We start from the raw sequence: 54,120 nt of genomic DNA, 5'->3' as shown, positions 1-54,120 counted from the left end.
GGCCGTGTTCCCACGACTGCGCGGGCCCCGGGCCCAGCGAGGTGCCGCCGTGGGTGATCAGGACCTCCCGCGTCTCCGCGTGCCGGGACCCGGCATGGGCGGCCGTGCCCTCGAACAGGCAGAGACACAGGCAACCCCCGGCCCTGTCCTCGACATCCCCGGTCTGCTCGCCGATCGAGTCGGTCGCGGTCGCCAGGTTCACCATCGTCTCTGTCTCGTCGGACAGGCGGATGACCGTCGGGCCCGTCCCCTGCTGCTCGACCGCGCGCAGCGCCGCGGCGCCGGTGGCGAAGTCGGGAAAGCGGAACGCCTCGTGCCGCACCACCTCCGGCACCGGATGGATCCGCACGCGCACCCGGGTGCACACGCCGAACGCCCCCTCCGATCCCAAGAGCCACTGCCGCAGGTCCGGGCCCGCGGCCGACGCCGGGGCCCGGCCCGCCTCGATCACGCCGACCGGAGTGACCACCGTCAGCCCGCTGACCATCTCGTCGAAGCGCCCGTACCCGGCGGAGCTCTGTCCCGAGGACCGGGTCATGGCGTAGCCGCCCAGCGTGGCGTAGGGGAAGGACTGCGGGAAGTGCCCGAGCGAGAAACCGTGCTCAGCCAGCAGTTCCTCGGCCCGCGGACCCGTGACGCCCGCCCCGAGGACCGCCTCCCCCGACTCGGGGTCGATCGACTCGAGACCGTCGAAATGGGCCAGGTCGACGCTCAGCACGGCCCTGTTCGTCCCGGTGTCCGGGTCCAGGCCGCCGACGACGGAGGTGCCGCCGCCGAAGGGGACGACCGCGACCTTCTCGGAGGTGCACCAGTCCAGGAGGGCGGCCACCTCGTCGTCGTCCCCCGGGGCCACCACCGCATCGGGGCAGTCCACGGCCGGCCTCGTCCGCCACGCCAACAGGTCGGGCGTCGACTTGCCGCGGGCGCGCGGAAGGCGCTGCGCGTCGTCGACCGAGACGTCGCCGGGGCCCACGATGTCGGCCAGTGCGGCGAGATCGGCGTCGGTCAATCGCGACGGCGAGGCGGTCACCGCGGACGGGTCGAACGTCCGCCCGGTCTCCGCGGTCACGCCGAGCACGTCGCGCAGCAGGGCGCGGATGCTCTCGCTCAGCTCCGTGGCCTCGGTGTCCGTCCCCCACCTGGACAGGTCCATCGGCGGTAGCGGCAGGCGGCCGGATCGGTGCTTGTCAGCGGGGTTCACGTCGCTCATACTGGGACACTAGAGCACGATCTGTTCCGCTCACGGGTTTTCGTCCGGTGTCCCGGCACCGACCCGCGCCCCGCGGGACCCGCCGCGAAGGAGGCCCGGTGACCGTTTCCTCCCCTTCGCGCCACACCACGCGGGACCGCGCGCTCACCGCCGCCCGGGCCGCGATCCTCGAGATCGGCCCCAGCCGCACCACGATGGTCGAGGTCTCGCGCCGATCCGGCGTCGGACGCACCACCCTCTACCGGCACTGGCCCGACGTCAGCGCACTGGTCGCCGACCTCCTCACCCGCGAACTCACCGGCGTGGTCGAGCGCGTCGGCCCGGACCTGCTGGAGGGCGCGGTCCACGATGCCGGCGAGTTGGCCCGCCTGCTGTGCGCGATGGCCGACGAGGTGCGCACCGACCCCCTGCTCGACGCGCTGCGCCGACACGAGAGCGGCATGCTCGCCGAGTACGTGTTCCGCCGGCTCGGCACGTCCCAGCACCGACTCATCGATTTCCTCCGCGACGTCCTCGCCCGCGCCATCGCGGCCGACGCCCGCCTCGCCGGCCGCGACCCCGACCGCATGGCCACCATGCTCTACCTCGCGGTCCAGGGCGCCGTGCTGTCCGCTCCACTGGCCGACCCGCCGCTCGACGCCGACTCGTGGCGCGCCGAGCTCCACCTGCTCGTGACCGGGTACCTGGGCCTGTGACCGGGCACGCGAAAGCGGACCACGGGCCCACCGCGCGCCCCGGGCCCACCGATGCGACGGCCCCGTCCACCGCGCTGTCCGCCGGTCGACGCGCGCGCGAGCTCGCCGAGCTGCGTGGCCGCTCCACTCCCGTGGACCTCATCGTGATCGGCGGCGGCATCACGGGCGCGGGGATCGCGCTCGACGCCGCCTCCCGCGGGCTCGAGACCGTGTTGCTGGAGGCCCACGACCTGGCATTCGGCACCAGCCGGTGGTCCTCCAAGCTCGCCCACGGCGGGTTGCGTTATCTGGCGACCGGCAACGTCGCGATCGCGCGCCGCTCGGCCGTCGAGCGTGGCATCATGCTCGAGCGCACCGCCCCCCACCTCGTGCGCCCGCTCGCGCAGGTGGTGCCCGTCTACCGCGACACCCAGCCGGTGGGGGCCGTGCTGCCGGGCCTCGGGTTCGTCGCCGGTACCGTGCTCTCCCGTCTCGCCGGGACGCGCGCCGACCGCCTGCCGGGCGCGCGGGTGCTGGGCCCGCGCCGGGTCGCCGAGTACGTGCCGGGCGTGCGCCGCGACGGCCTGCGGTTCGGCCACCTCAACTGGGACTGTCAGCTCGTCGACGACGCCCGCCTGGTCACCGCCGTCGCGCGCACCGCGGCCGGGCACGGGGCCCGGGTGATCACGCGGGCGCGGGTGCTGGAGGCGAGCGGCACGCGGGTCACCGTCCGCGACGAGCTCGGCGCGGGCGGCGCTGTCGTGGGCGGCGCGGGGGTCGGCGGCGCGGGGGTCGGTGGCGCGGCGCGGAGCGACGACGACAGCGACGGCGACGACGAGTTCACCCTCTCCGCGCGGGCCGTCGTGTCGGCGACCGGCGTGTGGGCCGGCCAGACCACTCCCGGCGTGCGCGTGCGTCCCTCGCGTGGCACCCACCTGGTCCTCGACGCGGCCGCGTTGGGCCATCCCGTCGGCGCCCTCACCGTGCCGGTGCCGGGTGAGACCAACCGCTTCTGCTTTGCCATCCCGGCCGAGTTCGGGCGACTGCACGTGGGCTTGACCGACGTCGACGCCCCCGGCCCGGTGCCGGACGTGCCGGAGTCGACCGAGGCGGAGATCGACTTCCTGCTGGATGTCGTCAACCGGGCGCTCGAGGTGCGGCTGACCCGCGACGATGTGCTGGGCACCTTCGCGGGCCTGCGCCCCCTGGTCGATTCCGGCGACGGCGACACGGCCGACCTCTCCCGCGATCACGCCCTGCTCACCTCGGACAACGGCCTCGTCACGATCACCGGCGGCAAGCTCACGGAGTACCGGCTCATGGCCGAGCAGGTGGTCGACCTCGTCGCGGGGCGTGCAGGACTCCCCGCCGGTCCGTGCCGGACCGCCGACCTCCCGCTCGTCGGGGCGCCGGGGCATCCCTTGGCCGCGGTGGCGGCCACCTCCGCCGGACTCCTCCCCGCCTCCCTGGTCGCGCGCTACGGCCAGGAGGCCGGCACCGTGGTGGCGGCCAGCCTGCTGGACCGGCCGCTGGAGGCGGTGGCCGAGGGCCTCGACGTCACCCGCGCCGAGTTCTCCTACGCGGTCACCCACGAGGGGGCGCTGACCGTCGACGACGTCCTCGACCGTCGCAGCCGCATCGGGCTGGTGGCCACCGATCGGGCCGCCGCCGAGCCGGTCGCCCGTCAGGCCCTCGCCGCGGGACGGGCCGCCGCGGACTGACTGCCGGTACGCCTTCCGCGCCTGTCGCGACCCGACTGGAGCCGACGGGCGCCGGGAGGCCCTAGTCGAATCTCCGGACCAGCTGCAGAAACTCCGTGCCGTAGTCGAGCTGGGTCTGCAGGTCGCGATAGCGGGCCTCCGCCTCCGAGCGGATCTCCTCGACCGTCGTCCGGGCCGCGTGCCAGTCGTCGAGCTCCACCGAACCCGAGCCGCGGCCCGCCGAGAGGACGTCCGTCGCCCGAAGGAACTGCCTCATGCGTTCCAACGAGAACCCCAGGGGCTTCATCCGCCGCACCAGGAGCAGTCGCTGGACATCCGCATCGGTGTAGAGCCGGAACCCACCGGCGGTGTGACCGGAGGGCACCACTAGGCCGAGCTCGTCGTAGTGACGGAGGGTGCGGATCGACAATCCGGTGATCTCGGCGACCTCGCCGATCTTGCGCACCGCGTCGTCCGACATCGTTCTCCTTGTGGGCTTGTTCACACTCATGGGCTCGGGGTCGCGCTCGGCCAACTCTACCGTTACGGTACATTCAGAATCTCCCGCTACGGGAGAGTCTGTCATGCCCCTACGTGGTGAGGAAAATTCTCCGTGACAGCTCCCGCGACCGCGCCCGGGGCCTCTCCCGCTCCCGGCGTCGCCGATGACGATCTGGCGCCCGTCGGTGTCCTCGCTTCGCTGAAGTACGCCTTCTCGTCGGCCCGGCGACTGCGCACCGAGGTGCTGGCCGGGCTGGTCGTCGCCCTCGCGCTGATCCCCGAGGCCATCTCGTTCTCCATCCTCGCCGGGGTCGACCCGCGGGTGGGGCTGTTCGCCTCGTTCACGATGGCAGTGACGATCGCCTTCACCGGCGGTCGGCCCGCGATGATCTCCGCCGCCACCGGCGCGATCGCCCTGGTCATCGCCCCCGTCGCGCGTGACTACGGGATGGACTATCTGGTCGCGACCGTTCTGCTGGCCGGCATCTTCCAGGTGGTCCTCAGCCTCATCGGCGTGGGCCGGCTCATGCGCTTCATCCCCCGCAGCGTGATGGTCGGGTTCGTCAACGCCCTGGCGATCCTCATCTTCACCGCGCAGATCCCGCACCTGCTCGGGGTGCCGTGGCTGGTCTACCCGATGGTCACCGTCGGACTCCTCATCATGGTGTTCTTCCCGAGGCTCTCGGCCGCGGTGCCCGCCCCGTTGATCGCGATCGTGGCCATCACCGCGGTCGTGGTGCTGTTCGGCTGGGCCATGCCAAACGTGCACGACCAGGGCGAACTGCCCGACTCGCTGCCGTCGCTGTTCTTCCCCGACGTGCCGTGGACCATGGAGACGCTCCGGATCATCGCCCCCTACGCCCTGGCGATGGCCCTGGTCGGACTCATGGAGTCCCTGATGACCGCCAAACTCGTCGACGACATAACCGAGGTGCGCACCGACAAGACCCGCGAGGGCTGGGGCCAGGGTGTGGCCAACATCGTCACCAGCTTCTTCGGCGGCATGGGCGGTTGCGCGATGATCGGCCAGACCATGATCAACGTCAAGCAGTCGGGCGCCCGCACCCGCCTGTCGACCCTCCTGGCGGGCGTCTTCCTGCTCATCCTCGTCGTCGCACTGGGCGACATCGTCGGCCTGATCCCCATGGCCGCTCTCGTCGCGGTGATGATCATGGTCTCCGTGGCCACCCTGGACTGGCACTCCATCCATCCCCGCACCCTGCGTCTGATGCCGCTCAGCGAGACGGTCGTCATGATCGTCACCGTGGCCGCCACCGTGATCACCCACAACCTGGCCATCGGCGTCGTCCTCGGCGTCCTCACCGCGATGGTCATGTTCGCCCGCCGGGTCGCGCACATGACGAGCCTGGAGAAGGTCTCGGAGCTCGACGTGAATCACGACGGCACCATCGACATCCGTACCTACCGGGTCCGCGGGGAACTGTTCTGGGCCTCCAGCAACGATCTGGTCTACCAGTTCGACTACTCGGGCGATCCCCAGCACGTTGTCATCGACCTGACCGAGGCCGACATCTGGGACGCCTCCACCGTGGCCACCCTGGATGCGATCAGCCACAAGTACGCGGCCAAGGGCAAGACGGTCGAGATCATCGGCCTCGACGGGGCCAGCCAGGAGCGACTGGAGAAGCTCTCCGGCAACCTCGGTGAGGGGCACTGACCTGACCCGACCCGGCCTGACCAGACCGTATCCTGGTCGACCGCACCCCGTTCCGGACCGAAAGGAGCGCTACCCGATGCACACCCTCCCGAAGCCGGGGAGCGCGCTGCGCCTGGCAGGTCTGATCCTGACCGCGGCCGTGATCACCGCGGTCATGGTGCGAGCCGCGACCGAGTTCATGCTGGACCTCCAGGTGTTCCAGGACGCCGGACGGGCCCTGCTGGCCGGGGCGGACCTGTACTCCGAGGGCTTTCCCACCCGCTCGGGCTTCAGGTTCATCTACCCGCCGTTCGGCGCCGTCGTCTTCCTGCCGCTGGCGCCACTCGGAGCCACTGTCGCCCAACTCGCCTGGACCGCCGCCACGGTGGTCGCGGTCTGGGCGATCCTGGCCATGGCCGCGTCCCGGCTCCAGCTTCAGGGCGCACGAACCCTGGCCCTGGCACTGACCGGCGTGGCGCTGCTGTTCGAGCCGGTCCGCGCGAACATCGGCTTCGGCCAGATCAACATCTTCCTGTTCCTCATGGTCACCGCCGACGTCCTGGGCTTCACTCCCCGCCGCGCCCGCGGCGTCTTGCTCGGCCTGGCCGCCGGCATCAAGATCACCCCGGCCGCGTTCGGCGTTCTGTTCCTCGTCCGTAGAGACTGGGCGTCCCTGGCACGGGCGGTTGGGACAGTCGCGGCCACGATCGGCCTCGGGCACCTCATCCGCCCGGCCGAGTCCTGGCATTTCTGGACCGCCGAGTTCTTCCTCACCGAACGGGGCGGCACACGGCACTTCGTCCCCAACCAGGCCCTGAGCGGCCTGCTGGCCCGGGCCCGGATCCCCGCCGAGCACCTCGACCCGCCCGTCTACGGCTTCTTCCTGCTCGTCGCCGCGGCAGCCACCTGGGGAGCCTGGCGACTGACCCGGGACAACCGGCCCGTCGACGCCCTACTCCTGGTCGCCCTCGGGGTCTTCATCGCCTCTCCGGTGGCGGTGACCCACCACTGGTCCGGCGTGGTCATCGCCATCCCGCTACTACTGACCGCCCGGCGCAGACCGGTCCGGATCGCGGTGGCGGTCCTGGTCCTCACCCACCTGATCGGCACGCACTACGCCTACGCGCTCACCGCGGTCGACCCAGCCGCCCACGTGCTGCAGTGGCTCATCGGCAACGCGCAGGGTGTGAGCGGAATCGCCGCGTTCGCGATGCTGCTCGGCGACGCCGCACTCGGCGACGCCGCTCTGGGCGGCGCCCCCGGGCGCCGTCAGCCGATCCGTTCGGGCGCCTGGAACTCGGCTTCGAACCTGTCGTAGGAGAAGGTGGCGAGGGCGCGGGCGCGGTCCAGCCCGAGTTCGCGAACGGCCTCGGCGAACCGCGCGACATCGGCGTCGCCGTCATCCGCGCCCGGCGCGATCGTCACGCGCGCGCCGCTCAGCGGACGCATCCGCCCACCCCGGGCGGTGGCCTCGGCCGTGACGCGCACCGGCTGACCGTCGAGGACCTGCACGCAGTTCATGGCGAGTGACTGGCTGCCGGGGATCGGGACCCCGACGCGGGTGTCCAGCCTGAGATCGACCCCGCCCGCGCCCGCCGACCCGACGGCCCCGAGGCGGGCATCGTCGAGCGCCCCGCCGGCGGTGCCGACCATGGCGCCCTTCCACTTGGGAAAGCCCCACAGCTCGTTGCCCGCCGCGAGGGTGAAGTCCTGGTCCACGGGCAATTCGTGGATGTGCACCAGCGTTCCGTGGCCCGGCACCTTGAGCTGGAAGGCCAGTCCCATTTCGTGGTACGCACCCAGGACGTTGCCCGGCACGTCGTGGTAGCGCACGTGGATCATGATCGCGGGGGTCCGGCCGCCGGGCAGTGCCACCGGCTCGGCGCCCGCGGCGTCGAGGACGGCGGACTGGCGGCCGGCGGCGATGAGCCGGCGGACGACGGCTGCCCGGGTGAGGAACGCCGCGCCGGAGACCGAGGCGGACACGACGGGGACCGGGAAGGTGATCTCGCGCCCGGCGACGACGCGGGAGGTGGGAGAGCTCATGGTGCGACGGTAGCGGTCGAGCGGGCCGGAATCATCAGTTTGCGCGGCTAACGATCGGGGCGGCGGGTCCGATATCACCTGTGTAGGCCAGCTCACGTCCCGCCGCCCGGTTCGCGGCGCGACCACCGATCCATCTGGAGGCACTCATGCTCAAGGCCATCGCCGACTTCTTCGCCCAATTCGATTACACCGTCGGCTCGTCCGCCGCCATCAACGCCGCGATCTCGGGCTCGTCCGCATTCATCGACCAGCAGTTCGGTTTCGACAGTTCGCTGGGGAACCTCGCCGTAAGCAGCATCGGCCGCGTCGGCGAGCCCCCCGCCTGACACGGCTCACCCTGACACGGCTCACCCGGGTTGGAGTCGGACCGCCCTGGTCCGACTCCGACCCGGCGGCTCAGTCCGTGGGGCCGGTCATATCCTGCCCGGGTTGTGCCACGTCCCGTGTACCACCTTTTCCCTTGTACTTCGGCCGCAGGAGGTTGGACGGCGACAAGATGTCATCGAGCTCCGCCGCCGACAGCAGCCCCATCTCCAGCACCACCTCCCGGACCCCGCGGCCCGACCGGGCGCACTCACGGCCGACCCGGTCACCGTTGTGGTGGCCGATGATCGGGTTGAGGTAGGTGACGATCCCGATCGAGTTCATCACGTTCTGGCGGGCCACTTCGACGTTGGCGGTGATCCCCTCCACGCACTTCTCGGTCAGCGTCTCGATGGCGTTGGTCAGCAGCGAGATCGACTCGAACATCGCCTGGGCGATCACCGGCTCCATGACGTTGAGCTGGAGCTGACCTGCCTCGGCGGCCATGGTCACGGTGACGTCGTTGCCGATCACCTTGAAGCACACCTGGTTGACGACCTCGGGGATCACCGGGTTGACCTTGGCTGGCATGATCGACGACCCGGCCTGCAGCTCCGGCAGGTTGATCTCGTTGAAGCCGGCGCGCGGCCCCGAGGACAGCAGCCGCAGGTCGTTGCAGATCTTGGAGACCTTCACCGCGGTCCGCTTGAGGGCGGCGTGGACATTGACGTAGTCGCCGGTGTCGCTGGTGGCCTCGATGAGGTTCATCGCGCCGGTGACCGGCAGTCCGGTGACGGCCCGCAGATGTTTGATGACGGCGCGACGATAGTCGGGCGGGGTGTTGACTCCGGTGCCGATCGCGGTCGCACCGAGGTTGACGTCGAGCAGCATCCGGGCCGCGGCGCCGAGGACGTGGAGTTCCTCGTCGAGCGTCACGGCGAAGCCGCCGAACTCCTGGCCCATCGACATGGGGACCGCGTCCTGCAGCTGCGTGCGCCCCATCTTGAGGACCTCGCGGAACTCCTCGGACTTGTCGTAGCAGGCCTCCCGCAGGGCGACGATCGCCGGCTCGAGCCGCTCCAGCGCGTGCCACAGGGCGATGCGGAATCCGGTCGGGTAGGCGTCGTTGGTGGACTGTGAACGGTTGACGTCGTCGTTGGGGCTGACGATGTCGTAGGAGCCCCTGGGGTGGCCGAGGCGCTCGAGGGCGAGGTTGGCCACGACCTCGTTGGTGTTCATGTTCACCGAGGTGCCGGCGCCGCCCTGGAACTGGCAGGAGGGGAACTGGTCCATGCAGCGCCCGTCGACCAGGATCTCGTCGCAGGCCCCGACGATCGCCTTCGCCACCGTCTCGTCGAGGACACCCATCTCGAGGTTCGCGAGCGCGGCGGCCTTCTTCACCATGACCATGCCGCGCACGAAGTCGGGGATGTCGCTGATGGTGGTGGCGGTGATCGGGAAGTTCTCGACGGCCCGGACCGTGTGGATGCCGTAATAGGCCTCCGCCGGGACCTCCTTGGTACCGAGCAGGTCATGTTCCACACGGGTCTGGCTCATTCGTCCTCCGCCTCTCGGGTCGCCTGCGGCCCACCCTAACCGCGCCGCACCCGACCTCGCGGCGATCCACCGGCGGGAAGGCCGCCGCTCTGCCTAGTGTGGTGGCATGTCGCGCACGACGACCTCCCGTCGCTCCCGAGCGTTCAACTCCGCTCGGGACATCCTGCGGCAGCTGTACCCGTCGGACGGGGTGCTGGGGAGCATCGTCGACCGGCGCGAGATGCCGCTGCCGCGCGGGACGTGGACGATCTTCGGGGTGGCGTTCGTGGGGTTCGCGACCCCGGTGATCGGATTCGTCGAGCTGGCCGAGCGCATCCGCGGCGATGCGGGCCTGCCCTTCGACCGGCCCGTCATGCTGTGGCTGCAGAGTCGCCATTCGCCGCGCAACACGCGCATCGTCCGGGCCGTCACCGAACTCGGCGGAGTCACTGCGGTGCCGTTGTTCGCCCTGGCCACCTCGGCGTATCTGGTCTCCGTCCGGGGCAGTCGCCGGCCCGCCGCACTGTTGACGGTGTCCCTGGTGGGGTCGACGATCATCAATTCGGTGCTCAAGGCCCTGTACCGGCGGGGTCGGCCCACGTTCTTCACCCACATCGTGGAGGAGAAGAGCTACTCGTTCCCCAGCGGTCACGCCATGGCGAGCGCGGCGTTGGCCGGGTGCGCCTGCGTCCTGGCCTGGCCCACGGCGTGGCGTTACCCGGTGATCGTCGGGTCCGCGGGGTACGTCCCGGCCATCGGCGTCACCCGCATGTACCTGGGTGTGCACTTCCCGAGCGACATCCTGGCCGGCTGGTGCGTGAGCCTGGCGTGGGTGGGCGAGGTGGCGACCATCATGTGGTTGATGGACCGCCTCGACGACTCGCCGACGCCGATGATCACCCGCCGGAGGTCGGCCCGCGAGGCCGTGGCGCCCGGGGTGTCGGGATGATGACGACGAGGCGCGCCCGGATCGAGCTGGGCCACGGCGACATCACCCGGATGGCCGTCGACGCGGTGGTCAACGCGGCCAACAGTTCCCTACTCGGGGGCGGCGGTGTGGACGGGGCGATCCACCGCGCGGGCGGGCCGACGATCCTGGCCGAGTGCCGGGAGCTGAGGGCGGGCCGCCTGCGCGACGGGCTGCCGACGGGACAGGCCGTCGCGACCGGTGCCGGAGATCTCCCCGCCCGCTGGGTCATCCACACCGTGGGCCCGGTCTACGAACGCACCGGTGGCGCCGAAGCAACGGGCGGCACGGGCGGCACCGGCGGCGGAGCGTTGCTGGCCGGCTGCTATCGCAATTCCCTCGCCGTGGCCGATGAGCTCGGCGCCCGCACGGTGGCCTTCCCGCTCATCTCCGCCGGGGCCTACGGCTGGCCGCGCGAGGACGCGATCCGCACCGCGCTCGGGACTCTCGCCGGCATCGACACCGAGGTGGAGTCCGCCACGCTGCTGCTGTTCGACGCAGCCACCCTGAGCTTGGCCGAGCAGTGCCTCGCCGAGATCCTGCCCCGCTGAACCGCCCCTCCCGGCCCGCCTCGCACTCCGATCCGCCCCGGCCAGATCCGCTACTCTCCCTCCGGATCCGCTATCCAATCCGACCAGCGGATCCGTATTCGGGATAGCGGATTTTCGGGGGGTGGCGGAGAGCGTGGTGGTCGAGAGCGGTGCGTCGGCCCGGGGTTCGGTCGCGCCGGACGGGCGGACGCGTGGCGTGCTCCCGGCGACGGTTCTGACGGAGGTCTGCGCCCCGTGGGTGGTGCTCACCGTCGGGTCGGTGCACCTCGGCCGGGCGGTGGGGTCGACCGGGTGGGGGCTCGCGACCGCCGCCGGCCTGGGCATCGTTCCGCAGGCCGCGATCACCTGGCGGGTCCGACGGAAGACGCTGTCCGACCACCACGTCACCCGGCGGGAGGACCGCCCCCTGGTGATCGTCGGCATCGCCGGGTCGGTCGCGACCCTGCTGGTGGCACAGCACCGCCGCGGCGCCCCCGGCGAGTTGCGTCGCATGTCCCGGGCCGCACTGGTGGCGCTGGGCGTGGCCGGGGCCGCGACGCTCCGGATCAAGGTGTCGTTCCACACCGCCGTGTTCGCCGGGGTCGTCGCGGTGCTCGCCCGCGAACTCTCACCCCGCTACTGGCGACTGCTGGCCCTCGTACCGACGGTGGCCTGGGCGCGCGTGCGGATCAGCCACCACACCCCGACCGAGACCGCGCTCGGAGCGGTGATCGGCGTGGCCTGCGGATCCCTGGCCGGGGGCCGGACTCCGGCAGCCGGGTAGTCGTCGCCCCGGCCGTCGCTGTGGGCGGGGAGGTCGACAACAACGCCCGCCGCGCCGCGGGAGCCCTGACGGGGTCCTGCGGGACGGCGGGCGTGTCGAGCCGACGAGGCGGCCGGGCCAGCGGCGCGGCGCGAGGGGCCGCTGGGGCGAGGTCAGATGCGGTCGACCAGCAGCTTGGCGAACGCGGCCGGGTCGGACAGCGTGCCGCCCTCCGCGAGGACGGCCGCACCCGACAGCAGCCGGGCGGTGTCCGTAAGGCCGGGCGCCGACGGATCCGATGCGTACTGCTCGCGCAGTCGCTCGACCAGCGGATGCGTGGGGTTGAGCTCGAGGATCCGCTTGCTCGTGGGCAGCTCCATGCCCGAAGCGCGGTACATGGCCTCGAGCTGCGGGGTCATGTCGAACTCGTCGCCCACCATGCACGCGGCCGACTCGGTGAGCCGGTGCGACAGGCGGACCTGCTTGACCTCGTCCGACAGCTCCTCGCCCAGCCAGGTGAGCAGGTCGGCGAACTCGGCCGCGTCGGGCTCGTTCTCGCGATCCTCGCTCTCCGAGCCGATGCCGGACAGGTCCACGTCGCCCTTGGCCACCGACCGCAGGCGCTTGCCGTCGACCTCGCCGACCGCGTCCACCCAAACCTCGTCGACCGGGTCGGTGAGGATGAGGACCTCGACGCCACGGGCACGGAACGCCTCCAGGTGCGGGGAGTTCTCCACCGCCGCGCGGGACGTCCCGGTGAGGTAGTAGATCTCCTCCTGCCCGTCGGCCATCCGGGAGACGTACTCGGCGATGGTGGTGCCCACCTCGTCGTCGTCACGCTCGTCGTCGCGCGGGGTCTCGTCCGATCCGGACGCGGCGTCCCCGACGCCGGCCTGGGCGGGACGCGTGGAGGCGAACGTGCTCACGGCCAGCAACTGCTCGCGGGCGTCAACGTCCGCGATCAGGCCCTCCTTGAGGACGGCACCGAAGTTGGCCCAGAAGCTGCGGAACTCCTCCGGCCGGTCGGTCTTGATCTGTTCGATCGTCTGCAGCACCCGCTTGACCAGGCGCTTGCGGATCGCCCGGATCTGGCGGTCCTGCTGGAGGATCTCGCGGGAGACGTTGAGCGACAGGTCCTGGGCGTCGACGATGCCCTTGACGAAGCGCAGGAACGGCGGGACCAGCTCCTCACAGTCGTCCATGATGAAGACACGACGGACGTAGAGCTGCACCCCGCGTTTGGTGTCCGGGGAGAACAGGTCGAACGGCACCTGCGTGGGAAGGAACAGCAGCGCCTGGTACTCGAACGTGCCCTCCGCCTTGAGCGTGATCGTCTCCAGCGGCTCGTCCCACGCGTGCGAGACGTGACGGTAGAACTCGGCGTACTCCTCGTCGGTGACCTCCGAGCGGGGCCGCGTCCACAGCGCCTTCTGGGAGTTCAGCGTCTCCGTCTCGGTGACCGTGCCGGGAGCCTCGGGCGCGGCGTCCTCGGCGGCATCGTCTGCGCCGTCTCCGTCCGCACCGGCCCCGTCCGTCGACTCCGGCGCCGGGCGCTCGACGTCCATGCGGATCGGCCAGGCGATGAAGTCCGAGTAGGTGCGCACCACCCGGCGCAGCGTGTGCTCCTCGGCGTAGTCCGGAAGCGCCGCGTCCCCACCGGCCGGCTTGAGCTGCAGGATCACCGAGGTGCCCTGGGGAGCGTCCGGGGCGTCCTCGATCGTGTACGTGTCCTCGCCGCTCGACGTCCAGCGCGTCCCCACACTCTCGCCCGCCTTGCGGGTGACCAACGTGACGGTGTCGGCGACCATGAACGTCGAATAGAAGCCGATGCCGAACTGACCGATGAGGTCCGCGGTGGCCTGCTCCGAGACCTCACCGGACTCCTGCGCCGCCCGGGCCGCGGAGAGTGCCTCCCGCATCTGCCCGGTGCCCGACCTGGCGAGCGTGCCGATGAGGTCCACCACCTCGTCGCGGGACATGCCGATGCCGTTGTCGCGGATCGTCAGCGTCCGGGCGGCGGCATCCGGGATCAGCTCGATGTGCAGATCCGAGGTGTCCGCGCCGAGCGAGGAATCCTGCAGCGCGGCCAACCGGAGCTTGTCCAGCGCGTCCGAGGAGTTGGAGATGACCTCGCGCAGGAAGGTGTCCGGATTCGAATAGATCGAGTGGATCATCAGATCCAACAGCTGCCGGGTCTCGGCCTGGAACTCCCGGGTCTCTGCTGCACCGGAGGTCTGCGGGCTCATGGCGGGTATCGGTCCTTTCTCGTCACGGCTGAAGGGCTGGCGCGATCTGTTCACACCGTCCCAGTCAACCTAGTGTGAAGCCCAGACATTCCTGGAGGTGAGGTGCCCGTGACCCCGACCCCGCTGAGCCCGGAGGACCTCGCGGTCCTCGACCGGGCCACCACCCTGTTCGGCCGCGCGCTCGCCGGCGGACTCGACGGTGACTGCGAGGCCTGCCCGGGATGGACCCGCCGCGACTGCGCCAACCACGTCTTGGGCGGTGGACTGCGCTACGCCGCCTACTTCCCACGGCTGCCGGAGTCGGAGATCGAGTGGACCCGCACCGCCGACCACGCCGGTGAGAAGCCGATCCCCGCACTGCACCGCACGTCCGCGGGTCTGCGCAGGGAACTCGCGCGGGCCCGGGACGCGGACGCGATCGTCCAGCACCGGCTCGCCGAGATCCCGGTCCGCGACCTCCTCGCCCTGCGCGTCTTCGAACTCCTGGTCCACGCCCACGATCTCGACCCGCGGACGTGGGACTCGACGGAGGCGGAGGACCTCGCCGCCTGGACCCTCGACCACGCGCGGAGCGTGGTGGAGTTGATGCGGTCGTTCGACGTGCTCGCCGAGGCGAGCCCCGTGACGCTCGGCGCGGATTCGCGCGCCCGACTGCTCGCACTGTCCGGACGGCGCCCCTCCCCGGCCGGACCGGTCGGCGACGGCGACGGCGACGCCCAGAATTAACGTGACCGGCGCCGCAGACGGGTCTAGCGTTGCGAATACCGGGTAGCACCGGCACGCGGTCGCCCACGACGAGAGGCTCCGACATGGCCATGACCTGCGTCCCCTACATCTCTTTCCCCGCCAATGCGGCGGAGGCGTTCCCCTACTACCAGGAACTCTTCGGCGGGAAGCTCGAGGTGATGACCTACGACCAGTTCCCCTCCACCGAGGACTTCCCGTTCGACCCACCGCACGGTTCGGTCGCCCACGCGACCCTCGAGGCCCCCGGGATCAGCCTGACCGGCGGTGACGCCATGGGCGAGAGCCTCCCGCAGCCGCGCAGCGACGTCTACTCGTTCCTGCTGGGATTCGACACCGAGGACGAGGCCCGTGCGTTCCTGGACAAGGTCACCGGCAGCGGGGGCGAGATGGCGATGCCGTTCGAGGTCGCCCCGTGGGGTGACCGGTACGGGCAGGTCCAAGATCGGTTCGGCATCCGCTGGGACGTCGTCGTGCCGGGCACCGGCGACTGATTACGCACTGACCCGGCCAAGCCACCCTTATCCAGCGCTCGTGCTTGTTACCGTTCTGGCATGGAAATTTCTGGAGCAAGTGCCATCGTCACGGGCGGTGCGTCGGGAATCGGCGCCGCCGTCGTCCGTCAGCTCGCCGCCAAGGGCGCCAAGGTCGTCGTCGCCGATCTCAATGCCGAGAAGGGTGAGGCCCTGGCGAACGAGGTCGGAGGCGTGTTCGTCTCCGTCGACGTCACCAAGACCGACCAGAACGAGAAGGCCGTCGCCGCCGCTCTCGAGCTCGGTCCGCTGCGCTACCTCGTCAACTCGGCCGGCATCGGCTGGGCGCAGCGCACCATCGGCCGCGACGGTGAGTACTCGTCGGCCTTCGACATCGACTCGTTCCGCAAGGTCATCGACATCAACCTCATCGGCTCGTTCGACATGCTGCGGCTGGCCGCCACCAAGATGAGCACGCAGGAGGCCGACGAGGACGGCCAGAAGGGCGCCATCGTCAACATGGCCTCCGTCGCCGCGTTCGACGGCCAGATCGGCCAGGCCGCCTACTCCGCCTCGAAGGGCGGCATCGTCGGCCTGACCCTGCCCGTCGCGCGTGACCTGTCGGCCGCCGGCATCCGCCTCAACACCGTGGCGCCCGGCCTCATCGACACCCCGATCTACGGCGAGGGCCCGGACTCGGAGGCGTTCAAGGCCAACCTCGGCTCGAATGTCCTGTTCCCGAAGCGTCTCGGCTCGGGCGACGAACTGGCGTCCATGGTCATGGAGCTGCTCACCAACCCGTACATGAACGCGGAGACCATCCGCGTCGACGGTGGCATCCGGATGCCACCGAAGTAGCACGCCCCCGGAATCGACCACGCCCCCGGGCATCGAAAAGGACGTTCCGCGCACTCCCCTTTCGGGCGATGTGCGCGGAACGTCCTTTTCGACGGTGTGGGTCCTCGACGGTGCGGGCTTTCGACGGTGCGGGTGCGGGTCAGGCCTTCGCGCGGCGCTTCTTCATCCGGCCCTCGAGGTACACGGCGAACTTGGTGAGTGTGTAGTTGACGAGGATGAACAGGATGCCCGCCACGATGTAGGCGGGGACGGTGTTCGCGTACGCCGAGCCCAGGGTCTTGGACCAGTTGAGCAGCTCCAGGTAGGTGATGCCGTAGCCCAGTGCGGAGTCCTTGAGGACGACGACGAGTTGGCCGACGAGGGCCGGGAGCATCGCCGTGAGTGCCTGGGGGAGCTGGATTGAGCGCAGCACCTGCCCCGGGGTGAGGCCCACGGCCAGTCCCGCCTCGGACTGCCCCGCGGGCAGCCCGTGGACACCCGAGCGGACGAGCTCGGCGATGACCGCGCCGTTGTAGAGGGTGAGCGCGGTGACGACGGCGGCGAGCGGCGCGTGCTGGTTGGGCACGATGTCGGAGGTGGCGAAGTAGCCGAAGTAGGCGAAGACCATCATCAGCAGCACGGGCACGGAGCGGAAGAACTCCACGATCACGCTGCAGAACCAGCGCAACGGTGCGAACGGCGAGAGCCGCCCCATGCCGAAGAGCAGCCCGAAGACCACGGCGAGCACGATGGAGATCGCCGCCGCCGTGAACGTCCCCTTGAGGCCCGGGATGAGGTAGGACGTCCACACCTCGGGGTCGGTGACGAACGGTTCCCACATGAAGGCCTTGAGCTGGCCGGCCTTCTCGAACTGGAGATAGATGACGTAGGCGATGGCGACCACGAGGACCACGCCGACAGCGGTGAGGATCCTGTGCCGCAGCCGGGCCTTGGGGCCGGGTACGTCGAAAAGTACCGCCTGTGTGCTCATCGCTTCACCGACAGCTTCCGGGAGAGGGAGGTGGTCCACAGTCCGATCGGGAGGGTGAGGACCACGAAGACCATGGCGAAGAAGAAGAACGTCAGCAGGCTCGCGCCCTCGTTCTCCGTGATGACCTGGAGCAGGCCGGCGGAGTCCCCGACGCCGATGACCGCCGCGACGGTGGAGTTCTTGATCAGTGCGATGACCACCGACCCCAGCGGGGCGATGGACCCGCGGAACGCCTGCGGGAGGATGACCTCTCGCATGGACTGGCCGAAGGCCAGACCGATCGAGCGGGCGGCCTCCGCCTGCCCCACCGGGACGGTGTTGACGCCGGAGCGCAGGGCCTCGCAGACATACGCGGCGTGGTAGACGGCCAACATGATCGCGGCCCACCAGAAGGCGTTGCGGGCGAAGTCGTCCGAGACCGACAGCTGGAGGATGAAGGACAACCCCAGGATGCTGAAGACCATCAGCAACGTCAGCGGGAGGTTCCGGAACGTGTTGACGTACGAGGTACCGAGGCCGCGCAGGACAGCCACCGGGGACACGCGCAGGACGGCGATGATCGTCCCCAGGACCATGGCCCCGATGGTGCCCAGGACCGAGAGCTGGATCGTCACCCAGACCGCCCCGAGGACGTCGTAGTCGGCGAAGATGTCGCCCATGGTCCACCTTCCGTGGTGAGGTGCCCGCCCTCCTCCCCGCGCCGGTGGGTCGGCGCGGGGAGGGAGGCGGTGGTCGGCCGGATCGGGTGCCGATCCGGCCGGGTCGGATCAGATCAGGCGCAGGCCTCCGGCTCGGGCGGGTTGCCCTCGCCCGGGGTGAAGCCGGCGGCGCCGAGGTTCTCCTCGACGGCCGTGTCCCAGCTGCCGTCGGAGATCATCTCGCGGATGGCCTCGTTGATCTGCTCGCACATCTCCGTGTCGCCCTTGGCGATGCCGACGCCGTACCGCTCCTCGGAGAACGGCTCGCCGACCACCTTGAGCTGGCCCTGGTACTGGTCCTGGGAGGCGTACCCCGCGAGAATCGTGTCGTCCGTGGTCAGCGCGTCGACCGCATTGGACACCAGCGCCGAGACACACTCCGAGTACGTGCCGAACTCCTGCAGGTTCACACCCGGCACCTGCTCCTTGACCGTCTGGGCCGACGTCGACCCGGTGACCGAGCACAGACGCTTGCCGTCGAGGGAGTCGGGGCCGGTGATCGAGTCGTCGTCGGAGCGGACCAGCAGGTCCTGACCGGCGATGAAGTACGGGCCGGCGAAGCCGACCTTCTCCTTGCGGGAGTCGGTGATGGAGTAGGTGGCCACGATCATGTCGACCTGACCGGTCTCCAGCAGCGTCTCGCGCTGGGCGCTGGGGGCCTGCACCCACTCGATCTCGTCCTCGGGGGTCCCGAGCTTGTCGGCGATGTAGCGCGCCACGTCGACGTCGAGGCCGGTGTAGTCGTTGCCCTCCTTCAGCCCGAGTCCCGGCTGGTCGAACTTGATGCCGACCTTGAGCTGGTCCTCGCCGCCGCCATCGTCGCTACCGCACGCGCTCACGCCGAGTGCCAGGGCGACGGCCGCCGTGGCCGCTCCGATCCGTCGGATGTTCATGGGTTCTCCTCGTGGGATGGGTGGATGGGTCTCGTTCGGGTCCGCGGACGGGCCCGACTAGTTGGTGAGGATCTTGGACAGGAAGTCCTTGGCCCGGGAACTCTGCGGATTGGTGAAGAACTCCTCCGGGGTGGCCTGTTCGACCAACTCTCCGTCCGCCATGAAGATCACGCGGTCGGCCGCCTTGCGGGCGAAGCCCATCTCGTGGGTCACCACGACCATGGTCATACCGGTCTTGGCCAGCCCCGTCATCACGTCGAGGACCTCGTTGATCATCTCCGGGTCCAGGGCGGACGTCGGCTCGTCGAAGAGCATGACCTTGGGGTCCATCGCCAGCGACCGGGCGATCGCCACGCGTTGTTGCTGACCGCCGGACAGCTGCGCCGGGTACTTGGACGACTGCTCGTGGACACCGACCCGTTCGAGCAGTTCCATCGCGCGCTTCTCGGCCTCCGACTTGGACTGTTTGCGGACCTTGATGGGACCCAGCGTCACGTTCTCGAGGATCGTCTTGTGCGCGAACAGGTTGAACGACTGGAACACCATCCCGACGTCGGCCCGCAGTCTCGCCAGCGCCTTGCCCTCCTCGGGCAGCGGCTTGCCGTCGATGGTGATGGAGCCGCTCTCGAAGGTCTCGAGCCGGTTGATCGTGCGGCACAACGTCGACTTCCCGGACCCCGACGGGCCGATCACCACGACGACCTCCCCCTGCTCGATGGACAGGTTGATGTCCTTGAGCGCGTGGAAGTCACCGAAGTGCTTATTGACGCCTGAGATCTCGACGAGAGCCATGGTGGGATCATAAGCGTCCGATGAACGCTTGCCGTTCAACTCGGCAGTAGTTGCCCGCAGTTCGGGTTTCCCGGAACGGTCGACATGACGCTGATCGCTACGTACCGTTCTTACATGGCGATATCTGATGTAAGGGAATACGCCCATCTCTCCGCCGAGGACGTCGATGCCATCGGTGAGGAACTGGACGCGATCCGCCAGGAGGTCGTCGACTCCCTCGGGGACGACGACCGCCGCTACGTGCAGAACACCATCCGCCTGCAGCGCGGACTGGTGACCGGCGGCCGGGTCGTCCTCCTCTTCTCCGGGTACCGACCCGCGTGGCTGGTGGGCACCGGACTACTGGCGGCCGGGAAGATCATCGAGAACATGGAGCTCGGGCACAACGTGATGCACGGGCAGTGGGACTGGATGAACGACCCGGTCATCCACTCCAGCTCCTGGGAGTGGGACATCGTCGGCACGTCCGAGCACTGGAAGGCCACCCACAACTACCACCACCACAAGTACACCAATATCGTCGGCATGGACGACGACGTCGGGTACGGCGTGGTGCGGGTGACCCGCGACCAACCGTGGCACCCGGCGAACTCGCTCAACCTGGTGTGGAACACGATCCTCGCCCTCGCCTTCCAGTGGGGCGTCGGCGTCCAGCACCTGGAGATCGCGCCGGCGACGATCAACTCCTCCGGGCGGGCCGAGCGCAAGAAGCGGATCGGCCAGTTCCTCCGCAAGGCCCGGCGCCAGGTGGGCAAGGACTACGTGTGGTTCCCGCTGCTGTCGGGGCCCAACTGGAAGTCCACCATGAGCGCCAACATGACCGCGAACATCATCCGCAACCTGTGGTCCAACGCCGTGATCTTCTGTGGCCACTTCCCGGACGGCGCCGACAAGTTCACGCTCGACGATCTCGAGTCCGAGACGCAGGCGCAGTGGTACCTGCGCCAGATGCTCGGCTCCGCGAACTTCACCGGCAGCAAGCTCACGCACTTCATGTCCGGCAACCTGTCGTTCCAGATCGAGCACCACCTCTTCCCGACGCTCCCGTCGAACCGGTACGCGGAGCTCTCGGAGAAGGTCCAGGACGTCTGCCGGCGGTGGGACCTGCCGTACACCACCGGGCCGCTGTACAAGCAGTACTGGCAGTCCTGGCGCACCATCGCCAAGCTCTCGCTCCCGAACCGGTTCCTCAAGGCCACGCCGGACGACGCGCCGGAGACCCGCTCGGAGAAGATGTTCGCCGGCGAGCCGACGACCTACGACGACGCCGTGGGTCCGCGCTCCGGCCTGGTCACCGCGCTCAAGCACCACACCGACCCCGACCAGCTCCGCCGTCTGACCCGGACGGTCTGAGCGTGGCAGGCCCGGGACCCGGCGACCGGACCCCGAGCGTCGACGGGACGCATCGCCGACCCGACGGCGCGACCGACGCCGAGATCGAGGCGGCCGGGACCGTCGGCGAGGCGATGGAGTACATCGAGCGCGCCCGCGGACACCTGTACGACCTGCACCAGCTGATCGGCCGGGCGGACATCCTCTTCCAGGAGGCCGCCGACCAGCTGGACGATGCCGGCCGGTCCGAGCTCGCCGCGCGCATCCGTGAGGAGATGGTGGGGGTCAACGTCCTGCACGGGCGCTGGACGTTCCAGATCGTCGAGGAGTTCGACGACGGGTTCTGGAGCACGGCCCGCGCCCTGGACAGTGCGGTGCGCGACGAGCTCACCGGAGGACGACGGCATGTCCACGAGGCGGAGATGAAGGAGGCCAACCGGACCGGCGGCCGCCGGGGGCACGAGGCCACCCCGCAGGATCGCAACTAGGTCCCGCGGACCGCCAGCCTGCCACCCGGGTACACGGCCGCCGACTCGCCGCCCGGGTCGTCAGCCGGTGCGGTGGCGGCCGGAGATCCTGTGCCTCTCGGCCTCGGTGAGTCCGCCCCACACTCCGTAGAGTTCACCGGAATTGAGGGCGAACTGCCGACAGGTATCGAAGACCGGGCACGTGGCGCAGACCGACTTGGCCTGCTCCTCCTTCTTGCGCCGCTCCCCCTTCGACTCCTCCTCCAGGCTGTAGAACAGGTCTTCGTGCCCGATGCACGCGGCGTTGTCACGCCAGGACCAGAAGTCCGAGGTGGGTTCGAGGTTCCTGTATCTCGGCATTCATCCTCCGTCCCTGCGCCTCGCGAAGTGCCCTGCCTCGAGCCCTGAGAGTTCGTCGTTCGCAGTCGATGACGCAATACTGTCAGGGTTCCGGGGACGTCGCGCCGCACTTTCGGGGTCGTGAGATGAAGTATCGCCCCGGGGACGGCATGTGTGCAGCAGTTATCAGCCTTCGTGATGGCATCGTGAGAAAACGCCTAGGCGTGGTCCGGGTGGCGTGGATCACCCGAAAAGGGGCCTACTTCGTCGTCGTCGCCGTCGCCCGGATGACCTCTGCGGCGCGGTGTGCCGCCCCGTCCACCCCCCACCACGATCTGATCCCGGCGGCCTCGCCGTCGAGGGCGCGGTCCACCTGCGCGCGCACCTCGCGCGCGACCGCCGTCGGACCGTCGCCGTAGCGCAGGACCGACGCGCCGGGGATCGAGGCCAATGCCTCGGCGGTGGCGTCGTGTTCGCCGTACTCGTGCTTACCGGGGACGACGACCAGCGGCACATCGGCGCAGGCCGCGTCGGCGACGGACGCCTGTCCCGCGCCGGTGACCACGACGTCCGCGGAGCTCAGCGCCGGCCAGGGATCCTTGTGCCACTCGCCGTCGGGCCCGCCCAACTCCAGCCAGTCCGTCACGCCCAGCTCCGCCGCGGTGGTCCGTACGGCGCGCCAGAAGCGGTGGTCACCGCCGGTACCGGAGGCGTTGAGGTGGACGACACGGGGACGACGACGAGCCCGCGGCTCGCGTCCGCGTCGCTCGAACCGGGAGACGCCGCCGATCTCGCTCACCCGTTTCTCCGCCCGCGCCACGGCCTCCCGGTGCACGCCCGGCGGCCAGGCGGCGATGAGCCTCTCGGCGGCCCGGCACCGCAGCAGATGCGGTTCGTCGTCGCGCACGCCCGGGGGCAGGGTGCTCACCATGGGCGTGCCGGTCATGCGGGCGGCCAGCGACATCGCCGGGGAGCCGTCGACCCACAGCGCGCGGGGGCGTTCGCGGTCCATCCACGCCACGGCGGCACGACGGGCGGCGAGGGTGATCTCGTCCCGCGCCGGCGGTCCGGCCGGGTGCGCGGCGGCGGGCCCGGTCCGTGCGTCCGGCTCCGTCGGAAGGTGGACCACGCGGGTCCCGGGGGGACGCTGGGTGTCGTCGAAGGGGCCGGTGACGAGCATCGTGACCTCGTCGCCCCGGTCGCGGAGCGCGGCGACGACCGGCAGCACCCGGTGCAGGTGCCCCCGTCCACGGTTGTGGACGTACACGCCGATCATCGCCCGGTCGTCCCTAGGCCGACCCCCGGGCGGCGCCGACGATGGCCTCGCAGAAGGCCGGGAGATCGTCGGGCCGGCGGCTCGTGAAGACCCCGTCGTCACTGACGAGTTCGGAGTCGACCCACTCCGCGCCGGCGTTGATCAGGTCGGTCCGCAGGCTCGGGAAGGAGGTGACCTTCCGGCCGCGCACCACGTCCGCCTCGATGAGGACCCACGGCGCGTGGCAGATGGCGAACACCGGCTTGCCGGCCTCGACCATCTCGCGCACGAGGGTCACCGCGTGCTGGTCCCCGCGCAGGGCGTCCGGGTTGGCGACGCCGCCGGGCAGGACGAGCACGTCCACGTCGGCCGCGGAGATGTCCGCACTCGTGCGGTCCACGGGCCGGGTGCCGGCCGGGCTGAGGTGATCGACCAGCCCGACCTCGCCGTCCTCCGTGCTGACGAGGACCGGGCGGAGGCCGGCGTCGGAGACGGCGTCCCACGGTTCGGTGAGCTCGACGCGCTCGATGCCCTCGGAGGCCACGAGGAAGGCGACGGTCCGGGTATCTGTCCCTGCATCCTGTGTCTCTGTCATGACCCCGATCGTGAGGTCCTGCCCGCCGCGCCGCAACCGGTCCGCCGACGGTGGACCCGGGTGCTCCGGTCCGGCACGATACGACCATGGGCAGACGAGATCGGATGGACCGCAGAGGACGTCGCGACGGTAGGCGCGGTGGGTGCGGGTGCGGGTGCTCGCTGCTCCTGCTTCTGGCGGGTCTGGTGGTGGCCGCGGAGTTCGGCGCCCGCTGGTACCTGTCGGACCGGGCCGAGCGCGAGGCGTCGGCGGAGCTCGGGGCGCCGGTGTCCGTGGAGTTCGGGACCAGCCCCGTGTTGTGGGACCTGGCCACGCAGCAGGCCGTGGGCACGGTCCGCCTGACCTCCCCCGGTGACGCCACCGTGCCGCGGATCGACGTGACCGGCTACTCCGTCTCGCAGGTCGACGGCGGTATCCGCGCCGAGTCCGCGGACGGCACCGCCACCCTCAGCGCCGATCAGCTCGCGGCGGCCGCGGCGGAGGGCAACCCGGCGGAGGGCTCGCCGGTCGCGGGCATGACGGAGGTGCGTTCGGTGCGCCCCGACGCCGCGGCAGGGTTGCTGCGCGCCGACATCGGCGGCATCGCGGAGATCGGGGTGCAGCCCGGGGTGAACGACGGGCAGCTCACGCTCACGCCGCAGCAGACCTCGCTGCTGGGCTTCCCGCTGCCGGACGGGCTGTTCTCCGGCATCACCGGCACCGTCGACACGACCATGGCCTCACTGCCCGAGGGCGTGGTGATCGAGGACGCGCGCGTGGTCGACGACGGCCTCGAGGTGATGCTCGGCGGGCGTGACGTGGTGCTGCGCTAGGGGTAGTCAGTCGGTCGCCGGCGCGCACAGCCGCGTGGGCTCGGTGCGGCCGCGCACGACCTCGGACCCGACCTGCTGCCAGCGGCCGCGCTCGGCCTCCGCGGCGGCGTCGGCCGCCACGCCGGAGGCCAGCACCAGTCCGGGCTGCTCCTTGGCCAGCTCGCACAGCCGCGAGGCCTCGTTCACCGCGTCGCCGATGACGGTGTACTCGAAGCGGTCGTCCGAGCCCACGTACCCGGCCACGACGTCCCCGTAGGACGCCCCGATGCCGGCGCGGCAGTCCGGCACCCGCGCGGGCAGGCGCTCGGCAAGCACCCGCGCGCAGGCCAGGGTCGCGGTCGCCGGGTCCGCCATCGACCGGGGCGCGCCGAACACGACGAGCGCGGCATCGCCGAGGAAGCTGTCGACGATGCCGTCGTATTCCTCCACGGTCTCCACCACCACGGAGAAGAACCGGTTGAGCACGTCCACCACCTCGCCGGCCTCGGACCGCACGGCCATCTCGGTGGAGCCGATGAGGTCGACGAACACCACCCCGACGCGGGAATCGCGCCCGCCCAGCTCGGGATCGTCGAGCTCCGCGGCCTCCGCGACGTCGCGACCGACGTGACGGCCGAACAGGTCGCGCAGCCGTTCGCGTTCCTGCAGCCCGGCGGCCATCCGGTTGAAGCCACGCTGCAGTTCGCCGAGCTCGGTGGCGTCGTAGACCACCACCCGCCGTGACAGGGTGCCGTCGCTGATGTCCTGCATCGCCCACCGGACGCTGCGCAGTGGGGCGATCATCGAGCCCGTCGCCAGGGAGATGAGGAGGAAACCGGCCAGGAGGGACGTGGCGCCCAGGACGATGACGACGACGGCGAGGCGTTCCAGTGACAGGGCTCGGCCCGCGAGGGTGTAGATCGCGACGATGATCAGGCCCGTGATGGGCACCCCGCTACCCAGGGCCCACGCCACCCGGAGCCGCGTCATGGCGCCGAGGAGCCGGGTCCGCGGCGCGCGGCCCGTGGACAGTGCGACCGCCGCCACGGGCCGCAGGCCGAAGTCGGCGAGCAGGAACGCGGCGCCGCACACGACCATCCCGGCGAAGACGATCGTGAACCCGACCACCGGGATCGAGGACGGGTCGACCACGCCGTACGCGGGGGTGACCACGGCCGCGCCGAGCAGCCACAGGAACGCCTGGATGACGGTGACGCGGCCGGGCAGGCGCAGCGTCGCGACCCGCTCACGATCGGTGGGGTCCCGGCCGTCGAGGAACCACCGGACCCGGCGGTAGACGGCCCCGGTCACCCAGATCGTGCCCACGATGATCGCCATCGTCACGTAGACGGGCACCACGATCACCGAGGGGACGAGGAACTCCCGCGACAGCACCGCCGGGCCCGGCAGCACGAAGAAGACCAGCACCACGGCCACCGCGACGCCCACCAGGTTGGAGGCGAGCAGGGTCAGGAGCAGCAGGATCCGGACGCGCCACGCGCGCAGGCGGGCGGACTCCTCCTCCCGGCCGAGAAGCACAGACCCCAGTTCCGGTCGACGCAGCAGGGACAGGTCTATTCGCACGCCTCGTATCGTGCCACCACGGGGAGGCGATCGTGATGCCCTCGTCACACCCGGGCCGCGGGGCTGGGGTGTGGGGCCCGCTACGCGTAGGGTGGTCCTCGGACGGCCCGCACCACTCTTGCCTCGGGCCGTGCGGTTGTCGACCTCCCCGTGGTCGCGCACCGGGCGCATCGCTCATCGAAGTGGATGCGACTCCCCGCGAGCGCGCCGGGCAAGACGCCATTCTCTATGTACGGAGCCTTCTCCCTTGTCACGTTCTTTCGCCGATCTCGGCGTTCCTTCCCCCCTGCTCGACGTTCTCGGCAGCGCGGGGATCACCACCCCCACCCCCATCCAGTCGGCCACGCTGCCGGACGCCCTGACCGGCCGTGACGTGCTGGGCCGCGGCCGCACCGGCTCCGGCAAGACCTACGCGTTCTGCATCCCGCTGGTCGCCCGCCTCGCCGCGTCCGGCGGCCGCCGCGCCCGCAACTCCCCGCGTGGACTGATCCTGGCGCCGACCCGTGAGCTCGCCCGGCAGATCAACGAGACCCTCGAGCCGCTGGCGAACTCCATGGGCCTGAAGACCACCGTCATCTTCGGCGGCGTCTCCCAGGGCCGTCAGGTCGAGGCGCTCAATCGTGGCGTCGACATCGTCGTGGCCTGCCCGGGTCGTCTCGAGGACCTCATGGGGCAGAAGCACTGCCGCATGGACTCGATCGAGATCAGCGTGCTGGACGAGGCCGACCACATGGCCGACCTGGGCTTCCTGCCCGGCGTCACCCGCATCCTCGCGGCGACCCCGTCCGGTGCGCAGCGACTGCTGTTCTCCGCGACCCTGGACTCCGGCGTCCAGAAGCTGGTGACCAAGTTCCTCACCGACCCCGTGGACCACTCGGTCGACGACGGCACCGCCACCTCCGGCCCGACCGCCCACCACGTGGTGCGCGTCGACGCCGACGACCGCGTCCGCGCCCTGGCCGACCTCGCCGTGGCGCACCCGCGGACCGTGATGTTCACCCGCACCAAGCACGGTGCCAAGCGTCTGGCCAAGCAGCTCACCGGGCGCGGAGTCGTGAGCGTGGACCTGCACGGGAACCTGTCGCAGAACGCCCGCGTGCGTAACCTCGACGCGTTCTCCTCCGGGCAGGCGACCGTGCTCGTGGCCACCGACATCGCCGCCCGCGGCATCCACGTCGACGACGTCGGGCTGGTCGTCCACGCCGACCCGCCGGCCGAGCACAAGGCCTACGTCCACCGCTCGGGCCGCACCGCCCGCGCCGGCGCCATCGGCACCGTCGTCACCGTCGCCACCTCCGACCAGGTGCGCGAGGTGCGGTCGCTGCTGCGCGCGGCCGGGGTCACCGCCGGCGAGATCGAGCTGCCCATCGGGGCCGATGCCGCCGTCGCGTTGGCCGACGCCCCCGAGCCGCCCGCGCACGTGCCGTCCGACGACGGTGCCGAGGGCCAGTCCGTCCGCGGGCAGGCCCGTCGCAGCCGTGGCCAGGGCCGTCAGAATCAGAACCAGCAGCGTCAGGGCCGCGGTGGCGGTCACGGCCGTGACGGTGAGCAGAGCCGCGGTGGCGGGCAGGGTCGCGACGGCGCCGGCCGCGGTGGTTCGGAGCGCGGTGCTTCGGAGCGCGGCGGTTCGGAGCGCGGTGGTTCGGAGCGCGGTGGCCGCGATCAGCAGGGCTCCGGCACCGGCGGCGCTCGTCGTCGTCGCCCCCAGACCGCCGACGCCCACGGTGCGCCCCGCCAGGGCTCCGCACGTCAGGGCTCCGGCACCCGGGGCTCGGGCGGCCAGCGCTCGGGCGGCCAGGGTTCCGCGACCCAGGGCTCCGGCGCCCGCCAGTCGGTGGGCCAGGCGGCCGGGCGGCCCCGCAGCGACCAGCGTCGCCGCTCCACCCGCACCGCCGGCTGACCTGAGGGGAGCCGCCCTCCCCTCCCCTCCCGGAAATCCGCTACTCGGAATCCGGATCGGCTACTCCAATCGGACTAGCCGATCCGGATTTCGAATAGCGGATTTTGGCGTGGGGCGCCGGTCAGCCGAAGACGGTGATGGTCTGCCGGCTGATCGCCACCAGCTCACCGTCCGGCCGCCACAGCATCGCGTGGGTGTGCGCGTAGCCGTCGCGGGCGGCATCGGTGGCGGCGGCGTAGCCGAGGATCGACTCGGCCGGGAACGCCTCCGGGCGCACCTCGGCGATCAGCTCCAGCGTCCACGTCAGGCTGCTGCCGGGCGCGAACCCGTCGAGCATCTGGATGGGAGCCGGCGGCCACGCGTCGGCCAACACCACCAGGTGCTCCTCCTCGAACCGCTCCGGGGCCTCGCGCAGTGACGCCCACCCGGACAGGTCGGCCGTCTCGGAACCGGAGAACGGCAACTGGCCGCCGACCTGCCGCAGCTCGACGAACTGGTAGAACTCCGGCGTCAGCTTCTCGATGTAGGGGAACGCCTCGATCGCCGTCGGATCGCCCAGCGCCGGCATCGGATGGGCGGGCGAGACCGAGATCGCCGACTGCCGGTGCTTGCCGAACGCGGCCAGCGCGGTCGCGACGATCGCGCCCTCCTGCCGAACGGTCGCCTGGCACTGGACGACGTTGGAGCCCACGCGCAGGATCTCGGCGTCGACCTCGACGGGGCCGGTCGTCGCGGGACCGATGAATGACACGGTGATCGACCGCAGCGGGTGGACGACGGGGGCCGAGCCGTCTCCGGTGTCCCGACTACGCAGGCACCCCTTCATGGCGGACAGCAGCAGGGCGCCGGTCAGGCCCCCGAAGATCGCCCTGCCCTGTGTCCATCCCTGCTCGACCTCGACGGTCCCGCCGCGTGCAGCGGCCTCCAACATGCTCGTCAGCGACATGCGGTCATTCTGTCACCGGGGGTCAGCGGCTCTGGTGGGTGCGTCCCTTCCGGACCCCGGCCAGCGCGGTGGCCAGGCCGGGCATGCGCGGCCCGAGGGCGAACATCTTCTCGCTGCGGGTCTCCGGGGCGTTGTCGGCGGTGCGGCGCAGGAAGCGGTCCGGCAGTGACAGCCGCGCGATGGTGCGCCACGACTGCAGGTACTGCTTCCACAGCGGCCCGCTGACGTACGGCAGGTCGTATCGCTCGCACAATTCGCGGACCTTGAGCGAGATCTCCGAGTACCGGTTGGACGGCAGGTCCGGGAACATGTGGTGTTCGATCTGGAACGACAGGTTGCCGGACATGAGGTTCATCGCCGGGCCGCCGTCGAGGTTGGCGCTGCCGAGCATCTGCCGCAGGTACCACTCCGCCTGCGTCTCGGTCTCGATGTCGTCCATCGTGAACTTCTCGGCACCGTCGGGGAAGTGCCCGCAGAAGATCACGGCGTTGGTCCAGATGTTGCGGATGATGTTGGCCGTGATCGTGGCGGTGAGGGCCTGGCGGCCACTCGGTCCGGCGAGCACCGGGAACAGGATGTAGTCCTTGAGGATCTGCTGGCCGGCCTTGCGCAGGAATGCGCGGGCTCGGCGGCGGTCGGCCGGGGACGCCTCGCGGTCGAACGCGTCGGCCGTGTCGACCGCCTGCAGGCCGATCCCCCACTCGAAGCCGAGCATGAGGACGGCGTTGACGAGGACGTTCCCGGCGAACCGGGGCTCCCAGGGGATGTCGCGGGTCACGCGCAGGACACCGAACCCGACGTCGTCATCGACGCCGACGATGTTGGTGTACTTGTGATGTAGGTAGTTGTGGGTGTGCTTCCAGTCGGCGGAGCTGCCGACGAGGTCCCATTCCCAGTTGGTCGAGTGGATCTCCGGATCGTTCATCCAGTCCCACTGGCCGTGCATGATGTTGTGGCCGAGTTCCATGTTCTCGAGGATCTTGGCCACGGCGAGGGTGCCGGTCCCGAGGGCCCACACGGTGCGGTTGCGGGCGCCGAAGTACAGCAGCGCGCGGGCACCGAACTCCAGGCCTCGCTGGAGTTTGATGATGCTGTGGATGTAGCGGTAGTCGCGCTCCCCCCGGGAGGCGATGATCTCGGCGCGGACAGCGTCGAGCTCCCGCCCGAGCTCCTCTATCTGGTCGGAGCTGAGGTGGGCGTATTCGCCGACATCGGAGATCGCCATACATCCAGGATAGGCCGGTTCGGGTGCCCGCGGCTACGGCTGCGGGTCCGGCAGCCCTGCTTTCGTGATCAAGGGCACCCGATCCGGCACCGTCAGTCACTCCAGGCGCGCCGCAACACTTCCAGGGAGCCGTGGACCCGCTCGACCGTCGATCCCACCGGCGCGATCATGAGTTCGTCGGCCCCCGCGATGCGCGCGAAGTCGGTGAGGTACTCGCGGACCGCCGGCCCGTTCCCGACCGCCGTGTAGTGGATCATGTGCAGGATCTGGCGACCGCCGGCGGACTCCATGATCATGTCGAGTTCCTCGTCGGAGAACTCGCGCCCGCGGCCGGCCATGAGCTTGACCCGCTGGCGGCGGTACCAGTGCAGTTCGAGTTCGGCTCGCTCGATGTCGTCGTCGGCCACCACGTTGACGGCGGCGATCATGTACGGCTCGGCCAGCTGCTCGCTGGGCTGGAAGCGCTCGCGGTAGACCTGCGAGGCCTGCTCGAGGGCGTCGGGCGCGAAGTGCGAGGCGAACGCGTACGGCAGCCCGTAGGCGGCGGCGAGCTGCGCGCCGAACAGGGACGAGCCCAGGATGTACAGCGGCACCTTGGTGCCCCGCCCGGGAATGGCGGCGATCCCGCGCGTGCGGGCGAAGTCGGAGGGCGAGTCGCCGAGGAACGCCTGCAGCTCGCGGACGTCGTCGGGGAAGTTCTCGGCCGCCGACGGCTCGCGGCGCAGCGCACGCAGGGTCTGCGGGTCGGTGCCGGGGGCGCGCCCCAGGCCGAGGTCGATGCGTCCGGGGTGCAGCTCGGCGAGGGTGCCGAACTGCTCGGCGATCACGATCGGCGAGTGGTTGGGCAGCATCACGCCGCCGGAGCCGAGCCGGATCCGCTCGGTCTGCGAGGCGATGTGCGCCATGAGTACCGCCGGCGCGGAGGAGGCGATGGACGGCATGTTGTGGTGCTCGGAGTACCAGACCCGCTCGTAGCCCAGTTCCTCCGCCTTCTGCGCCAGCGCCACCGAATCCTGCAGTCCCTCCCCGATGCTCTGGCCGGGGCGGACGGTCGCGAAGTCGATGACGGACAGGGGCAGGGCAGTACCGGACTGGGGGGAGCTGGTCTCGGGGGAGGTCATGCCCCGTGCAACCCGGGCCCCCGGCACGCTATTCCTGTTGGCGGCGGGGCGGGGGCGGCAGACTGGGGGGCATGTCCCCCGCTGCTGACCGCGCCGCCGACCTCGCCCGCCTCGTGTCCGTGATGCGCGAGACCGGCCCGCTCGTGCACTGCCTGACCAACTCGGTGGTCCGGCAGATCACCGCGGACGTGCTGCTCGCCGCCGGGGCGGCGCCCGCGATGGTCGACCACCCCGACGAGGCCTCCGACTTCGCCGCCATCGCCTCCGGCGTACTCATCAACGTCGGCAACCCGACGGCCGAGCAGGTCGAGGGCATGCACGCCGCGATCGCCTCCGCCCGCGCCGCCGGCACCCCGTGGGTGCTGGACCCGGTGGCGGTCGGCGGTCTGGTCCTGCGGACGGGGCTGGCCACCGACTGGCTGGAGGCCGGGCCGGCCGCGATCCGGGCGAACGCGTCGGAGACCATCGCGCTCGCCGGCACGGGGGCGGGCGGCCGGGGCGTGGATTCCACGGAGGATGTCGTCGCCGCCGAGTCCGCTGCCCGGGACCTCTCGGCCCGGTCGGGGGCCGTGGTCGCCGTGACGGGGCCGCGGGACCTCGTCGTCACCCATCACCCCGGCCACCGCGGCGAAGCCGCGCCTCCCACCCGCACCACGTGGGTCGAGTCGGGTCACCCGCTGCTGCAGAAGGTCATCGGCACCGGCTGCGCCCTCGGCGCGCTCACGGCGGCCTATCTCGGGGCGGCGCGGTCGGCCGGGATCGCGGACCACGACGCGGTGGTCGCCGCTCACGCCCACGCGGGCGCCGCGGGGACGGTCGCCGCGCGCGCCGCCGCGGGCCCGGGCAGCTTCGCGGTGGCGTGGCTCGACGCCCTGTACACGCTGACCCCGGAGGAGATCGCGGGCCTGGTCACGGTGTCGGAGGCGTGAGCGGCGCCGGTGTCGACTGGCGGCTCTACCTGGTGACCGACCCCCACCTGGGCGGCGGGCGCGACGCGGTGCCGTGGATCGTCCACGAGGCGGTGCTGGGCGGGGTGGGTGTTGTCCAGGTGCGGGACAAGGAATGCGACGACGACGAGTTCGCCACACACGCCGCCGCCGTCGCCGAGTCCGTCGCGAGGGCGTGCACCGAGACGGGCCGTGACGTGCCGGTGTTCGTCAACGATCGTCTCGACGTCGCGCGGGAGCTGGGACTGCACCTGCACATCGGCCAGCGGGACGTGCCGTTCGCGGCGGCCCGCGCGGCGCTGCCGGACGGGCTGATGCTGGGACTGTCGATCGAGTCGGACGCGCAGTTGGCCGCGGCGATGGCGGGACCGGGGCCGGCACCGGACGTGATCGGGGTGAGCCCGGTGTGGTCGACGGCCACCAAGACCGACACCGCCGCCGCGCTCGGGCCCGAGGGCGCGGACCGGTTGGCTCGGGCCGCGCACTCGTACCGCCGACCCGGGGGCGTCCCCGGCGACGCCGACGCGGGCATCCGCGCGGTGGGGATCGGCGGGGTCACGCCCCTGACCGTCGCGCGGTTGGCCGCCACCGAGCTGGACGGGGTCTGCGTGGTCTCGTCGATCATGGCCGCCCAAGACCCGCGGGCCGCGGCCGCCGACCTGCTCGCCCGCTGGGACGCCGCCCGCCGCTGATCCGAGGCGCGCGTGCAGGGGCCGGGCGCGGGTGCGGGATGCGGGCCCGGGGCGCAGGTCCGGCCCGGCCCTCGGGGCGCGCGGCGCTCGTTACCTCTTGCGCTCGGAGAAGTCGGCGAATCGCTCCAGGTCGCGGACGTGGCCGGACACGATGATGACGTCGTCCGGGCCGATGATGGTCTCCGGCTGGGCGTACTGGAACGGGCTGCCCGGGGCCTTGATGCCGACGATGTTGACCTTGTGGCGCTTGCGCGGGTGGCAGTAGTCGATCGACTTGCCGATGACGTCCCGCGGTGGCCGCATCTTGACGATGGCGAAGTCCTCGTCGAACTCGATGAAGTCCATCATCTGGTTGGCCACCAGGTGGGCCACGCGGACGCCGGCGTCGTGCTCGGGGAACACCACGTGATCGCATCCGATGCGGGTGAGGATCTTGCCGTGGGCCTGGTTGATCGCCTTGGCCCAGACCTGGTCGATCCCCAGGTCCACGAGGTTCACCGCGACCAGCACGGACGACTCGATCGAGGTGCCCACGCCGACTACCGCGGTGGAGAAGTCCTGGGCACCGAGCTGCTGGAGCGCCTCGAGGTCGGTGGCGTCGGCTTCCACCACGTGGGTGAGGGAGTCGGCGTACCTCTGGACGAGTCCGTGATCGCGTTCGACCGCGAGGACCTCCCGGCCCTGGCCGACGAGTTGGGTGGCGAGGGAGACGCCGAACCGGCCCAGGCCGATGATGAGGACTGGGGACTGGCGGCGGGTGCGATCAGCCAATGATCGGCCTCTCTGTGGGTAGGCGATACCTGGTCCGCTTTGCTCGCATGGTCAGCGCGGTGGCGAAGGTGATGATGCCGACTCGTCCGGCGAACATCAGCCCGGACAGAAGGTACACCCCCGCCGGCTCGAGTTCAGCGCTGAGACCTGAACTCAACCCGCAGGTGGCGAAGGCGGAGATGGACTCGAACAGGGGGCGCCCGAGATCCTCTCCGGTGAGGATCATCAGGGACAGGGCGGACCCGGCGACCAACGTGAGTCCCATCCCGGCCACGGACACCGCGACCCGGATCGACGAGGTGGGCAGCGCGCGCCCGTGTGCCGTGGCGTCCTCCCGGCCCCGGGCCTCGGCGAGGAAGGCCAGGAAGATGACGGCCAGGGTGGTGACCTTGACGCCGCCGGCGGTCGAGACCGAACCGCCCCCCACGAACATCAGGGCGTCGGTGATGAGCATGGTCGACGCGGTCGTGTCGACGGGGTCGATGATGGCGAAGCCCCCGGAGCGCATCATCACCGACGCGAACACCGAGTGCTGCAGTTTGTCGACCACGCCCTCGCCACCGAGGGTGGCCCCGTTGCTCCACTCGAGCGCGGCGAACCCGAGGGCCCCGACGAGCATGAGCAGCACGCTGACCTCGACCGTGAGGCGGGTGTGGAGGTTCCAGCGTCCCAGGTGCCACTGGTGCTTCCACAGCACCAACAGGACGGGGAAGCCCAGACTGCCCAGGAACACGGCGCAGATCAGCGCCCAGAACACGACGGGGTCGTCGGCGACGGAGGCCAGGCCGTCGGGGTGGAGGACGAACCCGGCGTTGTTGAACGCCGACACCGCGTAGAACACCGCGCGCCACAGCCCGTCCCCGAACGTGCCCTGCTGGGCGATGAACCGGGGCGCGAGGATGAGCGCGATCACGAGTTCCACCAGGGCGGACGAGACGACGATGGTCTTGATCAGCGATCGGACCTCGCCCAGCCCACCCGCCGACACGCCCGTCTGGGCGAGCAGCCGGGTACGCACCCCGAACTGCCGGGTCACCGAGAGCGCCAACAGGGAGGAGATCGTGACGATCCCCAGGCCACCGAGCTGGATGCCCGCGAGGATCACCACCTGCCCGGCCGTGGACCAGTGGGTCGCGGTGTCAACGGTGGTCAGGCCGGTCACCGACACGGCGGAGGTGGCGGTGAACACCGCGTCGTGCAGGTGCGCGTGCTCTCCCGAGGAGGTGGCCCAGGGCATCATCAGCAGCACCGTGAAGACCACGATCGCCGCGGCGAACGCCAGGAGCGCCGAGCGGGCCGGGGAACTGTAAGTGAACGCCCGGGCTGCCTGCGCGCCCGAGGACAGGACCCCCGGAATCGTCGAGACCATGCCGAGAGGGTAATCCCGGCCGCCGCGTCGGCCACAGTTGGTGCGGGAAGTCATTACTGAGCGGCGTCAACACTCGTAACGTCGGCGGTATGCCACGGATCCCTCTCGAAATCACGCTGGTCGAGTTCCCCAGTACCTCGATGTCCGCCACGAGCGATTTCCTCGCGACCGTCTGCGGCTGGGAACCCACCGTGTACGGGGGGTCGTACACCTGCTTGGCCGGCGGGGGCATCGACGTGGGCGTGCAGGGGGACGACGACGAGCAGTCCCCCGCCCCGCTCATGGTGATCCGCGTGCCGGACCTCGACGAGGCCCGCGAGCGGGTCGAGGCCGCCGGCGGCGTGGTGACGTTCGGGCCGTTCGACTTCCCCGGTGGCCGTCGTTTCCATTTCCGGGAGCCCGGCGGGAGCGAGATGGCGATGTGGGTGCCGGCGCCGGTCTAGGACCGTCCGGCCGGCGCGAACCCCTCGGGCAGTGCGAGCCGGGTGAGCTTGTCCGGGTTGCTGTGGAAGTAGAGGCGTGAGATCTGGCCGTCGACCACACCGACCTGCGCCACCCGCAGGACCCCGCGGGCGAGGACCGCCAGCGCGACCTCGCCGTTGACCTCGACGGGCGCGATCATCCCGCCCGAGAGTTCCGTGGCCTTGATGAGGAAGTAGGCGCACTTGCGGGCCCCCACGATGTCACGCCGGGCGGCGTTGACCTTGCCACCGCCGTCCGAGATCACGCGGGCGTCCGCGGTGAGGGCGGCGATCGTCTGCGTCAGATCGCCGGCCAGGACGGCCTCCACCAGCGTCGAGATCACCGCGTCCGAGGCGGGTTCGGGTGGACGCAGGTCGGACGCCAGGCGGTGCCGGGCCCGGCTCACCCACTGGCGGACGGTGGCCACGGCCGCGCCCAGGGTGTCGGCGATCTCCGCGTAGGGAAGGTCGTACGCCTCACGAAGGACGAACGCCGCGCGCTCATCCGGGCCCAGCTGTTCGTAGGCCAGCAGCACGGCGATCCGCAGATCGTCGCGGCGCTCGGCCCGGTCCGCCGGCAGCAGGGCGGTGTCGACGGGCTCGGGCAGCCACTCGCCCACGTAGTCCTCCCGCTTGCGCCGGCGCAGCCGGTCCAGACACAGCCGGGTCGCGACAGTGGTCAGCCACGCGTCGACATTCCGGGGCGCGGACGACGGATCGAGCGCCACCCATCGCGCGAGCGCCTCGTCGGCGGCGTCCTCGGCGTCGGCCCAGGTCCCGGTGATGCGGTAGCCCACGCCGAGAAGTCGGCCCCGCACCCGCTCCAGCGCGGCGCGGTCCGGCAGCGCCGTGCTGGCCGTGCTGGCCGTGCTGGCCGTGCTGGCCGTGGCACGGTCGGCCACCGGCGCCGCCCCATCGGCCACGGGGGTCGCGGGTGTAGCCACGGTCATGGCCGGGTCGCCGGTTCCAGGTCGCTCGGGACGAGACCGCGCAGCGTCGCCGGGTCCTTGCGGGTGGCGATCGCTATCCGGTTCCATGCGTTGATCGTGACGATCTCCATGACCAGCTGTCCAGCCCCACCTTCGCCCCGGTGGCGGACCACCTCGTCCCACAGCTCGTCGGGCACGGAGTCCTCGCCGTCGATGTGGGTGACGGCGTCCGCGAACGCCAGGACCGCCCGCTCGGCCGGGGACAACTCCTCGGCGTGGGCGGGCCAGTTCTCGGAGACCGCGATCCGGGTCTCGTTCCACCCGTCCTTGCGGGCATCGCGTCGGTGCATGGCCAGGCAGTAGCGGCAGCCGTTCACCGCGGAGACGCGGAGCCGAATGAGGTGGCTGTCCTCACGGGAGACCCGCGCCCGCGAGTAGGCCTCGAGTGCCAGCATGGGTGCCATCGCGCCCGCGCTGACCTGTTTGCGCTGTTCGGTACTGCGTCGTGGTGTGCTCATGTCTCGTCGACGCACGAGGCCGGCCCGATGTGACAGACACGGTGGGAAGTGTGATGCGAATGTAATAGTTTCCTTCGAAATCTGTGGTGTGGTGGACCGTAAGGCGGTTGTCGTCTATACGCTCCGCGTCCCCCTACCCGCACGAGAGGCCCCCATGGATCCCTCAGTTCTCGGCCCTGTTTCCGGCTCGCTCATGGCTCCGATCGACTTCCTCGTCGACACCCCCGCGGAGCCGCTCGCCCATGTGTTGTACGACATGGCCATCGGCGTCATGGAACTCGGTCTCGGCCTGTAACCCCGGACCCGACTCGCTCACGTCAGGAGCATCGTCATGCCACACCCTGCTTTCCTCGGCCCGATCTCCACGGCCGTGATGAACCTCGTCGACGGGCTGTCCCGGATGAACGCCCCGGTCGAGACGATCACGTCTCTGACCATGTGGGCCTGGGACATCGCCGACCTCGGGAGCTGATGCGCCCCCCGCCCCGCCGCGTCGAGCGGGTTCGGGGCAGTAGCCCGATGATGCGGATCGGGACGATCCCCTGTCGCGCCCGGCGTCGTTCCCTTCTACCCTGAGCCCATGACCGACCCGGACGATCTCCTGCTCTCCGATGCCGAGCGGCTGCACGCCCTCACTGCGCTCGGGGACCACTACGCGTCCGGCCGACTCGACGATCCCGACTTCCACGCCCGCTCCGGCGACGTGGCTGCCGCCCGCACGCTGGGTCAGTTGCACGGCTCGTTTCGCGATCTGCCCGGCGGCACCCCCCTGACCTCGGTCGACGGCATGATCGTCCAGTCGGCGGCCGCCGGGCGCGGCGAGCTGATGCCTGCCTCGTCGTCGTCGTCTTTATCTCCCACGCAGTCCTCGGCTCCCGCCACCCGCGACCCCGACGCCGACCTGGACGACCTCCGTAAGCGCGGCAAGCTGGTCGAGTCGCTCGACGGGATCGTCTTTGGCGTCACCATGATCGCGTTCCTGGTCCTGCAGTTCATCGTGGGCTGGCAGTACGCATGGATGGTGTGGCCGACGATGATCGTCACGCTGGGCGCACCGCGGGCGATCCTGCGCTTCACCGATTCGGACGAGAAGACCTACGAGAAGATCAAGAAGGCTGATCAGAAGGCGCGCGAAGACCGGCTGCGCGCAGCGGAGGACCGCATCCGCGAGCTGGGTGACGGGCGCGAGAACCGGGGCTGATCCGTCCCTCCGGGCGCGGGCGGGGCGTGTGGTGCGGGCGCCAGGCGTCTGCGGTCAGGTGTCCTCGAGTGCGTAACCCTTGCGCTCCGGGAGGGTGAAGGCGGCGAGGGCGGCGACGACGAAGGCCGCGGCGAAGACCCCGAAGACCATGACCGTGTCGCCCAGATCGAGCAGGAGCGGCACGAGCAGTGGCGCGACGATGGAGGCGATCCGCCCGAACGCCGCCGCGGCGCCGGTGCCGGACCCGCGGGTCGCGGTGGGGTAGAGCTCCGGGCCGATCGCGTACAGGGCGCCCCACGCGCCGAGGTTGAAGAACGACAGCGCCATGCCCGCGGCGATGATCGTGGCCGGGGAGTCCGCCAGGCCGAACAGTCCGGCCGCCACCGCCGAACCGGTGAGGAACACCGCGAGCGTGACCCGCCGACCCCAGATCTCGATCAGCCACGCCGCCACCGCGTACCCCGGCAGCTGGGCGAGGGTGATGATGAGCGTGTAGCCGAACGACTTCACCAGATCGAAGCCCTGCGAGACGAGCAGGCTGGGCAGCCAGATGAAGGCGCCGTAGTAGGAGAAGTTGATCCCGAACCACACGATCCACAGAGCGGCGGTGCGCCTCCGCAGGCGCGCGGACCAGATGGACTCGGCGGGCTCGGCGGGCGATGCGAGCGCGGCGCCGGTGGCGACGGACGCGGCCCCGTCGGCGCCGGCGTGAGCGGGCGCGGACGCGGACGGCCCGGACGGCGCGGCCGGCGGCTCGACCCCCGCGGAGGCCTCGTAGTCGCGGACGATCCGCTCGGCCTCGTCAACCCGGCCCTTCGATTCCAGGTACCGCACCGATTCGGGCAGCCCGAACCGCACGACCAGCGCGTACGCGGCGGGGATGACCCCGATGGCAAGGGCCCACCTCCACCCGTCGTCGCCGACCGGCACCACGAAGTAGCCGATGAGGGCGGCCATGATCCAGCCGACGGCCCAGAACCCCTCGAGGATCACCACCACCCTGCCGCGGATCCGGCGGGGCGCGAACTCGCTGACCAGGGTGGACGCCACCGGCAGCTCGGCGCCCAGGCCCAGGCCGACGATGAAGCGCAGCACGATGAGCATGGCGATGCCGGTCGACAACGCCGCCGCGCCGGTGGCGAGGCCGTAGATCAGCAGGGTGGCGGCGAAGACCTGGCGGCGACCGATTTTGTCGGCGAGCAGCCCGCCGAGCGCGGCGCCGATCGCCATCCCCACGAACCCGATGGACCCGATCCAGGACAGCTCGGTGGGCGAGAGCGACCAGTGGACGGCCAGCGCGGCCATGACGAAGGAGATGAGGCCGACGTCCATGGCGTCGAGTGCCCAGCCCACGCCCGAGCCGAGCAGCAGCTTGCGGTGCTTGCGGGTGAACGGCAGGCCGTCCAGGCGCTCCGTGCGGGTCGTCATGGCGGCCACGCTACTCGGCGTCCCCGACACAGCCCGGCGCCAACCTGTGCTGGACGTGGACGAATGTCCGAGTAACCTATGGGTAGCTGTGTTCCACATCACAACAAGAGGAGCTCCTCGTGAGCATCACCGAGAACGCCGATCGCGCTGATCGCGCCGAGGGCGCTGAGAACGCCGATAACGCCAGCCCGGGTGGGACGGACTTCGACGTCGTCATCCGCGGGGGCACGGTCTTCGACGGCACCGGCGCCCCGGGCGTCCGTGCCGACGTCGGGATCCGGGCCGGCGTCGTGGCGGCGATCAGCCCCGCACCGCTGCCCGTCTCCCCCGGCACGCGGGTCGTGGAAGCCGAGGGGCGGTGGGTGACGCCCGGGTTCGTGGACACCCACACCCACTACGACGTCGAGCTGCTCGTCTCCCCGGGCCTGGGCGAGTCCGTGCGGCACGGGGTGACCACCGTCCTGGTGGGCAACTGCTCCATCTCGGGCGTGTACTCGGGCACCGTCGACGTGGCCGACCTGTTCAGCCGCGTCGAGGCCCTGCCCCGCGACTCGGTGCTCGCGGCGCTCGAGCAGAAGAAGACCTGGTCGGGCCCGGCGGACTGGCGGCGCGCGGTCGAGGCCCTGCCCCTGGGGCCCAATGTCGCGTCGTTCCTCGGCCACTCCGACGTCCGCGCCTCGGTGATGGGGTTGGGCCGGGCGACCGACCCCACGCAGTCCCCCAGCCGCGACGAGTTGCGCAAGATCGACCGCCGCATCAACGCCGCTCTCGACGAGGGCTTCCTGGGCGTGTCCACCATGACCAATCCGTGGGACAAGATGGACGGTGACCGCTACCGCTCGCGGACCCTGCCCTCCACGCACGCCTCGTGGGGCGAGTTCCGGCGGATCAGCCGGCTGCTGCGCCGCCGTGACCGCGTCCTGCAGGGCGTGCCCAACCTCAACACCAAGGTCGACGTGGCCTTCTACGCCGCCACCAGCACGGGGCTCTTCCGCAAGCCCCTGCGGGTCTCGCTGCTCTCGGCCGCGGACACGCTGGCCGAGCCGTGGGTCAACCGCATCTTCCGGCCCATCGCCTGGGCCGCCAACACAGTGGGTAAGGGCAAGTTCGTGTGGCAGCACCTGCCCACGACGTTCAAGGTGTGGGCCGACGGGATCGACCTTGTGGTGTTCGAGGAGTTCGGCTCCGGCCGCGAGGCACTGCACCTCGTCGACGAGATGGCCCGCACCGACCTGCTGGAGCAGGAAAGCTACCGGCGCTGGTTCCGCCGCGACTTCGAGAAGCGGTTCAGCCCGCGCGTGTGGCACCGGGACTTCGACGACGCGCTCATCGTGGCCTGCCCCGACGAGTCACTGGTCGGTCAGACCGTCGGCGACGTCGCGCGCGCCCGGAAGCTCCACCCGGCGGACGCCTACCTCGACCTGGTGGTGGAGTACGGCACCGACTTCCGGTGGACCACCACCATCGCCAACGCGCGGGAGAAGGTCGCCAACCGGCTGGCGCGGACCCCGGGCGTGACGATCGGTTTCTCCGACGCCGGCGCGCACCTGCGGAACATGGCCTTCTACAACTTCGGGATCCGTCTGCTCGAGCGCGTGCACCAGGCGCAACTCAAGGGCACGCCGTTCCTCACCACCGAGGAGGCCGTGTACAAGCTCACCGGCGAGCTGGCGGACTTCTACCGCCTCGACGCCGGGCGCCTGCAGGTGGGCGCGCGCGCCGATGTGGTGGTGGTGGACCCGTCCGGGCTCGACGGCGAGTCCCTCGAGTACCACGAGGAGGCCATGGACGAGTTCGGCGGGATCCGCCGGATGGTCAACCGCAACGACCGGGCGGTCGCGGCGACGATCATCGGCGGCCACGTGGTGTGGTCTGACGGGGAATTCGCCGAGGGCTACGGCCGGGAGTTCGCGGCGGGCCGGTTCCTCCCCTCGGGCGAGGCCGTGGCACCGCGCCCGGTGGCGGCGCCACGGCCTGCCGGTCACTCGGTGGGCATCCCGGCGTCCTCCCAGGCGGAGTAGCTGCCCTCGAGCTCGGTGACGTCGTAGCCGACGCTGCGCAGTGAGCTGGCGACCACCGAACTGCGGGTGCCGGACTGGCAGTAGGTGACGATCTTTCCGGAGTCGGGCAGTTCGTCGCGCTCCCACATCACCTGGCCGCCGTGCAGCTGGGTGGCGTCGGGGACGTGGCCGCCGGAGTACTCGGAGGTGGCGCGGACGTCGAGCACCATGGCGTGCTCGTGGGACTCCAGGTCCTTCGGGTCCACGGTCTCCGGGCGGAACGTGGGCAGCCCGTCGGTGGAGGTGACGTACCCGCGCGTGGTGTCGACGCCCACGCGGATGACGTGGCGCCGCAGCTCGTCGGCCTCCTCGGCGTCCTCGGCGAGGAAGACCAGGCCGCGGGCGTCCTTCTCGGGGTCGATCGCCCAACCGGCGTAGGTGCCCGCCTGGCCGGCGGGGAGGTTGATGGCGCGGTCGACGGTGCCGTCGTGGACGTCGTCGGCGGGGCGGGGGTCGACGACGACGAGGTCACCCGATTCGATGCCGGAGGCCACCTCCTCGGCGGGCAGCTCCCGCAGCTCTGGTAGGGGATTGCCGAGCACAGAGGGGCCGTCCCGGTTCTCGCGCTTCATCCGCCCGAAGTACGCCGGCGCGTCGGGCTGGCCGTCGAGGAGTTCGGAGATGAAGCCCTCCTCGTCGTCGTTCTCCACGTACTTGGGCCACCACGCGAACTTCCGCTCGTAACCCACCGAGCTGGACGGCAAGGCCCCCAGGGACTTGCCGCAGGCCGAGCCCGCGCCGTGGGCCGGGAACACCTGGACGTGGTCGGGCAGGGTGAGGAAGCGCTCGCGCAGGCTGGCGAACAGCTGCTTGGCGCTGTCGACGCGGGTGTCCTCGTCGTTCGACGCGTTGCCGCCGGTGGTCTCGTCGAGCAGGTCCGGTCGGCCGAGGTCACCACAGAACACGAAGTCGCCGGTCAGCGCGTAGCCGGGCTCGTCGGCGAACGCGCCGTCGGTGACGAGGAACATGAGGTGCTCGGGCGTGTGGCCGGGGGTGTGCACGGCCTTGAGCTGGACGTTGCCGAGCTCGATGGTGTCGCCGTCGCGGAGCCGCTCGCCCTCGAAGCCATAGCGCCAGTCGTCGCCGCCCTCGTCGGAGAGGTAGACGGTGGCGCCGGTCGCGGCGGCCAGCTCGCGGGTGCCGGACAGGTAGTCGGCGTGGATGTGGGTCTCGGTGACCTTGACGATGCTCATGCCGTGCTGGTCGGCCATGTCGAAATAGGCCCGCAGGTCGCGGCTGGGGTCCACGACGATCGCCTCGCTGCTGCTCTGGCAGCCGATGAAGTAGCTGGCGTGGGCCAGGTCGTAGTCATAGATGCGTTCGAAAAGCATTGTGCTGCGTCCTTTTTCCTTGGGGGAACAGGTACATCAGCCACCGTAAAACCCTGCGGGGTATCTGGCTACCGGTCGGTTCGTGCGCCGTCGCGGTCGGGCAGCGCACACTGGGGGCGAACCGCAACGCCGATGGAAGGATCCCCGCCGTGACCGATTCCCACCTGGACGACGACACCCGCGCCGTCCTGCTCGCACCCAACCCGGCCGTCATGGCGACGCTGCGCAAGGACGGCTCCCCGGTCACCGTGCCGACCTGGTATCGACTCGTGGAGGGTGACCGGATCCACCTCAACCTCGACGCCGGCCGAGTGCGGCTGCAGCACCTCCGACGCGACCCGCGGGTGGCACTGTCCGTCATCGCGTCCGAGGACTGGTACACCCACGCGAGCATCCAGGGGCGGGTCGTGGAGATCGCCGACGACCCGGACCTGTCCGGCATCGACGCCCTGAGCACGCACTACACCGGCGAGCCGTACCCGGTGCGCGACCGCGCCCGCGTGGACGCGTGGGTGGAGATCGACCACGTCCACGTGTGGGGGCAGCTCCGCGAGTCCTGAGCGCAGGTGGGGAGCGCGGGGGAGGGCCCGCTGAACGCGTCCGGCGATCCCGCGTGCGACCTACGCTGAGGCGACCCCTCGCCCGTCTACGCCCCGGAGACCTCCATGTCGGACCGCTATCCCCTCGCCGAGCTCAACGACCTGCCCGATGACCTGCGCGAGCGGATCCTCGCCGAGCAGGAGAAGGCCGGGTTCGTGCCCGAGGTGTTCCTGATGTTCGGGCGCCGCCCCGCCGAGTCGCGGGCGTTCTTCGCCTATCACGATGCGCTGATGGAGCGCGAGGGCAACCTGTCCAAGGCGGACAAGGAGATGATCGTGGTGACCATCTCCGGGCAGAACAGCTGCCTGTTCTGCGTGGTGGCGCACGGGGCGATCCTGCGGATCGTCAAGAAGGCGCCGATGCTCGCCGACCAGCTGGCGGTGAACTACCGCAAGGCCGACCTCACGCCGCGCGAGCGGGCGATCTGCGACTTCGCGACCAAGGTCAACCTGCACTCCGACGAGCTGGGCGACGCCGACTTCGCCGCCCTGCACGAGCACGGCCTCGACGACGAGGACGCGTGGGACATCGCCGCGATCACCGGGCTGTTCGGGCTGAGCAACCGGCTGGCCAACGCCACCGACATGCGCCCGAACCCGGAGTTCTACCTCATGGGCCGGGTGCCGCGGCAGAAGTAGTCAGTTCTGCTCGGTGTCAGTTCTGCTCAGTGACGACCCCGCAGGCCGCGCGGCTCCCACCGTCGCCGGCGTTGCGCGTCTCCTCGTCGGCCCCCTCGGGCGCGTAGCGCTCGGGAATGTTGGCGAGGTTGTCGGAGTTCTCGTGGACCATCACCGCCGAGCCGTCCTCGTCCAGGAGCAGGTCGCGGTCCAGGCGGTCGGTGAGCGTGACGATCCGGGCCGTGCCGTCCTCGGTCACGTAGAGGGTCGGCAGGTCCCCGGCGTGCTCGGGGTGGCCGGCTTCGCCGCCGGGACCGGCCAGGTGACCGCCGGCGGACAGGAACGCTCCCCGCTCGCCCGGCTGGGTGGGGTTCTCACTGTCGGGCTCGCACAGGCCCGCTCCGTGGATGTGCAAGCCGTGGAAGCCGGGCTCCAGGTCGGTCGCCTCGACGGTGACGAGCGTGCCACCGTCGACCTCGGCGAACTCGGCCATCCCCCGCGGCTCACCCTCGGGGTTCACCAGCTCGGCGGTCGCGAACGCTTGGCCGCCGGCGTTCTGCCCGGACGTCTGCGTGGTGGTCTCGGAGGTACTGGTCTCGGACGTGTTGCCCGCGCCGTCCCGTGGCGTGACGTCACCCCCTGCGGCTGGAGAGTCCTCTCCGGTGCCGCATGAGACCAGCAGAAGCGCGGTTGCAGACAGGGCCACGAAGGTTGAACTCCTCCGGGCGCGGTAGGCGGTGGACATGGCGCGTGCGGTCATCAAGAACCTCCTCGGACGGCGTCGTGAGGGTGACGGTACCGAGGCGGACCCGTCGCGCAACCGCGTCAGCGGCAGGCATTTTCGCTGGCAGATCACACACCGAAGGCCTCTACCACAAAGTAAGAAGTCACTTGCACTTCTTACTCAGGTGCTGTTCACCTCGCAGCCGCACTAACGGACTGATGTCCTGATGCCGAGCTCGAGCGGGCAGACCGGCGCCTCCCAGACCCGTTGCGCTGGTCAATATCTCGCGGGGCGCAGGCCCGCGAGCGCGGCAAATGCGCGCCTCCTATGAAGTTCATCACGCAAACATATCTGAACGCTTGCACAACCTGAGAAGCGGGTGCATACTCTTCTCAGTCCCCGCACAGATTCCTCTGGCCCTCGCGGGGCGTCCCTCCCCCTCGAGCCCGCGGGCTCAATCCCTCGCAAGAAAGAGTTCATCATGAACCAGGTCTATGCCCTCATGGCCACCTTCCAGGCGTTCCTCGACGATCGCTTCGAGAACCGCAAGGACCGCGGCGCGACCGCCGTGGAGTACGGCCTGATGGTTGGTCTGATCGCTGTGGCAATCATCGCCCTCGTCGTGGTTCTCGGGGACAACTTGGCCTCCATCTTTGACAGCACAAACACCACGATGCAGGACAACATCGAAGGCGTGGACGGCACCGGCCCCGGCGCGTAATTCGCGCGATCCCTCTCCGGCGCAGCGCTCACCGGGCGCTGCGCCGGAGATTGGCATAACCCTTCGTCTGACTGCAATCCACTTCTCGCACCCTCCCGTCGTCCCGGTTCCCACCCCTTCCCCTCAGGCGCCGCAATGATCACGCCACCTCGTGACCGCGGAGCAGCCGCAGTTGAATTCGCTCTCGTACTGCCGATACTCCTGCTACTGGTCCTCGGAATCCTCGAATTTGGACGCGTCTACCACGTCCAAACAACCCTCTCGAACGCGGCGCGCGATGGAGTCCGAGTCATGGCGCTGCAGGACAGTGCCGCCGCCGCGATCGCGGCAGCAGAGACTTCTGCGCGCCCCCTCGACCTCGCCGACGCCCACATCCGCGTCACCCCAGAAACGGGCTGCTCATCAGCCCTGACGGGTGCCGGGCTCGCCTCGGTCACGATCGAATACCCGTTCTCCCTGGTCTCGGGATTTCTTCCCATTAACGACTTCATCCTGACTGGGAAGGGGACCATGCGATGCTTCGGATAGACGATGATCGCGGGGCGATCGCCGTAATCATCGCGATACTCCTGGTTCCCTTACTCGGGTTCGCAGCCATATCCCTCGACATTGCGGCAACTCACGCCGAGAGGCAGCAGCTCCAGACTGGCGCCGATGCGGCCGCGCTCGCGATCGCCCAGGACTGCGCTCGTAAGAACTGCGGTGCGCCGGCCGACACTGCACAGTCACTTGCCACGCTCAACAGCAACTCGGGGGCCGCAGAGGCAGACGTCGACCCGGTCCCCACCGAAGACTCCGGGCGTGTCACTGTTCGCACCTCGGCAGTCCGGCAGCATTGGTTCGCTCCGGTGCTGGGTGTGGACTCGACCGAACTCACTACTTCTGCCACTGCGGGCTGGGGTTCCCCGACGGGCGGGACATCAGCATTGCCCATGATCTTCTCTCTGTGCGACTTCAACCGGTACTCGGTGGGGGGTCGCCCCACGGGAAGGGAGCAGGTGATCGTCACGACGCCAGCGGAAACTTGCTCGGGTTCCGCGGACAACTCCCCCACGTACCTTCCGGGCGGCTTCGGTTGGTTGGAGACCGACGTCAAGAAGAGCTGCAACGCCACAACGCGGATCGGCACCCAGGCCGAGAGCGAACCGGGCAACACGGCAAAGCACTGCGATCTCTCAACGATCCGCGACCGAACGATCCTCGTGCCGATCTTCGACGACGCCGACCCGGATGAGAAAGGTGGCCAGGGGAGAGGCGCCTGGTACATGGTGTACGGCTACGCGGCGTTCACGGTGACCGGGTACCACTTCTCCGGCCAGAGCTGGAACCCGCCATGCGGGGGAAGCGAACGGTGCATCAGCGGTTACTTCACCACAATGCTCCAGGAAGACCCCGACTTCGACTACGGACCGGGTGGGCCCGATCTCGGCGCCGCCGCCGTCGTCCTACTACCCGACTAGTGAGAGACCTATGAACCGACGTCTCGTCTCAGCCATCGCGGCCGGCGTACTCGCGATCCTCGGCGCAGTGCTGCTCGTCACCTACGTGAACAACGCGGACAGCCGCGCCATGGCCGACATGGACCCGATCGAGGTGCTGGTGGTCTCCGCGCCTATCGCCCAGGGCACCCCCTCGGAAGAGATCGCCGCATCGGTGACCACTGAACGCCTTCCGCGAGCGGCCGTGGGGCCCGACGCCGTCCGGTCGCTCGCAGAGGTTGCTGGCCGAGTCGCCGCGACCGACCTGCAGCCCGGCGAGCAGCTCCTCGCCGCCCGCTTCGTCACCCGGCAGTCGCTCGAGCGCTTCGGCGGCATCCCCGCCCCCGAGGGCTACCACTCGGTGACCATCTCACTCGAGGCGCCGCGCATTGTCGGCGGCACGATCACGCCTGGCGACAAGGTCGGAGTATTCGTCACGCTCGGCGACCAGACCCACTTGGTCCTGCACAACATCGCGGTGACCCGGGTCCAGGGTGGCCTCGGTGCCACGCAACCAAACCAGGGCACCGAGAACCCGGACGCCGCCCCAGTGCCCGACGGAGGCGCCATGATCACCATGGCCCTCACCGCCAGCCAGGCCGAGACTGTCGTCTTCGCCGCCGAGAACGGCAGCATCTGGTTGTCTATCGAGGACCCCACCACCCCGAAGGACGGCACCCGCGTGGTCAATCCAGGAAACTTCTTCTGATGAGTCGCATTCTTCTCGCCTCCGATTCCGCCGGCCTTCGCGGGAAGGTCGCCACCGCTACAGGCGCCCCCATCTCGGTGATCGACGGGGTCCCGCTACCGACCGGCCCGTCGCAGTTGTTCCAGCAGCTCGGGCCGGGCGTCGCCATCCCCCAGGTCGTGGTGATCGACGTCGCCGCCGGCCGCAACGAGGCTCTGCAGCTCTCGTCCCGCCTCGCCGCCGAGTGCCCCGGAATGGCCGTGGTGCTGGTGAGCGAACATCCCGACGCATTCGCCCTGGCCGCCCTCCGGGCCGGAGCATGCGACGTGGTGCATCCCGAAGCCGAGGTCGGCGAACTCGCCGCTGTGCTCGGTCGGGCCGCCCAGGTCGCCGCCTCGACCGCACCTCAGGGGCCGGGCGACCCCGCCATGAACGGCAGCGCCAGCACGCGCGGTCGCGTCATCAGCGTCGTTTCGCCCAAGGGTGGAGTCGGTAAGACGACCGTCGCCACCAACCTCGCGGTCGGTCTCGCCCGGACAGCCCCTCTCTCGACAGTGATCGTTGACCTCGACGTGCAGTTCGGAGACGTGGCCAGCGCCCTCAATCTGGATCCCGAGCACACCCTCCTCGACGTGGTCCGCGGCCCGGCCGTGCAGGACTCCATGGTGCTCAAGACCTTCCTCACCCAGCACCAGACCGGCCTCTACGCCGTGTGCGGGCCGACCTCGCCCGCCGACGCCGACGACATCACCGCCGCCGACGTGGCCCAACTCCTGCAGACCTTGGCCTCGGAATTTCGATACGTCGTGGTGGACACGGCTCCCGGGCTCGACGACCACGCCCTCGCCGCGATCGACCAGGCCGACGAACTGGTCACGCTGACCAGCCTCGATGTGCCCGGGGTCCGCGGGCTGCGCAAGGAACTGAACATCCTGCGCGACCTGGGGCTGAACCTCGAGAAGCGGCACGTCGTGGTGAACTTCGCCCACCCCCGCAGCGGGCTCACCAAAGCGGACGTCGAGGCCACCATCGGCACCGGCGTCGACCTGGTCCTCCCCCGCAGCAAGGCAGTCCCCGTGTCGGTCAACCAGGGAGTGCCCCTGCTGCAGAGCGATGGCCGCGATGCGATGGCCAAGCAACTGCGCAAGCTGGTCGACCGGTTCACTCCGGCCCCCATGCGCCCCACCGCGACGGCCGTACTGACCGCCGAGGGTGGTCGGCACCGACTCCGCCGGAAGCGGGTGAAGGCATGAGCCTGTCCGAACGCCTCCGCGCGGCCCGCGTCGCCCCGGGCGCCACCGGTACCGACGCGCCCGCGTCCGACGCCGCATCATCGATTCCCACCGCGCCGCCCTCGACACCGGCTGTGGTCGCCCCGACCGGGACGACGAAGCCGGCCACTGCCACCAGCACTTCGTCCACGAAGACCGCAGGGAGCGCACCCGCCGACGATCCCACCGCCGATCCGCTGGTCGCCCTCAAGGAACGCGCGGCCAGCGCTCTGTTCGAGCGCATCGGTGCTCGCCTGAACAACCCGTCGCTCACCGAGGAGCAGCTCCACGCCATGGTGCGGAGCGAGCTCAACAAGGTCGTCGAGGACGAGACCGTCCCACTCACGAGCGACCAGCGGGTGCGTCTGATCACCGACGTGCAGGCCGACGTGCTGGGCCACGGCCCACTCGAGAAGATGCTCGACGACCCGGAGATCACCGAGATCATGGTCAACGGCCCCGACATGATCTTCGTCGAACGCGCAGGCCAGCTCACCCGCCATCCCTCCAGGTTCGCCTCGGAGGAACACCTCCGGCAGGTCATCGAGCGGATCGTCTCCCGCATCGGCCGCCGCGTCGACGAATCCTCCCCGCTGGTCGACGCCCGACTCGCCGACGGTTCGCGCGTCAACGCCGTCATCCCGCCGCTGGCCGTCAACGGCTCCTCGCTGACCATCCGGAAGTTCTCCAAGGACCCGTTCAAGGTCCACGACCTCATCCGGTTCGGCACCCTCACCCCGGAAATGTCTGAGCTGCTACAGGCCTGCGTGGAGGCGCGGCTCAACATCATCGTCTCCGGAGGCACCGGCTCCGGCAAGACCACCCTGCTCAACGTCCTGTCCTCCTACATCCCGGAGGGCGAGCGGATCGTCACCATCGAGGACGCCGTGGAGCTGCAGCTCCAGCAGGATCACGTGGTCCGTCTCGAGTCCCGCCCGGCCAACATCGAAGGCCGCGGCGAGATCACCATTCGCGAGTTGGTGCGCAACTCACTGCGTATGCGGCCCGACCGCATCGTCGTGGGCGAGGTCCGCGGCGGAGAGACCCTCGACATGCTCCAGGCCATGAACACCGGCCACGACGGGTCACTCTCCACCGTCCACTCCAATTCGCCACGTGACGCCATCGCCCGACTGGAGACCCTCGTCCTCATGGCCGGCATGGACCTGCCGCTGCGGGCCATCCGCGAGCAGATCGCCTCCGCCGTCGACGTGATCATCCAGCTCACCCGGCTCCGCGACGGCACCCGTCGCGTCACCGCGGTGACAGAGGTCCAGGGGATGGAGGGGCAGACCGTCACCCTGCAGGACGCCTTCCTCTTCGACTACTCCGCCGGCCTCGGCCCTGACGGCAAGTTCCTCGGCAAGCCCCAGGCCACCGGTGTGCGCCCGCGCTTCACCGACCGGTTCAACGAACTCGGCATCACCCTGTCCCCGCGAGTGTTCGGCGCGACCACCGAGAACCCCGGATCCATCCGATGAGCCAGACGCTGCTGTCCCCCGCGGGGTTCGCGATCGTCGCCCTCACGCTCGCGCTGCTCACGGGCGGGTACCTCATCCTCTCCCCCGCGCCGGGGCGGATTCCCCGGGAGCGCCGACGGCCCGGCATGGCCGACGGCCCCGGGCCAATCAGCCGCGCGGCCACCGCCGCCACCGAGGCGATCGACTCCCTCCTGCGCCGCCGGGGGACCACCGGAGCCGGCCAGCTCGAACGCGCCGGGGTCCGCATGGGGCTCCAGGACTACGTCTTCCTCGTCGTCGTCGCCTCGATCGTCGCGTTCGCCCTCGGCCTCATCCTCGTCGGGCCGCTGATGGGTGCGTTCCTGGCACTTCTCGCGCCCGCGGGTGGCTACGCCCTTCTGCAGATCCTCGCCGCCCGCCGCCGCACCAAGTTCGCCGACCAACTCGACGACTCCCTGCAACTCATGTCCAGCAGCCTGCGCGCCGGACACTCCATGCTGCAGGCGCTGGCCTCGGTCGCGCGCGAGGCGGAGGAGCCCACCTCCGAGGAATTCGCGCGGATTATCAACGAGACCCGCGTCGGCCGCGACCTCGGCTCCGCCCTGGATGAGACCGCCAACCGGATGGGCAGCCAGGACTTCGTGTGGGTCACCCAGGCCATCGCGATCAACCGCGAAGTCGGCGGCAACTTGGCCGAGGTCCTCGATGCCGTGGGCCACACCATCCGCGAGCGCAACCAGATCCGCCGGCAGGTCGCGGCGCTGGCCGCCGAGGGCAAACTGTCCGCCTACGTCCTCATGGCGCTGCCGTTCGGCATCGGCGGATTCCTCTTCGTCTCCAACCCGTCTTACATCGGCGTGCTCACCCAGAGTCCGCTCGGCTGGGGGATGATCGCGGCCGGCGTCGTGATGCTGACCATCGGCGGCATCTGGTTGAGCAAGGTCGTCCGCATCAAGTTCTGACAGGGCCGACCCCCTCCCTCGGGGCTGCCACACCGCCCCCCTCCCCCTCGACCCGCGAAAGGAGCCCCGCGTGAGTTCACTGCCCGCCGCGGTGGCCGTGTTCGTCCTCACCGCATCCATTTTCATCCTGGCCTTCGCGGTATTCGCCGGCCGCGACACCGTCCGCGCTCGCACCGTCGCCAACCTCCGCCGCGGAATCGACGAGGGGTACGCCGCGCCCGTCGACCTCACCGGAGTCGACGACGACGACTCCCGCAGTCGCCTGTACGAGTTCGCCCGCCGACTGACGCCGACCGGCACCATCCGCAGGCTCGAGAGGTTGACCGTCCGCGCCGGCAGACCCACGGGTTGGTCACTCCAGCGGCTGGTGGTGGCCAAGGTCGTCCTGCCGCTCGTCGTGATCCTGCTGGGCCTCATGCTGTTGCGAGCCAACCCTGAGCCGCTCCTCCTGCTCCTTGTCCTGGGCACGGCGGCGGTCTGCTACTTCCTGCCGGAGCTGCTCCTGAGCAGCCGCAGCCAGGAGCGCAACGACGAGATCCAGCTCGAACTGGCCGACACCCTCGACCAGATGACCATTGCCGTGGAGGCGGGCCTCGGCTTCGACGCCGCCATGGCCCGCGCCGGCCGCAACGGCACCGGCCCGCTCGCCCAGGAACTCATCCGCACCCTGCAGGAGATCCAGGTGGGGCAGCTACGCCGCACCGCCTACGAATCGCTCGCCCTGCGGACCGACGTCCCCGACCTGCGGCGCTTCGTCCGGGCGATCATCCAAGCCGACGCCTACGGCATCTCCGTGGCAGACGTCCTCCGCACCCAGGCGAGCGAGATGCGAGTCAAACGTCGCCAGCGCGCGGAGGAGAAAGCCCAGCAGGTGCCGGTCAAGGTGATCTTCCCGCTCCTGACGTGCATCCTGCCCGTATTGTTCATCGTGCTGCTCGGACCGACCGTGATCAACATGATGGAGGCGTTCTCCTGACATGCTCTTCGTGATCGCCGTGGCGTCGGCCGTCGTATCCGGCGGGGTTGCGGCGGCGCTCGGGCGGTGGATGCGCTCCCTCGCCGAATCCGATTCCCGGTGGCTGCGCAGTGGACTGCACGTGGTGCTGGCGGCGGCCGGCGGGTTCGGCGCCGCGTACCTGGCTCTGGGCTGGGCCGACCTGGTGACGTTCGCCGCGCTCGCCGTGGGGTGCGCGCTCCTGATCGCTATCGACCTCGCGGTCTTCCGAATGCCCGACAAGATCGTCCTGCCCCTGTACCCCATGGTGTTCGGCGGTCTTACAGTGACGGCCGCGATGTTCGATGTCTGGGGTTCGCTCGGTCGGGCTGCCGCCGCCGCGGCCGCGCTGCTCGCGTTCTATTTCGTGCTGGCGCTCATCAATCCGTCCGGTCTCGGCCTGGGCGACGTCAAACTCTCCGGCGTGCTCGGCGCGTTCCTCGGCTGGCTCGGCTGGCCCGCCGTGCTCGCCGGGACGTTGGCGGCGTTCGTCATCAACGCCGTCGTCGCGCTCGTACTGCTGGCCGCGGGTCGGGTGGGGGCCAAGAGCGGTATCGCGTTCGGCCCGGCCATGGTGATCGGCGCAGTCGTCGCCGCCGCCTACTGGGCCGTGCGCTCGGGGGCCCTGCCCGCCGGCTGACGCTTCTTGACCGTGAGTCGCCGGGTGAGCGCGACGACAACCACCACGACCGACGCGATCGACGCCGTCCACACCAGCGCGGCCGATTCGTGGGCGCCCGAGGTGCGGCCGTATGCGACCCACGCCAGACCCCAGGCCGTCGCCAGCGCCGGCGGGATGCGCCCGCCACTGATGAGTGCGGTCGCCACGCCAACAGCCGCGGCCACGATGATGCCGACGATCCCGAACGGCACCTCAGTCACGACCTCGATGCCTTCGCTCGCAATCCACGCGTAAGTATTGGCGAAGAACGCCACCGACACCCAGCCGAGGTACAGGCCGAACGTGCCGTCGGTGACCACGGTCTCGACCACCCCGCCGATGCGCGGCGCGCCGAGAATGAACATGATGCGGATCAGCACCGCCAGCAGCAGCACGATCACGATCACCGAGCCGAGGATCAGCTCCAGCTGCACAGACCAGACCCACGCGGCGTTGAGCAGCACCGAGGCCAGAGCCCACGGCCTCAGCGCCGCTTGCCGGGCCGATCTTCGGGCCACCGGGGTCAGCTGCCAGATCGCGTACGCGGCGAGCCCGAGGTAGATCACGCTCCAGATGCTGAACGCCGACCCGGCGGGAGCCACCGGGGTCGCGTCGGCGGACAGGACCCCGCCGGCAGCCTCGGCGATCGGGGTGCCGCCGAGCGCTCCGCTGCCGATGAACGCGGCCACGATCGCGGCGGCGGTCCCCAGCAGGGTGATGATGGGCAGCGCCCAGCCGGTGGGGGCGCCCAGCTCACCGGGTCCGCCGGCGTCGGCGGGCCCGCCCGGCAGACCGGTGTGCCCCGGGCCTGTCGCTCGGTCACGGCTAGCGGGGTTACCGCTCGCCCGGTTGTCGCTCGCGGGGGTCATGTGAGAGCTCATCACTCCACCCAACCACGCGACACCCGACGGTGCAGCCGGTCGCCGACGCACCCCGGCCGCCCCCAGCCGCGAAATCGGCTACTCCGAATCGGGATCGGCGAGCCCAATTGGACTAGCCCCCTGTGGCTCAGGCTGGTTGTGAGTCGGCGATGGGCGCTGGCGGGAGGGTGTCGAGATGACGGTGGTTGTTCCATCACGCGAGCGCAGCGTTGAGGAGAGGCGGCGGTTGGCGCTTGAGTA

General features: G+C 70.4%; 57 protein-coding genes and 1 pseudogene (1 of these 58 only partly in view). 34 read left to right on the top strand and 24 right to left on the bottom strand.

Annotated elements, in window-relative coordinates; translation table 11 throughout:
• Nucleotides 1–1,153 carry the 5' portion of an FAD-binding oxidoreductase gene (locus tag AC3DEV_RS13345; protein WP_488372477.1) on the bottom strand. 449 nt of this gene lie to the left of the window's left edge, so the window shows 1,153 of its 1,602 coding nt (coding positions 1–1,153); its start codon is at nt 1,151–1,153; its stop codon lies off the left edge, out of view.
• A gap of 155 nt (nt 1,154–1,308) precedes the next feature.
• Between AC3DEV_RS13345 and AC3DEV_RS13340 the strand changes: the two genes are divergently transcribed.
• Together AC3DEV_RS13340 and AC3DEV_RS13335 are read left to right on the top strand one after the other, a co-directional pair.
• On the top strand, nt 1,309–1,905 hold the full coding sequence (locus AC3DEV_RS13340) for a TetR/AcrR family transcriptional regulator (protein WP_488372426.1): 597 nt from the start codon (nt 1,309–1,311) through the stop codon (nt 1,903–1,905).
• Entirely contained in the window at nt 1,902–3,605 is a 1,704-nt protein-coding gene (locus tag AC3DEV_RS13335; RefSeq protein WP_488372425.1) for a glycerol-3-phosphate dehydrogenase/oxidase, read from the top strand. The genes AC3DEV_RS13340 and AC3DEV_RS13335 overlap by 4 nt, the downstream gene beginning before the upstream one ends.
• A 61-nt stretch (nt 3,606–3,666) precedes the next feature.
• On the opposite strand, the gene AC3DEV_RS13330 is transcribed toward AC3DEV_RS13335, so the two are convergent.
• On the bottom strand, nt 3,667–4,065 hold the full coding sequence (locus tag AC3DEV_RS13330; protein ID WP_067718910.1) for a MerR family transcriptional regulator: 399 nt from the start codon (nt 4,063–4,065) through the stop codon (nt 3,667–3,669).
• Between the two features lie 132 nt (nt 4,066–4,197).
• Here AC3DEV_RS13330 and AC3DEV_RS13325 point away from each other — a divergent pair, with 132 nt between their 5' ends.
• Together AC3DEV_RS13325 and AC3DEV_RS13320 are read left to right on the top strand one after the other, a co-directional pair.
• Nucleotides 4,198–5,763, top strand: a complete 1,566-nt coding sequence (locus AC3DEV_RS13325; RefSeq protein ID WP_488372424.1) for a SulP family inorganic anion transporter — start codon at nt 4,198–4,200, stop codon at nt 5,761–5,763.
• A gap of 76 nt (nt 5,764–5,839) precedes the next feature.
• The gene (locus AC3DEV_RS13320) at nt 5,840–7,060 is read left to right on the top strand and encodes a glycosyltransferase 87 family protein (protein WP_472984497.1); all 1,221 of its coding nucleotides are present in this window, start codon (nt 5,840–5,842) and stop codon (nt 7,058–7,060) included.
• Here AC3DEV_RS13320 and AC3DEV_RS13315 read toward each other — a convergent pair.
• Nucleotides 7,012–7,788, bottom strand: coding sequence for an acetoacetate decarboxylase family protein (locus tag AC3DEV_RS13315; protein WP_488372423.1), 777 nt, complete (start codon nt 7,786–7,788; stop codon nt 7,012–7,014). The two genes, AC3DEV_RS13320 and AC3DEV_RS13315, sit on opposite strands and share 49 nt — an antisense overlap.
• A gap of 146 nt (nt 7,789–7,934) precedes the next feature.
• On the opposite strand from AC3DEV_RS13315, the gene AC3DEV_RS13310 reads away from it, so the two are divergent.
• Complete coding sequence (locus AC3DEV_RS13310) at nt 7,935–8,114, top strand: hypothetical protein (RefSeq protein WP_067718902.1); 180 nt, start codon at nt 7,935–7,937, stop codon at nt 8,112–8,114.
• Nucleotides 8,115–8,184: 70 nt separating this feature from the next.
• Here the strand turns inward: AC3DEV_RS13310 and aspA are convergent, their stop codons facing one another.
• Complete coding sequence (aspA, locus tag AC3DEV_RS13305; protein WP_488372422.1) at nt 8,185–9,648, bottom strand: aspartate ammonia-lyase; 1,464 nt, start codon at nt 9,646–9,648, stop codon at nt 8,185–8,187.
• Between the two features lie 106 nt (nt 9,649–9,754).
• On the opposite strand from aspA, the gene AC3DEV_RS13300 reads away from it, so the two are divergent.
• From AC3DEV_RS13300 to AC3DEV_RS13290, 3 genes are all read left to right on the top strand, one after another.
• Complete coding sequence (locus tag AC3DEV_RS13300; protein ID WP_067718896.1) at nt 9,755–10,576, top strand: phosphatase PAP2 family protein; 822 nt, start codon at nt 9,755–9,757, stop codon at nt 10,574–10,576.
• On the top strand, nt 10,573–11,145 hold the full coding sequence (locus tag AC3DEV_RS13295) for an O-acetyl-ADP-ribose deacetylase (protein ID WP_488372421.1): 573 nt from the start codon (nt 10,573–10,575) through the stop codon (nt 11,143–11,145). The genes AC3DEV_RS13300 and AC3DEV_RS13295 overlap by 4 nt, the downstream gene beginning before the upstream one ends.
• Nucleotides 11,146–11,266: 121 nt before the next feature.
• Nucleotides 11,267–11,908 (top strand): phosphatase PAP2 family protein, encoded by a 642-nt coding sequence (locus AC3DEV_RS13290; RefSeq protein ID WP_488372420.1) that lies wholly within the window; start codon nt 11,267–11,269, stop codon nt 11,906–11,908.
• 152 nt (nt 11,909–12,060) lie between these two features.
• On the opposite strand, the gene htpG is transcribed toward AC3DEV_RS13290, so the two are convergent.
• Complete coding sequence (gene htpG / locus AC3DEV_RS13285) at nt 12,061–14,133, bottom strand: molecular chaperone HtpG (RefSeq protein WP_488372419.1); 2,073 nt, start codon at nt 14,131–14,133, stop codon at nt 12,061–12,063.
• A 108-nt stretch (nt 14,134–14,241) separates the two neighbouring features.
• Here htpG and AC3DEV_RS13280 point away from each other — a divergent pair, with 108 nt between their 5' ends.
• The 3 genes from AC3DEV_RS13280 (at nt 14,242) to AC3DEV_RS13270 (ending at nt 16,208) form a co-directional block, all read left to right on the top strand.
• Nucleotides 14,242–14,859, top strand: coding sequence for a maleylpyruvate isomerase N-terminal domain-containing protein (locus AC3DEV_RS13280; RefSeq protein ID WP_488372418.1), 618 nt, complete (start codon nt 14,242–14,244; stop codon nt 14,857–14,859).
• A gap of 83 nt (nt 14,860–14,942) precedes the next feature.
• Nucleotides 14,943–15,371 (top strand): VOC family protein, encoded by a 429-nt coding sequence (locus tag AC3DEV_RS13275; protein WP_488372417.1) that lies wholly within the window; start codon nt 14,943–14,945, stop codon nt 15,369–15,371.
• Nucleotides 15,372–15,431: 60 nt separating this feature from the next.
• Entirely contained in the window at nt 15,432–16,208 is a 777-nt protein-coding gene (locus tag AC3DEV_RS13270; protein ID WP_067718885.1) for an SDR family NAD(P)-dependent oxidoreductase, read from the top strand.
• Nucleotides 16,209–16,347: 139 nt separating this feature from the next.
• On the opposite strand, the gene AC3DEV_RS13265 is transcribed toward AC3DEV_RS13270, so the two are convergent.
• The 4 genes from AC3DEV_RS13265 to AC3DEV_RS13250 form a co-directional block, all read right to left on the bottom strand.
• On the bottom strand, nt 16,348–17,178 hold the full coding sequence (locus AC3DEV_RS13265; protein WP_067718882.1) for an amino acid ABC transporter permease: 831 nt from the start codon (nt 17,176–17,178) through the stop codon (nt 16,348–16,350).
• Nucleotides 17,175–17,837 (bottom strand): amino acid ABC transporter permease, encoded by a 663-nt coding sequence (locus tag AC3DEV_RS13260; protein WP_067718880.1) that lies wholly within the window; start codon nt 17,835–17,837, stop codon nt 17,175–17,177. Before AC3DEV_RS13260 ends, AC3DEV_RS13265 begins: the two co-directional genes overlap by 4 nt.
• Nucleotides 17,838–17,950: 113 nt before the next feature.
• Nucleotides 17,951–18,769, bottom strand: coding sequence for a glutamate ABC transporter substrate-binding protein (locus AC3DEV_RS13255; RefSeq protein WP_488372416.1), 819 nt, complete (start codon nt 18,767–18,769; stop codon nt 17,951–17,953).
• 57 nt (nt 18,770–18,826) lie between these two features.
• Entirely contained in the window at nt 18,827–19,561 is a 735-nt protein-coding gene (locus AC3DEV_RS13250; protein ID WP_069389523.1) for an amino acid ABC transporter ATP-binding protein, read from the bottom strand.
• Nucleotides 19,562–19,675: 114 nt separating this feature from the next.
• Here AC3DEV_RS13250 and AC3DEV_RS13245 point away from each other — a divergent pair, with 114 nt between their 5' ends.
• Both AC3DEV_RS13245 and AC3DEV_RS13240 read left to right on the top strand, forming a co-directional pair.
• Entirely contained in the window at nt 19,676–20,914 is a 1,239-nt protein-coding gene (locus tag AC3DEV_RS13245) for a fatty acid desaturase family protein (RefSeq protein WP_067718873.1), read from the top strand.
• A gap of 2 nt (nt 20,915–20,916) precedes the next feature.
• A complete protein-coding gene (locus AC3DEV_RS13240; RefSeq protein ID WP_200841539.1) occupies nt 20,917–21,381 on the top strand; it encodes a hypothetical protein in 465 nt (154 codons plus the stop codon).
• A gap of 60 nt (nt 21,382–21,441) precedes the next feature.
• On the opposite strand, the gene AC3DEV_RS13235 is transcribed toward AC3DEV_RS13240, so the two are convergent.
• The 3 genes from AC3DEV_RS13235 to AC3DEV_RS13225 all read right to left on the bottom strand — a co-directional run bounded on the left by AC3DEV_RS13235 (nt 21,442) and on the right by AC3DEV_RS13225 (nt 23,549).
• A complete protein-coding gene (locus AC3DEV_RS13235; protein WP_067718868.1) occupies nt 21,442–21,720 on the bottom strand; it encodes a WhiB family transcriptional regulator in 279 nt (92 codons plus the stop codon).
• Nucleotides 21,721–21,958: 238 nt separating this feature from the next.
• Nucleotides 21,959–22,975: a glycosyltransferase gene (locus tag AC3DEV_RS13230; RefSeq protein WP_488372415.1), complete on the bottom strand. Its 1,017-nt coding sequence runs from the start codon at nt 22,973–22,975 to the stop codon at nt 21,959–21,961.
• Nucleotides 22,976–22,988: 13 nt separating this feature from the next.
• A complete protein-coding gene (locus tag AC3DEV_RS13225; protein ID WP_488372414.1) occupies nt 22,989–23,549 on the bottom strand; it encodes a type 1 glutamine amidotransferase domain-containing protein in 561 nt (186 codons plus the stop codon).
• An 86-nt stretch (nt 23,550–23,635) separates the two neighbouring features.
• Between AC3DEV_RS13225 and AC3DEV_RS13220 the strand changes: the two genes are divergently transcribed.
• A complete protein-coding gene (locus AC3DEV_RS13220; RefSeq protein WP_488372413.1) occupies nt 23,636–24,361 on the top strand; it encodes an LmeA family phospholipid-binding protein in 726 nt (241 codons plus the stop codon).
• Between the two features lie 6 nt (nt 24,362–24,367).
• On the opposite strand, the gene AC3DEV_RS13215 is transcribed toward AC3DEV_RS13220, so the two are convergent.
• Nucleotides 24,368–25,924 carry an adenylate/guanylate cyclase domain-containing protein gene (locus tag AC3DEV_RS13215; protein ID WP_488372412.1) on the bottom strand — a complete coding sequence of 519 codons (1,557 nt, stop codon included), beginning with the start codon at nt 25,922–25,924 and terminating at the stop codon, nt 24,368–24,370.
• Between the two features lie 247 nt (nt 25,925–26,171).
• Here AC3DEV_RS13215 and AC3DEV_RS13210 point away from each other — a divergent pair, with 247 nt between their 5' ends.
• Nucleotides 26,172–27,824, top strand: coding sequence for a DEAD/DEAH box helicase (locus AC3DEV_RS13210; protein ID WP_488372411.1), 1,653 nt, complete (start codon nt 26,172–26,174; stop codon nt 27,822–27,824).
• A gap of 121 nt (nt 27,825–27,945) precedes the next feature.
• Here AC3DEV_RS13210 and AC3DEV_RS13205 read toward each other — a convergent pair whose 3' ends face one another.
• The 3 genes from AC3DEV_RS13205 to AC3DEV_RS13195 all read right to left on the bottom strand — a co-directional run bounded on the left by AC3DEV_RS13205 (nt 27,946) and on the right by AC3DEV_RS13195 (nt 31,116).
• Nucleotides 27,946–28,770 (bottom strand): thioesterase family protein, encoded by an 825-nt coding sequence (locus AC3DEV_RS13205; protein ID WP_488372410.1) that lies wholly within the window; start codon nt 28,768–28,770, stop codon nt 27,946–27,948.
• Between the two features lie 22 nt (nt 28,771–28,792).
• The gene (locus AC3DEV_RS13200; protein WP_488372409.1) at nt 28,793–29,995 is read right to left on the bottom strand and encodes a fatty acid desaturase family protein; all 1,203 of its coding nucleotides are present in this window, start codon (nt 29,993–29,995) and stop codon (nt 28,793–28,795) included.
• A 92-nt stretch (nt 29,996–30,087) separates the two neighbouring features.
• On the bottom strand, nt 30,088–31,116 hold the full coding sequence (locus tag AC3DEV_RS13195) for an LLM class flavin-dependent oxidoreductase (RefSeq protein WP_488372408.1): 1,029 nt from the start codon (nt 31,114–31,116) through the stop codon (nt 30,088–30,090).
• A 71-nt stretch (nt 31,117–31,187) separates the two neighbouring features.
• Here AC3DEV_RS13195 and thiM point away from each other — a divergent pair, with 71 nt between their 5' ends.
• Nucleotides 31,188–32,045: a hydroxyethylthiazole kinase gene (thiM, locus tag AC3DEV_RS13190; RefSeq protein WP_488372407.1), complete on the top strand. Its 858-nt coding sequence runs from the start codon at nt 31,188–31,190 to the stop codon at nt 32,043–32,045.
• Entirely contained in the window at nt 32,042–32,755 is a 714-nt protein-coding gene (thiE, locus tag AC3DEV_RS13185; protein WP_488372406.1) for a thiamine phosphate synthase, read from the top strand. Before thiM ends, thiE begins: the two co-directional genes overlap by 4 nt.
• A 90-nt stretch (nt 32,756–32,845) precedes the next feature.
• Here the strand turns inward: thiE and AC3DEV_RS13180 are convergent, their stop codons facing one another.
• Complete coding sequence (locus tag AC3DEV_RS13180) at nt 32,846–33,526, bottom strand: potassium channel family protein (RefSeq protein WP_096906570.1); 681 nt, start codon at nt 33,524–33,526, stop codon at nt 32,846–32,848.
• Complete coding sequence (locus AC3DEV_RS13175; protein ID WP_488372405.1) at nt 33,519–34,895, bottom strand: TrkH family potassium uptake protein; 1,377 nt, start codon at nt 34,893–34,895, stop codon at nt 33,519–33,521. Before AC3DEV_RS13175 ends, AC3DEV_RS13180 begins: the two co-directional genes overlap by 8 nt.
• An 89-nt stretch (nt 34,896–34,984) precedes the next feature.
• Here AC3DEV_RS13175 and AC3DEV_RS13170 point away from each other — a divergent pair, with 89 nt between their 5' ends.
• Nucleotides 34,985–35,338 (top strand): VOC family protein, encoded by a 354-nt coding sequence (locus AC3DEV_RS13170; RefSeq protein ID WP_067718840.1) that lies wholly within the window; start codon nt 34,985–34,987, stop codon nt 35,336–35,338.
• Here AC3DEV_RS13170 and AC3DEV_RS13165 read toward each other — a convergent pair.
• A complete protein-coding gene (locus AC3DEV_RS13165; protein WP_488372404.1) occupies nt 35,335–36,279 on the bottom strand; it encodes a sigma-70 family RNA polymerase sigma factor in 945 nt (314 codons plus the stop codon). The genes AC3DEV_RS13170 and AC3DEV_RS13165 overlap by 4 nt on opposite strands.
• A 23-nt stretch (nt 36,280–36,302) precedes the next feature.
• Nucleotides 36,303–36,803, bottom strand: coding sequence for a carboxymuconolactone decarboxylase family protein (locus AC3DEV_RS13160; protein WP_488372403.1), 501 nt, complete (start codon nt 36,801–36,803; stop codon nt 36,303–36,305).
• A 154-nt stretch (nt 36,804–36,957) separates the two neighbouring features.
• Here AC3DEV_RS13160 and AC3DEV_RS13155 point away from each other — a divergent pair, with 154 nt between their 5' ends.
• The 3 genes from AC3DEV_RS13155 to AC3DEV_RS13145 all read left to right on the top strand — a co-directional run bounded on the left by AC3DEV_RS13155 (nt 36,958) and on the right by AC3DEV_RS13145 (nt 38,004).
• Nucleotides 36,958–37,098: a hypothetical protein gene (locus AC3DEV_RS13155; RefSeq protein ID WP_156523631.1), complete on the top strand. Its 141-nt coding sequence runs from the start codon at nt 36,958–36,960 to the stop codon at nt 37,096–37,098.
• Nucleotides 37,099–37,134: 36 nt separating this feature from the next.
• Nucleotides 37,135–37,275 carry a hypothetical protein gene (locus tag AC3DEV_RS13150; protein ID WP_163376143.1) on the top strand — a complete coding sequence of 47 codons (141 nt, stop codon included), beginning with the start codon at nt 37,135–37,137 and terminating at the stop codon, nt 37,273–37,275.
• A gap of 108 nt (nt 37,276–37,383) precedes the next feature.
• Nucleotides 37,384–38,004, top strand: a complete 621-nt coding sequence (locus AC3DEV_RS13145) for a DUF1707 SHOCT-like domain-containing protein (RefSeq protein WP_182635577.1) — start codon at nt 37,384–37,386, stop codon at nt 38,002–38,004.
• Nucleotides 38,005–38,058: 54 nt separating this feature from the next.
• Here the strand turns inward: AC3DEV_RS13145 and AC3DEV_RS13140 are convergent, their stop codons facing one another.
• A complete protein-coding gene (locus AC3DEV_RS13140) occupies nt 38,059–39,432 on the bottom strand; it encodes an MFS transporter (RefSeq protein ID WP_488372402.1) in 1,374 nt (457 codons plus the stop codon).
• A gap of 215 nt (nt 39,433–39,647) precedes the next feature.
• On the opposite strand from AC3DEV_RS13140, the gene AC3DEV_RS13135 reads away from it, so the two are divergent.
• Nucleotides 39,648–41,453, top strand: coding sequence for an N-acyl-D-amino-acid deacylase family protein (locus AC3DEV_RS13135; protein WP_488372476.1), 1,806 nt, complete (start codon nt 39,648–39,650; stop codon nt 41,451–41,453).
• Here the strand turns inward: AC3DEV_RS13135 and AC3DEV_RS13130 are convergent.
• A complete protein-coding gene (locus AC3DEV_RS13130; RefSeq protein ID WP_488372401.1) occupies nt 41,414–42,823 on the bottom strand; it encodes an MBL fold metallo-hydrolase in 1,410 nt (469 codons plus the stop codon). The two genes, AC3DEV_RS13135 and AC3DEV_RS13130, sit on opposite strands and share 40 nt — an antisense overlap.
• A gap of 149 nt (nt 42,824–42,972) precedes the next feature.
• Between AC3DEV_RS13130 and AC3DEV_RS13125 the strand changes: the two genes are divergently transcribed.
• Together AC3DEV_RS13125 and AC3DEV_RS13120 are read left to right on the top strand one after the other, a co-directional pair.
• A complete protein-coding gene (locus AC3DEV_RS13125; protein ID WP_067718824.1) occupies nt 42,973–43,383 on the top strand; it encodes a PPOX class F420-dependent oxidoreductase in 411 nt (136 codons plus the stop codon).
• A gap of 105 nt (nt 43,384–43,488) precedes the next feature.
• Nucleotides 43,489–44,061, top strand: a complete 573-nt coding sequence (locus tag AC3DEV_RS13120) for a peroxidase-related enzyme (protein ID WP_096906562.1) — start codon at nt 43,489–43,491, stop codon at nt 44,059–44,061.
• A 16-nt stretch (nt 44,062–44,077) separates the two neighbouring features.
• Here AC3DEV_RS13120 and AC3DEV_RS13115 read toward each other — a convergent pair whose 3' ends face one another.
• Nucleotides 44,078–44,800 (bottom strand): superoxide dismutase family protein, encoded by a 723-nt coding sequence (locus AC3DEV_RS13115; RefSeq protein WP_488372400.1) that lies wholly within the window; start codon nt 44,798–44,800, stop codon nt 44,078–44,080.
• Between the two features lie 445 nt (nt 44,801–45,245).
• Here AC3DEV_RS13115 and AC3DEV_RS13110 point away from each other — a divergent pair, with 445 nt between their 5' ends.
• The 10 genes and pseudogenes from AC3DEV_RS13110 (at nt 45,246) to AC3DEV_RS13065 (ending at nt 52,978) form a co-directional block, all read left to right on the top strand.
• A complete protein-coding gene (locus tag AC3DEV_RS13110; protein ID WP_488372399.1) occupies nt 45,246–45,485 on the top strand; it encodes a Flp family type IVb pilin in 240 nt (79 codons plus the stop codon).
• A gap of 135 nt (nt 45,486–45,620) precedes the next feature.
• Nucleotides 45,621–45,761, top strand: a pseudogene (locus AC3DEV_RS13105) (TadE/TadG family type IV pilus assembly protein); the annotation flags it as partial.
• A 15-nt stretch (nt 45,762–45,776) separates the two neighbouring features.
• Nucleotides 45,777–46,013, top strand: coding sequence for a hypothetical protein (locus AC3DEV_RS13100; RefSeq protein WP_488372483.1), 237 nt, complete (start codon nt 45,777–45,779; stop codon nt 46,011–46,013).
• The gene (locus AC3DEV_RS13095; RefSeq protein WP_488372398.1) at nt 46,001–46,945 is read left to right on the top strand and encodes a pilus assembly protein TadG-related protein; all 945 of its coding nucleotides are present in this window, start codon (nt 46,001–46,003) and stop codon (nt 46,943–46,945) included. The genes AC3DEV_RS13100 and AC3DEV_RS13095 overlap by 13 nt, the downstream gene beginning before the upstream one ends.
• A gap of 10 nt (nt 46,946–46,955) precedes the next feature.
• Entirely contained in the window at nt 46,956–47,672 is a 717-nt protein-coding gene (cpaB, locus tag AC3DEV_RS13090; RefSeq protein WP_488372397.1) for a Flp pilus assembly protein CpaB, read from the top strand.
• The gene (locus tag AC3DEV_RS13085; protein ID WP_488372396.1) at nt 47,672–48,904 is read left to right on the top strand and encodes a CpaE/TadZ family protein; all 1,233 of its coding nucleotides are present in this window, start codon (nt 47,672–47,674) and stop codon (nt 48,902–48,904) included. Before cpaB ends, AC3DEV_RS13085 begins: the two co-directional genes overlap by 1 nt.
• On the top strand, nt 48,901–50,403 hold the full coding sequence (locus tag AC3DEV_RS13080) for a TadA family conjugal transfer-associated ATPase (protein ID WP_206475093.1): 1,503 nt from the start codon (nt 48,901–48,903) through the stop codon (nt 50,401–50,403). The genes AC3DEV_RS13085 and AC3DEV_RS13080 overlap by 4 nt, the downstream gene beginning before the upstream one ends.
• Nucleotides 50,400–51,344: a type II secretion system F family protein gene (locus AC3DEV_RS13075; protein WP_488372395.1), complete on the top strand. Its 945-nt coding sequence runs from the start codon at nt 50,400–50,402 to the stop codon at nt 51,342–51,344. Before AC3DEV_RS13080 ends, AC3DEV_RS13075 begins: the two co-directional genes overlap by 4 nt.
• 70 nt (nt 51,345–51,414) lie before the next feature.
• Nucleotides 51,415–52,320 carry a type II secretion system F family protein gene (locus tag AC3DEV_RS13070; RefSeq protein WP_488372394.1) on the top strand — a complete coding sequence of 302 codons (906 nt, stop codon included), beginning with the start codon at nt 51,415–51,417 and terminating at the stop codon, nt 52,318–52,320.
• 1 nt (nt 52,321) lies between these two features.
• On the top strand, nt 52,322–52,978 hold the full coding sequence (locus AC3DEV_RS13065) for a prepilin peptidase (RefSeq protein ID WP_488372393.1): 657 nt from the start codon (nt 52,322–52,324) through the stop codon (nt 52,976–52,978).
• Here AC3DEV_RS13065 and AC3DEV_RS13060 read toward each other — a convergent pair.
• On the bottom strand, nt 52,939–53,868 hold the full coding sequence (locus tag AC3DEV_RS13060) for a TspO/MBR family protein (RefSeq protein ID WP_488372392.1): 930 nt from the start codon (nt 53,866–53,868) through the stop codon (nt 52,939–52,941). The two genes, AC3DEV_RS13065 and AC3DEV_RS13060, sit on opposite strands and share 40 nt — an antisense overlap.
• Nucleotides 53,869–54,120 lie beyond the last annotated feature (252 nt).

The sequence above is a fragment of the Dietzia sp. IBK-p2-15D genome, from assembly GCF_057773105.1.
Note: the sequence above shows the minus strand (reverse complement) of the source record. Positions and strands in the feature narration are given on the sequence as shown.

What these genes read in the sequence shown, in the direction of transcription:
- AC3DEV_RS13330 (WP_067718910.1), bottom strand. Translation starts at nt 4,065, where the DNA reads ATGTCGGACGACGCGGTGCGCAAGATCGGCGAGGTCGCCGAGATCACC.
- AC3DEV_RS13320 (WP_472984497.1), top strand. Translation starts at nt 5,840, where the DNA reads ATGCACACCCTCCCGAAGCCGGGGAGCGCGCTGCGCCTGGCAGGTCTG.
- AC3DEV_RS13315 (WP_488372423.1), bottom strand. Translation starts at nt 7,788, where the DNA reads ATGAGCTCTCCCACCTCCCGCGTCGTCGCCGGGCGCGAGATCACCTTC.
- AC3DEV_RS13310 (WP_067718902.1), top strand. Translation starts at nt 7,935, where the DNA reads ATGCTCAAGGCCATCGCCGACTTCTTCGCCCAATTCGATTACACCGTC.
- aspA (WP_488372422.1), bottom strand. Translation starts at nt 9,648, where the DNA reads ATGAGCCAGACCCGTGTGGAACATGACCTGCTCGGTACCAAGGAGGTC.
- AC3DEV_RS13300 (WP_067718896.1), top strand. Translation starts at nt 9,755, where the DNA reads ATGTCGCGCACGACGACCTCCCGTCGCTCCCGAGCGTTCAACTCCGCT.
- AC3DEV_RS13295 (WP_488372421.1), top strand. Translation starts at nt 10,573, where the DNA reads ATGATGACGACGAGGCGCGCCCGGATCGAGCTGGGCCACGGCGACATC.
- htpG (WP_488372419.1), bottom strand. Translation starts at nt 14,133, where the DNA reads ATGAGCCCGCAGACCTCCGGTGCAGCAGAGACCCGGGAGTTCCAGGCC.
- AC3DEV_RS13275 (WP_488372417.1), top strand. Translation starts at nt 14,943, where the DNA reads ATGGCCATGACCTGCGTCCCCTACATCTCTTTCCCCGCCAATGCGGCG.
- AC3DEV_RS13270 (WP_067718885.1), top strand. Translation starts at nt 15,432, where the DNA reads ATGGAAATTTCTGGAGCAAGTGCCATCGTCACGGGCGGTGCGTCGGGA.
- AC3DEV_RS13265 (WP_067718882.1), bottom strand. Translation starts at nt 17,178, where the DNA reads ATGAGCACACAGGCGGTACTTTTCGACGTACCCGGCCCCAAGGCCCGG.
- AC3DEV_RS13260 (WP_067718880.1), bottom strand. Translation starts at nt 17,837, where the DNA reads ATGGGCGACATCTTCGCCGACTACGACGTCCTCGGGGCGGTCTGGGTG.
- AC3DEV_RS13255 (WP_488372416.1), bottom strand. Translation starts at nt 18,769, where the DNA reads ATGAACATCCGACGGATCGGAGCGGCCACGGCGGCCGTCGCCCTGGCA.
- AC3DEV_RS13250 (WP_069389523.1), bottom strand. Translation starts at nt 19,561, where the DNA reads ATGGCTCTCGTCGAGATCTCAGGCGTCAATAAGCACTTCGGTGACTTC.
- AC3DEV_RS13245 (WP_067718873.1), top strand. Translation starts at nt 19,676, where the DNA reads ATGGCGATATCTGATGTAAGGGAATACGCCCATCTCTCCGCCGAGGAC.
- AC3DEV_RS13235 (WP_067718868.1), bottom strand. Translation starts at nt 21,720, where the DNA reads ATGCCGAGATACAGGAACCTCGAACCCACCTCGGACTTCTGGTCCTGG.
- AC3DEV_RS13230 (WP_488372415.1), bottom strand. Translation starts at nt 22,975, where the DNA reads ATGATCGGCGTGTACGTCCACAACCGTGGACGGGGGCACCTGCACCGG.
- AC3DEV_RS13225 (WP_488372414.1), bottom strand. Translation starts at nt 23,549, where the DNA reads ATGACAGAGACACAGGATGCAGGGACAGATACCCGGACCGTCGCCTTC.
- AC3DEV_RS13220 (WP_488372413.1), top strand. Translation starts at nt 23,636, where the DNA reads ATGGGCAGACGAGATCGGATGGACCGCAGAGGACGTCGCGACGGTAGG.
- AC3DEV_RS13205 (WP_488372410.1), bottom strand. Translation starts at nt 28,770, where the DNA reads ATGTCGCTGACGAGCATGTTGGAGGCCGCTGCACGCGGCGGGACCGTC.
- AC3DEV_RS13200 (WP_488372409.1), bottom strand. Translation starts at nt 29,995, where the DNA reads ATGGCGATCTCCGATGTCGGCGAATACGCCCACCTCAGCTCCGACCAG.
- AC3DEV_RS13195 (WP_488372408.1), bottom strand. Translation starts at nt 31,116, where the DNA reads ATGACCTCCCCCGAGACCAGCTCCCCCCAGTCCGGTACTGCCCTGCCC.
- thiM (WP_488372407.1), top strand. Translation starts at nt 31,188, where the DNA reads ATGTCCCCCGCTGCTGACCGCGCCGCCGACCTCGCCCGCCTCGTGTCC.
- AC3DEV_RS13175 (WP_488372405.1), bottom strand. Translation starts at nt 34,895, where the DNA reads ATGGTCTCGACGATTCCGGGGGTCCTGTCCTCGGGCGCGCAGGCAGCC.
- AC3DEV_RS13170 (WP_067718840.1), top strand. Translation starts at nt 34,985, where the DNA reads ATGCCACGGATCCCTCTCGAAATCACGCTGGTCGAGTTCCCCAGTACC.
- AC3DEV_RS13160 (WP_488372403.1), bottom strand. Translation starts at nt 36,803, where the DNA reads ATGAGCACACCACGACGCAGTACCGAACAGCGCAAACAGGTCAGCGCG.
- AC3DEV_RS13155 (WP_156523631.1), top strand. Translation starts at nt 36,958, where the DNA reads ATGGATCCCTCAGTTCTCGGCCCTGTTTCCGGCTCGCTCATGGCTCCG.
- AC3DEV_RS13150 (WP_163376143.1), top strand. Translation starts at nt 37,135, where the DNA reads ATGCCACACCCTGCTTTCCTCGGCCCGATCTCCACGGCCGTGATGAAC.
- AC3DEV_RS13145 (WP_182635577.1), top strand. Translation starts at nt 37,384, where the DNA reads ATGACCGACCCGGACGATCTCCTGCTCTCCGATGCCGAGCGGCTGCAC.
- AC3DEV_RS13140 (WP_488372402.1), bottom strand. Translation starts at nt 39,432, where the DNA reads ATGACGACCCGCACGGAGCGCCTGGACGGCCTGCCGTTCACCCGCAAG.
- AC3DEV_RS13130 (WP_488372401.1), bottom strand. Translation starts at nt 42,823, where the DNA reads ATGCTTTTCGAACGCATCTATGACTACGACCTGGCCCACGCCAGCTAC.
- AC3DEV_RS13120 (WP_096906562.1), top strand. Translation starts at nt 43,489, where the DNA reads ATGTCGGACCGCTATCCCCTCGCCGAGCTCAACGACCTGCCCGATGAC.
- AC3DEV_RS13115 (WP_488372400.1), bottom strand. Translation starts at nt 44,800, where the DNA reads ATGACCGCACGCGCCATGTCCACCGCCTACCGCGCCCGGAGGAGTTCA.
- AC3DEV_RS13110 (WP_488372399.1), top strand. Translation starts at nt 45,246, where the DNA reads ATGAACCAGGTCTATGCCCTCATGGCCACCTTCCAGGCGTTCCTCGAC.
- AC3DEV_RS13100 (WP_488372483.1), top strand. Translation starts at nt 45,777, where the DNA reads ATGGCGCTGCAGGACAGTGCCGCCGCCGCGATCGCGGCAGCAGAGACT.
- AC3DEV_RS13095 (WP_488372398.1), top strand. Translation starts at nt 46,001, where the DNA reads ATGCTTCGGATAGACGATGATCGCGGGGCGATCGCCGTAATCATCGCG.
- cpaB (WP_488372397.1), top strand. Translation starts at nt 46,956, where the DNA reads ATGAACCGACGTCTCGTCTCAGCCATCGCGGCCGGCGTACTCGCGATC.
- AC3DEV_RS13085 (WP_488372396.1), top strand. Translation starts at nt 47,672, where the DNA reads ATGAGTCGCATTCTTCTCGCCTCCGATTCCGCCGGCCTTCGCGGGAAG.
- AC3DEV_RS13080 (WP_206475093.1), top strand. Translation starts at nt 48,901, where the DNA reads ATGAGCCTGTCCGAACGCCTCCGCGCGGCCCGCGTCGCCCCGGGCGCC.
- AC3DEV_RS13075 (WP_488372395.1), top strand. Translation starts at nt 50,400, where the DNA reads ATGAGCCAGACGCTGCTGTCCCCCGCGGGGTTCGCGATCGTCGCCCTC.
- AC3DEV_RS13065 (WP_488372393.1), top strand. Translation starts at nt 52,322, where the DNA reads ATGCTCTTCGTGATCGCCGTGGCGTCGGCCGTCGTATCCGGCGGGGTT.
- AC3DEV_RS13060 (WP_488372392.1), bottom strand. Translation starts at nt 53,868, where the DNA reads ATGACCCCCGCGAGCGACAACCGGGCGAGCGGTAACCCCGCTAGCCGT.